This is a genomic window from Cupriavidus sp. SIMBA_020 (assembly GCF_046535395.1).
Lineage (GTDB): Bacteria > Pseudomonadota > Gammaproteobacteria > Burkholderiales > Burkholderiaceae > Cupriavidus > Cupriavidus campinensis.
On record NZ_JAWRWU010000005.1, the window covers coordinates 115,344 to 173,014 of the forward strand.

The 57,671-nt window shown below is 68.2% G+C and carries 44 protein-coding genes (1 of these 44 only partly in view); 25 read left to right on the forward strand and 19 right to left on the reverse strand.

Translation table 11 applies throughout. The annotated features are described in order from the left end of the window. The first annotated feature begins 191 nt into the window (after positions 1 to 191). Positions 192 to 1,442 (forward strand): Hsp70 family protein, encoded by a 1,251-nt coding sequence (locus SB751_RS11965; RefSeq protein WP_144196913.1) that lies wholly within the window; start codon positions 192 to 194, stop codon positions 1,440 to 1,442. A 33-nt stretch (positions 1,443 to 1,475) separates the two neighbouring features. On the opposite strand, the gene SB751_RS11970 is transcribed toward SB751_RS11965, so the two are convergent. The 8 genes from SB751_RS11970 to SB751_RS12005 all read right to left on the reverse strand — a co-directional run bounded on the left by SB751_RS11970 (position 1,476) and on the right by SB751_RS12005 (position 10,290). Beyond that, positions 1,476 to 2,174, reverse strand: coding sequence for a phosphorylase (locus tag SB751_RS11970; RefSeq protein WP_410748079.1), 699 nt, complete (start codon positions 2,172 to 2,174; stop codon positions 1,476 to 1,478). Next, entirely contained in the window at positions 2,171 to 4,189 is a 2,019-nt protein-coding gene (gene shc / locus SB751_RS11975) for a squalene--hopene cyclase (protein ID WP_144196915.1), read from the reverse strand. The genes SB751_RS11970 and shc overlap by 4 nt, the downstream gene beginning before the upstream one ends. Positions 4,190 to 4,267: 78 nt before the next feature. Continuing rightward, a complete protein-coding gene (gene hpnD, locus SB751_RS11980; RefSeq protein ID WP_410748080.1) occupies positions 4,268 to 5,116 on the reverse strand; it encodes a presqualene diphosphate synthase HpnD in 849 nt (282 codons plus the stop codon). Between the two features lie 201 nt (positions 5,117 to 5,317). Beyond that, positions 5,318 to 5,920: a DUF2889 domain-containing protein gene (locus SB751_RS11985; protein ID WP_410748081.1), complete on the reverse strand. Its 603-nt coding sequence runs from the start codon at positions 5,918 to 5,920 to the stop codon at positions 5,318 to 5,320. 97 nt (positions 5,921 to 6,017) lie between these two features. Continuing rightward, a complete protein-coding gene (locus SB751_RS11990) occupies positions 6,018 to 7,166 on the reverse strand; it encodes a porin (protein WP_313816119.1) in 1,149 nt (382 codons plus the stop codon). 284 nt (positions 7,167 to 7,450) lie between these two features. Next, positions 7,451 to 8,107 (reverse strand): hypothetical protein, encoded by a 657-nt coding sequence (locus SB751_RS11995; protein ID WP_144196919.1) that lies wholly within the window; start codon positions 8,105 to 8,107, stop codon positions 7,451 to 7,453. A 13-nt stretch (positions 8,108 to 8,120) separates the two neighbouring features. Continuing rightward, complete coding sequence (locus SB751_RS12000; protein WP_211943567.1) at positions 8,121 to 9,239, reverse strand: CaiB/BaiF CoA transferase family protein; 1,119 nt, start codon at positions 9,237 to 9,239, stop codon at positions 8,121 to 8,123. An 88-nt stretch (positions 9,240 to 9,327) separates the two neighbouring features. Beyond that, positions 9,328 to 10,290, reverse strand: coding sequence for a tripartite tricarboxylate transporter substrate binding protein (locus SB751_RS12005; RefSeq protein WP_410748082.1), 963 nt, complete (start codon positions 10,288 to 10,290; stop codon positions 9,328 to 9,330). A 283-nt stretch (positions 10,291 to 10,573) separates the two neighbouring features. On the opposite strand from SB751_RS12005, the gene SB751_RS12010 reads away from it, so the two are divergent. The 3 genes from SB751_RS12010 (at position 10,574) to SB751_RS12020 (ending at position 15,605) form a co-directional block, all read left to right on the forward strand. Then, positions 10,574 to 13,381 carry a LuxR C-terminal-related transcriptional regulator gene (locus tag SB751_RS12010; RefSeq protein WP_144196922.1) on the forward strand — a complete coding sequence of 936 codons (2,808 nt, stop codon included), beginning with the start codon at positions 10,574 to 10,576 and terminating at the stop codon, positions 13,379 to 13,381. Between the two features lie 158 nt (positions 13,382 to 13,539). After that, positions 13,540 to 14,625 (forward strand): Zn-dependent alcohol dehydrogenase, encoded by a 1,086-nt coding sequence (locus SB751_RS12015; RefSeq protein WP_092297031.1) that lies wholly within the window; start codon positions 13,540 to 13,542, stop codon positions 14,623 to 14,625. A 59-nt stretch (positions 14,626 to 14,684) separates the two neighbouring features. Further along, positions 14,685 to 15,605 (forward strand): TauD/TfdA dioxygenase family protein, encoded by a 921-nt coding sequence (locus SB751_RS12020; protein ID WP_144196923.1) that lies wholly within the window; start codon positions 14,685 to 14,687, stop codon positions 15,603 to 15,605. A gap of 75 nt (positions 15,606 to 15,680) precedes the next feature. Here the strand turns inward: SB751_RS12020 and SB751_RS12025 are convergent, their stop codons facing one another. The 3 genes from SB751_RS12025 to SB751_RS12035 are packed head-to-tail and all read right to left on the reverse strand — an operon-like array spanning position 15,681 to position 18,912. Next, positions 15,681 to 16,511, reverse strand: a complete 831-nt coding sequence (locus SB751_RS12025; RefSeq protein WP_144196924.1) for an SDR family NAD(P)-dependent oxidoreductase — start codon at positions 16,509 to 16,511, stop codon at positions 15,681 to 15,683. A 27-nt stretch (positions 16,512 to 16,538) separates the two neighbouring features. Continuing rightward, entirely contained in the window at positions 16,539 to 17,726 is a 1,188-nt protein-coding gene (locus SB751_RS12030) for a lipid-transfer protein (protein WP_144196925.1), read from the reverse strand. A 46-nt stretch (positions 17,727 to 17,772) separates the two neighbouring features. After that, on the reverse strand, positions 17,773 to 18,912 hold the full coding sequence (locus SB751_RS12035; protein ID WP_410748083.1) for an acyl-CoA dehydrogenase family protein: 1,140 nt from the start codon (positions 18,910 to 18,912) through the stop codon (positions 17,773 to 17,775). 247 nt (positions 18,913 to 19,159) lie between these two features. Between SB751_RS12035 and SB751_RS12040 the strand changes: the two genes are divergently transcribed. The 8 genes from SB751_RS12040 to SB751_RS12075 all read left to right on the forward strand — a co-directional run bounded on the left by SB751_RS12040 (position 19,160) and on the right by SB751_RS12075 (position 29,149). Beyond that, entirely contained in the window at positions 19,160 to 20,296 is a 1,137-nt protein-coding gene (locus tag SB751_RS12040; protein WP_144196927.1) for an acyl-CoA dehydrogenase family protein, read from the forward strand. Positions 20,297 to 20,326: 30 nt separating this feature from the next. Next, the gene (locus SB751_RS12045; RefSeq protein WP_410748084.1) at positions 20,327 to 21,520 is read left to right on the forward strand and encodes a lipid-transfer protein; all 1,194 of its coding nucleotides are present in this window, start codon (positions 20,327 to 20,329) and stop codon (positions 21,518 to 21,520) included. Between the two features lie 28 nt (positions 21,521 to 21,548). Further along, positions 21,549 to 21,992 (forward strand): MaoC family dehydratase N-terminal domain-containing protein, encoded by a 444-nt coding sequence (locus SB751_RS12050; RefSeq protein WP_144196929.1) that lies wholly within the window; start codon positions 21,549 to 21,551, stop codon positions 21,990 to 21,992. A gap of 13 nt (positions 21,993 to 22,005) precedes the next feature. After that, positions 22,006 to 22,425 carry a MaoC family dehydratase gene (locus SB751_RS12055; protein WP_144196930.1) on the forward strand — a complete coding sequence of 140 codons (420 nt, stop codon included), beginning with the start codon at positions 22,006 to 22,008 and terminating at the stop codon, positions 22,423 to 22,425. Positions 22,426 to 22,473: 48 nt separating this feature from the next. Then, a complete protein-coding gene (locus tag SB751_RS12060) occupies positions 22,474 to 23,307 on the forward strand; it encodes an SDR family NAD(P)-dependent oxidoreductase (protein ID WP_092297054.1) in 834 nt (277 codons plus the stop codon). Between the two features lie 84 nt (positions 23,308 to 23,391). Further along, positions 23,392 to 24,945 (forward strand): long-chain-fatty-acid--CoA ligase, encoded by a 1,554-nt coding sequence (locus tag SB751_RS12065; RefSeq protein ID WP_211943566.1) that lies wholly within the window; start codon positions 23,392 to 23,394, stop codon positions 24,943 to 24,945. Positions 24,946 to 24,951: 6 nt separating this feature from the next. Continuing rightward, complete coding sequence (locus SB751_RS12070) at positions 24,952 to 27,672, forward strand: LuxR C-terminal-related transcriptional regulator (RefSeq protein WP_211943565.1); 2,721 nt, start codon at positions 24,952 to 24,954, stop codon at positions 27,670 to 27,672. Positions 27,673 to 27,727: 55 nt separating this feature from the next. After that, on the forward strand, positions 27,728 to 29,149 hold the full coding sequence (locus SB751_RS12075) for an aldehyde dehydrogenase family protein (protein ID WP_144196933.1): 1,422 nt from the start codon (positions 27,728 to 27,730) through the stop codon (positions 29,147 to 29,149). Between the two features lie 214 nt (positions 29,150 to 29,363). On the opposite strand, the gene SB751_RS12080 is transcribed toward SB751_RS12075, so the two are convergent. Next, positions 29,364 to 29,567 (reverse strand): cold-shock protein, encoded by a 204-nt coding sequence (locus SB751_RS12080; RefSeq protein ID WP_039009350.1) that lies wholly within the window; start codon positions 29,565 to 29,567, stop codon positions 29,364 to 29,366. A gap of 866 nt (positions 29,568 to 30,433) precedes the next feature. Between SB751_RS12080 and SB751_RS12085 the strand changes: the two genes are divergently transcribed. The 9 genes from SB751_RS12085 (at position 30,434) to SB751_RS12125 (ending at position 45,702) form a co-directional block, all read left to right on the forward strand. Then, the gene (locus tag SB751_RS12085; protein ID WP_410748117.1) at positions 30,434 to 33,331 is read left to right on the forward strand and encodes a bifunctional glycoside hydrolase 114/ polysaccharide deacetylase family protein; all 2,898 of its coding nucleotides are present in this window, start codon (positions 30,434 to 30,436) and stop codon (positions 33,329 to 33,331) included. Next, entirely contained in the window at positions 33,294 to 37,448 is a 4,155-nt protein-coding gene (locus tag SB751_RS12090) for a tetratricopeptide repeat protein (RefSeq protein ID WP_410748085.1), read from the forward strand. Before SB751_RS12085 ends, SB751_RS12090 begins: the two co-directional genes overlap by 38 nt. 48 nt (positions 37,449 to 37,496) lie before the next feature. After that, positions 37,497 to 38,048, forward strand: coding sequence for a penicillin-binding protein activator LpoB (locus tag SB751_RS12095; protein WP_246118934.1), 552 nt, complete (start codon positions 37,497 to 37,499; stop codon positions 38,046 to 38,048). A gap of 40 nt (positions 38,049 to 38,088) precedes the next feature. Next, complete coding sequence (locus SB751_RS12100; protein WP_144196936.1) at positions 38,089 to 39,579, forward strand: PelD GGDEF domain-containing protein; 1,491 nt, start codon at positions 38,089 to 38,091, stop codon at positions 39,577 to 39,579. A 3-nt stretch (positions 39,580 to 39,582) separates the two neighbouring features. Beyond that, complete coding sequence (locus tag SB751_RS12105; protein WP_144196937.1) at positions 39,583 to 40,569, forward strand: lipopolysaccharide N-acetylglucosaminyl transferase; 987 nt, start codon at positions 39,583 to 39,585, stop codon at positions 40,567 to 40,569. Continuing rightward, positions 40,566 to 42,161, forward strand: a complete 1,596-nt coding sequence (gene pelF, locus SB751_RS12110; protein WP_144196938.1) for a GT4 family glycosyltransferase PelF — start codon at positions 40,566 to 40,568, stop codon at positions 42,159 to 42,161. Before SB751_RS12105 ends, pelF begins: the two co-directional genes overlap by 4 nt. Position 42,162: 1 nt before the next feature. After that, complete coding sequence (gene pelG / locus SB751_RS12115; RefSeq protein ID WP_144196939.1) at positions 42,163 to 43,533, forward strand: exopolysaccharide Pel transporter PelG; 1,371 nt, start codon at positions 42,163 to 42,165, stop codon at positions 43,531 to 43,533. Between the two features lie 266 nt (positions 43,534 to 43,799). After that, entirely contained in the window at positions 43,800 to 44,516 is a 717-nt protein-coding gene (locus SB751_RS12120) for a response regulator transcription factor (protein WP_410748086.1), read from the forward strand. 16 nt (positions 44,517 to 44,532) lie between these two features. Then, positions 44,533 to 45,702, forward strand: coding sequence for a HAMP domain-containing sensor histidine kinase (locus tag SB751_RS12125; RefSeq protein ID WP_342788590.1), 1,170 nt, complete (start codon positions 44,533 to 44,535; stop codon positions 45,700 to 45,702). 192 nt (positions 45,703 to 45,894) lie between these two features. Here the strand turns inward: SB751_RS12125 and SB751_RS12130 are convergent, their stop codons facing one another. Beyond that, positions 45,895 to 46,392 carry a hypothetical protein gene (locus SB751_RS12130; protein ID WP_410748087.1) on the reverse strand — a complete coding sequence of 166 codons (498 nt, stop codon included), beginning with the start codon at positions 46,390 to 46,392 and terminating at the stop codon, positions 45,895 to 45,897. A gap of 170 nt (positions 46,393 to 46,562) precedes the next feature. On the opposite strand from SB751_RS12130, the gene SB751_RS12135 reads away from it, so the two are divergent. Together SB751_RS12135 and SB751_RS12140 are read left to right on the forward strand one after the other, a co-directional pair. Beyond that, positions 46,563 to 47,447, forward strand: a complete 885-nt coding sequence (locus SB751_RS12135; protein ID WP_211943559.1) for a LysR family transcriptional regulator — start codon at positions 46,563 to 46,565, stop codon at positions 47,445 to 47,447. Between the two features lie 127 nt (positions 47,448 to 47,574). After that, on the forward strand, positions 47,575 to 47,961 hold the full coding sequence (locus tag SB751_RS12140) for an SDR family oxidoreductase (protein WP_280527763.1): 387 nt from the start codon (positions 47,575 to 47,577) through the stop codon (positions 47,959 to 47,961). A gap of 6 nt (positions 47,962 to 47,967) precedes the next feature. Here SB751_RS12140 and SB751_RS12145 read toward each other — a convergent pair whose 3' ends face one another. Then, complete coding sequence (locus SB751_RS12145) at positions 47,968 to 48,903, reverse strand: VacJ family lipoprotein (protein ID WP_186296802.1); 936 nt, start codon at positions 48,901 to 48,903, stop codon at positions 47,968 to 47,970. A 98-nt stretch (positions 48,904 to 49,001) separates the two neighbouring features. Beyond that, positions 49,002 to 51,728, reverse strand: a complete 2,727-nt coding sequence (locus tag SB751_RS12150; protein WP_250025874.1) for an MMPL family transporter — start codon at positions 51,726 to 51,728, stop codon at positions 49,002 to 49,004. Between the two features lie 168 nt (positions 51,729 to 51,896). Between SB751_RS12150 and SB751_RS12155 the strand changes: the two genes are divergently transcribed. Continuing rightward, positions 51,897 to 52,538, forward strand: coding sequence for a phospholipid-binding protein MlaC (locus SB751_RS12155; RefSeq protein ID WP_144196945.1), 642 nt, complete (start codon positions 51,897 to 51,899; stop codon positions 52,536 to 52,538). 112 nt (positions 52,539 to 52,650) lie between these two features. Here the strand turns inward: SB751_RS12155 and hpnH are convergent, their stop codons facing one another. Together hpnH and ispH are read right to left on the reverse strand one after the other, a co-directional pair. Next, a complete protein-coding gene (gene hpnH, locus SB751_RS12160) occupies positions 52,651 to 53,817 on the reverse strand; it encodes an adenosyl-hopene transferase HpnH (RefSeq protein ID WP_144196946.1) in 1,167 nt (388 codons plus the stop codon). Between the two features lie 33 nt (positions 53,818 to 53,850). Then, a complete protein-coding gene (gene ispH, locus SB751_RS12165; protein WP_211943557.1) occupies positions 53,851 to 54,849 on the reverse strand; it encodes a 4-hydroxy-3-methylbut-2-enyl diphosphate reductase in 999 nt (332 codons plus the stop codon). A 212-nt stretch (positions 54,850 to 55,061) separates the two neighbouring features. Between ispH and hpnA the strand changes: the two genes are divergently transcribed. After that, complete coding sequence (gene hpnA / locus SB751_RS12170) at positions 55,062 to 56,054, forward strand: hopanoid-associated sugar epimerase (protein WP_211943570.1); 993 nt, start codon at positions 55,062 to 55,064, stop codon at positions 56,052 to 56,054. A 36-nt stretch (positions 56,055 to 56,090) separates the two neighbouring features. Here hpnA and SB751_RS12175 read toward each other — a convergent pair whose 3' ends face one another. Continuing rightward, the gene (locus SB751_RS12175; RefSeq protein WP_144197161.1) at positions 56,091 to 57,233 is read right to left on the reverse strand and encodes a glycosyltransferase; all 1,143 of its coding nucleotides are present in this window, start codon (positions 57,231 to 57,233) and stop codon (positions 56,091 to 56,093) included. A gap of 20 nt (positions 57,234 to 57,253) precedes the next feature. Then, positions 57,254 to 57,671, reverse strand: partial view of a ferritin-like domain-containing protein gene (locus SB751_RS12180; protein ID WP_211943569.1) — the end only. Its footprint extends 491 nt past the window's final position; only the last 418 of its 909 coding nucleotides appear in the window; its start codon lies off the right edge, out of view — the gene reads right to left on this strand; its stop codon occupies positions 57,254 to 57,256.

The following is a 57,671-nucleotide window of genomic DNA, read 5'->3' on the forward strand; positions in this document are numbered from 1 at the left end:
TCCTGATGGTCTCTAAGAAATGTTCTGTAAGATAGAACAATGATCTTAAAGAAGGAACACGCGAAGGATAGGAGGACGCGGCGGGCGGTGTCAAGCCGGCATTGACGAGGGGGTGGGCATGGCCATTGCGTCTGCCCGGGTCGCCCGGCTCCACTACAATAGCGGCCCAGAATTCAAAGGTAGGCAGAACAATGTCCCACGCTTGCGGTCTCGACTTCGGCACCTCCAACTCCACGGTTGGCTGGCTGCGCCCCCACCAGCCGGTGCTGTTGCCGCTGGAAGATGGCAAGACCACGCTGCCGTCGGTGATCTTCTTCCACGCAGAGGACCCGCTGGTCAGCTACGGGCGCGCCGCGCTGGGCGACTACCTGGCCGGCTACGAGGGCCGGCTGATGCGCTCGCTCAAGAGCCTGCTCGGCACGTCGATGATGGACGACAGCACCGAGGTCATGGGCCAGGCCATGCCCTTCCGCCAGCTGCTGGCCCATTTCATCGGCGAACTGAAACGCCGCGCCGAACAGGCCGCCGGCACCACGTTCACCAAGGCGGTGCTGGGCCGGCCGGTGTTCTTTATCGACGAAGACCCCAAGGCCGACCAGTTGGCCGAGGACACGCTGGGCGAGATTGCCCGCGCGGCGGGCTTCCAGGACATCGCGTTCCAGTACGAGCCGATTGCTGCCGCGTTCGACTACGAAGCGGGCATCTCGGGCGAGGAACTGGTGATGGTGGCCGACATCGGCGGCGGTACCTCCGACTTTTCGCTGGTGCGGCTGTCGCCGGACCGCGCCAGGAAGCTTGACCGCAAGGCCGACATCCTGGCCAACGGCGGTGTCCATATCGGCGGGACCGACTTCGACCGCGCACTGAGCCTGGCCAGCGCCATGCCGCTGCTGGGGCTGGGCAGCCAGCTGCGCAACGGCAAGGAAATGCCGTCGAGCCAGTATTTCGATCTGGCGAGCTGGCACACCATCAACCTGCTCTACACGCGCAAGGCGTGGTCGCTGGTGATGGACAACTACCGCGACGCCGCCGAGACCGAGAAGCTGGACCGGCTGATCCGCCTGATCAAGGACCGCGCCGGCCACTGGCTCGCCATCCAGGTGGAGGCGGCCAAGATCGCGCTGTCCGAGGAAGAAAAGACCTGGGTAGACCTGCACCGCATCGCCCCGGACACCCAGTTGCTGATTACGCGCGATGATTTCGATGGTGCCATCGCCAAGCTGGTGACCAAGACCGAGAGCACGGTACGCCACATGCTGGATACGGCCGGCGTCACGGCGGAGCAGGTCGATACGATCCTGTTCACTGGCGGCTCCAGCAGCGTGCCACTGCTGCGCCAGCGCCTGGCGGAACTGCTGCCGGGCGCCAAGCGCGTGGAAGGGGATCTGTTCGGCGGGATTGGCTCGGGCCTTGCGCGCGATGCGGCGCGCAAGTTTGGGTGAGCCGGTTTGCCGGTTTGCCGGTTAGGACGAGTACTACGCCAGCGCCGAGGCAGGCAGGGCGAATTCCTCGCCCAGCGCCCGGCGGGCGGCTTGCAGCGCGCGGCGGGCTGCCGCGGCGTCCTGGCCCAGGCGCAGCAGGCCCGGCAGGTGATGGGGGGCCTTGAGCAGGCCGATGAGGATGGCGCCGATATCGGTGCTGCCATCGGCGCCCATGCCGGCCACGGCCAGCGGTGGCACGGGGCGGTCGGCCGGGTCCACCACCACGCGCAGCGCGGTGAAGGGCAGGCCGTGCGCCTGGGCGGCACGGGCGGCGATGTGCGATTCCATGTCCACCGCCAGCGCGCCGTGCAGGCCATGCAGCGCGGCCTTGTCCGCCACGGTGGTCACGGCGGTGTCGGCGCCGGCCAGCAGGCCGGGCACCGCCTGCGGCAGCGCGCGGCGTAGCGCGGCACTCCAGAACGGGTCGGTGCGGAACGATTCGGCGCCGGCGCGCACGCCGGTGGCCACGATGACCGTGCCCGGCGGCAGCGTCGGGTCGAGCCCGCCCGCCACGCCAAAGCTGATCACGCCGGCGAAGCCGCCCGCGCGGCCATCCTTCAAGGCCTGGTCCAGCGCCCGCGCTAGCGCGGCGTCACGGCGGCCGTACAGGGTTTCGATACCGGGGCCGGCGGCGATCTGCGCCTCGAAGCGCATGCCGCTCACCGCCAGCACGGGGGCGTGGGCGGGGCTCACAGGCCCCATGCCACGGCGTGGTTACCCTCGCGCAGCAGGTTGCGGAAGCGCGCCAGCGCCCACAGCGGGAAGAAGCGTGCATAGCCGTGGTAGCGCAGGTAGAACACGCGCGGGAAGCCCACGGCCGTGAAATACGGCTCATCCCAGAAACCATGGCTGGCCTGCGTGCGCAGCAGGAACTCCACGCCGCGCACCACGGCCGGGTGGTCGCCGGCGCCGGCCGCCATCAGGCCCAGCATGGCCCAGGCGGTCTGCGACGCCGTGCTCGGCGCGCGCTCGTAACCGCGATAGTCGAGCTTGTAGCTGTCGCCGGACTCGCCCCAGCCGCCGTCCGGGTTCTGGATCGACAGCAGCCACCTGGCCGCGCGCTGCACCTCGGGCGCGTTGGCGCCGATGCCGGCGGCGTTCAGGCCGCACAGCGCGCTCCACGTGCCATAGATATAGTTGGTGCCCCAGCGGCCAAACCAGCTGCCGTCCGCTTCCTGCTCGTCCAGCAGGTAACGCAGCGCGCGCGCGGCGGGCTCGCTGTTGGCCGGCATCTGGCCGAGCTGGCAGAGCATGGCCAGGCAGCGCGCCGAGACATCGGCGGTGGGCGGGTCCAGCAGCGCGCCGTGGTCGGCGAACGGGATGTTGTTCAGGTAGAGATGGGTGTTCTCGGGCTCGAAGGCGCCCCAGCCGCCGTTGCTGCTCTGCATGCCGACGACCCACTCGCAGGCACGCGCCACGGCGGTCTTGTAGCGGTCGGTCCGGTCGCCCTTGTCGGCGCGGTCCATTGCGGCGGCCACCACGGCGGTGTCGTCCACGTCCGGGTAGTGGGCATTGGCGTACTGGAAGGCCCAGCCGCCGGGCCGCACGTCCGGGCGGCGCACGATCCAGTCGCCCTTGAGGTTCAGTTCCTGCAGCGGCACCAGCCAGTCCAGGCCGCGCGCGGCGGCGGCGATGGCGCGCGGCTCGCCCACTTCCAGCAGCGCGTGGCTGGCCAGTGAAGTGTCCCAGACCGGCGACAGGCAGGGCTGGCAATAGGCTTCATCGTCGCGGACGACCAGCAGCTTGTCGATGGAACGGCGCGCGATGGCGCGGTCCGGATCGCTCGCGGGCACGCCGAGCACATCGAACATCAGCACCGAATTGACCATCGCCGGGAAGATGGCGCCGAGGCCGTCTTCGCCGTTCAGGCGCTCCACGGTGAACGTGCGGGCGCGCTCGATGGCCCGCGCGCGCAGGCTGCGCGGGAACAGCGGCTCGGCCACGCGCACCACGGCGTCCAGCGCGCGGAACACGCCCACCCAGAGCGGGCTCTGGTGCGGCGCGCGCGCCGGCAGCCGGGTCGACTGGGCCGGGCGCAGGAACAGTTCGTCGATGCCGATCTTGCGCGGGTTGCGCGCCCGCGGACGCAGGCTGTTCAGCACCAGCAGCGGCACGATCACCGTGCGCGCCCAGTACGAGACCTTGGAGAGATGGAACGGGAACCACTGCGGCAGCAGCATGATTTCCACGGGCATCATCGGCACGGCCTGCCACGGCATCACGCCGTACAGGGCCAGCAGGGTGCGCGTGAAGACGTTGCTCGCCTCGGCGCCGCCCATGCCGTGGATGGCGGCCCGTGCGCGGCGCATGTGCGCGGCCTCGGGGTCGTCGCCGGCCATCTTGAGCGCGAAGTAGCCCTTCACGCTGGCGCTGATGTCGGAGGCCCCGGCGTGGAACAGCGGCCAGCCGCCATCGGCGTTCTGGATGCGGCGCAGGTAGTTGGCGATCTTGCCCTCGAGCACCGGGTCGGCCTGCTCGCCGAGGTAATGCACCATCAGGATGTATTCGGCCGGGATGGTGGCGTCGGCTTCCAGCTCGTAGACCCAGTGGCCATCGGCCTGTTGCTGGGCGAGCAGGGTATCCACAGCATGGGCGATGCCGGCGTCGAGCGGGTCCGGCAGGGCAGGCTGGGCGAGCCGGTTCACGCTGGCAGCCAGCGCGTCGGTGGCGGTGAATTCGGGGCGGGTGATCGTTGCGGCCTGGTTCATCAATTCTGGGGGCACTTCTCTCTCTACGGATGGCGCGGCAAGCGGCCGCGCCTCCTCTTCCATATTAGGGGTGTCGGGTCAGGCAATGGCATGCCGGAGCAGGATCCACACCAGCTTGGCCTTGGGCACGCGCACACGCGTGCGCGGCGGCTGCCAGCCACGCGCCAGCAGGCGCGTGAGAATGCCGTGGTAGACCTCGAACATGATGCGCGGCGAGCGCACCACGCGCGCCGGGCAGCGCGCCATGATGGCGGCGGAGGCGTCGTAGTGGGCCTGGGCTTCCCGCGCGAGGCCCTGGCAGACCGTGCCGATGGCGGGGTGATGGATCACGGCGTGCGGCGTGCCGATCGGGATGCCGGCGGCGGCCAGCGCCTCGGCGGGCAGGTACAGGCGGCCGATGCCGGCGTCCTCGTCGATATCGCGCAGGATATTGGTCAGTTGCAGCGCGCGGCCCAGGTGGTGCGCCAGCGCAATGCCGGGCGCTTCTTCCAGGCCGAACACGCGTACGGCCAGCCGGCCCACGGCGCTGGCCACGCGGTCGCAATAGGTGTCCAGCGTGGCGGCGTCCGGTGCGACGATGGTCGCCACCACGTCCATGATCATGCCGTCGATGACGTCGCAGAAGTCCTGCTGCTGGAGGTGGAATGCCTGGATCTGCACGTTCAGCGGCTCCAGCGCGGCGGGCGCCCGGCCGGCGTAGCAGGCGGCGATGTCCGCGCGCCATTGCTCGAGCGCGGCCAGACGGTCGGCGTGCTGGGTGTCGCCATCGGCAATATCGTCCACGGCGCGGCAAAACGCGTAGATCTCGAACATGGCCTGCCGCTGGGAGACGGGCAGGATGCGCATGGCCGTGTGGAACGAGCTGCCCGATGACACGGCGGGTCCCGCGAGCGGGGCGCCTGGCGTTGCGATTTCAGTACCGGCCACGGATTTCCTCGGCACGCTTGTCGGGTCCGCGGGGCCTGTCAGACGCCGTCCGGTGGACTGCCATGGAAACTGCGGGATGGCGCTGTGCGGACGGAGCCGCGGGCGTTGCGCGGATTCGGAGTTTTTCGAAGTCGGGCGATTATAACAACTTCATTGCAGGCGAGTCATGTGACGGGGGCGGCACTAAATGTGGATGGTGCATCACTCCTGCGCCGTCGTCTCCGGCACCACTGCCGCCCTGCGGTGCATCGGCCAGATGACCTGGGCGGCCTCGCCGTCCAGGCGGTAGGCGTGGCAGGTACCCAGCACCCAGGGCTGGGGCAGGGGCGTATCGCCGTGGAGCTTGGTGTGCCAGGGCGATTCCTCGCGCTGGATCGACATCATGGTCTGCATGGCCGTGGTGGCCAGCGGGCCGAGCAGGTCGGTCAGGTGCGTGCAGCCGCGCACCCCGGCCAGCCGTTGCCGGGCCTCCTGGTTGAAGCCCTTGCCGATGCGCAGCCCGATCAGCGTGGCGTAGGCGGCGTTGATGTCGGCGCAGTAGGGGGTGGGGCCGGTCTCGGTGCGGGCGGCGAAGTGGTGGATCACCAGGCCGGCATCGATCGTCATGGTCAGGTGCATCCGGTGCAGGTGGCCGCCGGCGGGCAGGTCGGTGAACGGCAGCTCGGTGGCAACGGCGGAGATGTCCTGCATCTCGGCCTCGATGTCGTAGCGCCCATCGTCGCGCAGGTAGCCGCGGCACTGGATATTGCGGGTGTGCCGCAGCGTACGACCGGGGGGCGTCGTGTCTTGTGCCTCTTTTGCCATGGGTGTCATTCCTTCGGGCGGTGGGGGTCTTTCAGGAATGATGCGTTCCCGGGAGGGTGGGGAGCCCCCCCAAGAACGGGTGGCCGGGGGTGGCCGGTCAGAAGATCTGGCGCACGCCGATGGTGACGCCGACCATGTTCTGCTGGCCAGACATGGTCGGGTACTTGAAGGCGTAGGCCGTGGCCAGGCCGTCGAAGCTCAGCCCGCCGTTGTGGGCGTAGCCGACCGACATATAGACGTCGGTGCGCTTGCTGAAGTTGTAGGTGGTGGTGAAGGTGACCTGCTGCATATTGGGCGGATTGGTCTCGGCCGCCGTAGCCGTGGCGCGCGCGCCCTTCACGTCCGCGTAGTAGTAGGCCAGCGAGAGGCCCCAGGCCGGCGTGGCCTGGTAGTTCACGCCCGCCCACCAGTAGTCGTCACGCAGCAGCGTGGCGCCGCTGGCGAACTCGCCCTTGTTGTAGCGATAGCCGAGCGTGAACTTGAACGGGCCGGTGTTGTAGAGGCCCGCCGCGCCGAGCTTGGTCATCTTGCCCGGCGCGCCGATCTGCGCCGCCGGACGCCATTCGTCGGCGGCAATCGACAGGCCCAGGCCGGAGCCGTTCAGGTACATCAGCGAGGCGCCGTAGCCGGTGTTGTCCTTGAAGTTGCCCGGCACCTCGCCGGCGCCGCCGTTGGCCAGGGCGATGGCGGCGTTCTGCACGGCCACGCCGGTGCCGAACGAGAAGTGCGCGGCGGCCTGGATCGGGCCCCACTTGCCGATGTACTTGGCCATGTTGTCTTCGCGGTAGTTCAGGCCCATCCACCAGATGCCCGGCTCGTAGGTGGCGGCGAAGCGCATCGGCGCGAAGTTGGCCATGCCCTCGAAGAACGAGGTGTACTGGCGGCCAAACGTCAGCTTGCCGAAGTTGGCGTTCTGCAGGCCGACGAACGACTGGCGATTGAACAGCGGCACGCCCTGCAGGGCGCCGCTATCCCACTGGAAGCCACTTTCGAGCACGAACAGCGCCTGGGTGCCGGCGCCGAGGTCTTCCACACCACGCAGGCCCCAGCGCGAGGCGGACAGGCCGCCCACGGAGGGCATGCCGACGCGGCTGCCGCCCTGGTTGGGCGTGGCGGCCGAGGCGGCGACCCGGTTGACGTACTCGATGGAACCATCGACCACGCCATACAACGTGACGCTCGTCTGCGCATGGGCCGTGATCGCGAGCGGGGCCAGCGCCGCCAGGGTAATGAACTTCCGTTTCATGCTTGAGGGTCTCCTTATCGTTCTAGGAACCAGCGCATTGGCTGGTTGCGCGTTCGCTTTCGCGGCGCACGCACAGTAAAGCGCGGATGCCCCGGAAACCTGCCCACTCCGGATGGGCGGACTGTCGCATTTGCGCACTACCCATCCGTGCAGACCCTTACCTCCTTCGCGCCCTGTCTTTCCCAACATCGCCCAAAAAAAATCCGACCCTGGGGTCGGAGTAAAGGCCATCGCCGGAACCGACATCCAGCGATGGAGGGCCTGTTCGTAAAATCTTTAAAACATCAGCGGTACAGCGGGGCCGCATGCCGGGCGGGTACCACGGCCCAGACAGCAAACGGCTCGAAGGGCGGCACGCGCCGCACCCATTGCGTGGCGCAGGTGCCGCAGCGATACCGGCATTCGGCCGCCCCATGGGGCCGGGGCGGTTCGTTGACGCCGTCCCGCGCCAGTTCGGCATGCGGGGTATAGCGGCGGATGTCCTGGCGCAGGTCGTCGCAGTCGCCGCACATGTCGGGCGCGACGGCTGGCGATGTCGATGGCGCTGCCGCAGACGTCGCCGGGGTGTCGTCGCGCATCGGACGGATGCCCGGCGCGCGGCTCCAGCGCTGCACGCTGGCCCAGTACAGCGCGCGCAGGGCGCGGTCCGTGGTACCGGCGGCGGTGCGCCGGCCGATTTCCAGGTGCCCCTGCTGGAGCAGCCCCTGCTCCGCGCCGCAGGCGAGGCAGACCAGCTGCCGCCGGCCCTGTGCCTGCCGGATCCACTGGTCGAGCAACCGCGCGCGCGAGGCCGCCGCGTCACGGCTGGGCATGCCATGCCGCGCCAGCGTGCGGTCCAGTTCATCGCGCACCGCGCGTACCTCCGCGATCAGCGCGGACAGCTTCGGCTGGAGGCGGCCGGCCGGTTGCGGCGTGGCGCCGCGTTGCGTTGCACTCGCCATGACAACGCTCCGCTCAGGCCTTGGCGGAAGAGCGCCAGACGCTGGCGGCGCCTTGCGCCAGCCCTGCCGCGATCTCGGCCGTATGCTGGCCATGCGTCGGGATGGCGCCGGGCTTGCGCGCCTCGCCGTCGAAGCGCGGCGCCGGCGCGGCCTGGAGCCGGCCTTCGCTCTCCACGTAGACGCCACGCGCCACGTTGTGCGGGTGCCTGGCTGCTTCCTCGGGGCTCAGCACCGGGCCGAAGCAGACGTCCGTGTTCTCCAGCAGCGCTTGCCATTCGGCGCGGGTGCGGCTGGCGAACAGTTCCGCGAAGTGGCGGTGCAGTTCCGGCCAGCGCTTGCGGTCCCACTGCCGTGCGAAGCGCGGATCCTCGGCCACGCCGAGCTTTTCCAGCAGCAGCGCGTAGAACTGCGGCTCGATCGACCCCACCGTGATGCAGTGCCCGTCCGCGCAGCGGTAGGTGGCGTAGAAGTGCGAGCTGTCGAAGATGTTGTCGCCGCGCTGGCCGGTGACGAAGCCTTTGGACTGCGTGGCGAGCAGCAGTTGCAGCATGTGCGCCGAGCCGTCCACGATGGCCGCATCGACCACCGTGCCCTTGCCGGTAGCGCGCGCGTTGAGGATGCCGGACAGCAGGCCGATGGCCAGGTACAGCGCGCCGCCGCCGATATCGCCCACCACGGTGATGGCGGAGGAGGGCGGCTCGACCGGCCCGCCGTTGTAGTACAGCGCGCCGGACAGCGAAATGTAGTTGTTGTCGTGCCCCGCGGCCTGCGCCATCGGGCCGGACTGGCCCCAGCCGGTCATGCGGCCGTAGACCAGGCGGGGATTGCGTGCGTGGCAGACATCGGGGCCCAGGCCCAGGCGCTCCATCACGCCGGGGCGCATGCCTTCGATCAGCGCGTCGGCGTCCTCGATCAGGCGCAGCACCAGTTCGCGGCCTTCCGGCGTCTTGAGGTCGGCCACGACCGAGCGCTTGCCGCGGTTGATCACATTGCCTGCCGGGGGCGGCGTGCTCTCGCCGGGCAGGCTGCGTTCTACTGCGATCACATCCGCGCCGAGGTCCGCCAGATGCATGGCGCAAAACGGCCCCGGGCCGATACCGCAGATTTCCACGATCCTGATGCCAGACAACATGTGTTTCTACCGTTGGATGAAGGGAGGGGCCTAGGTTACGGTCAGGCCCTCCCACCCCCTCCCCCCCGCATCGGGTAGGTAGCGGGGGTCAGTCCAGCCGGGCGCCCGTGCTCACCACCAGCCGCTGTTGCACCGGGTACATCGCCTCGTAGTTGGCCAGCGCCTGCTTGCTGCTGTTGCCGATCGGCTCCATGGCGATGGCGCGCATGCGGGTGCGGATCGGCTCGGAGGCAATCGCGGCGCGTGCGGCACTTTCCAGCTTTTCGACGACCGGGGCGGGCGTGTTGGCCGGCACCATCATCACCACGCGGCCGGTGACCTGGAACTCCGGGTCGGTCAGGCCGGCCTCGGCCAGCGTCTGCACGTTGGGCAGGCCGGGCAGGCGGCGGTCCGACGCCACCGCCAGCACGTTGAGCTTGCCCGTCTCGACGAACGGCTTGGCGGCGAAGGCCGAGACGAAGGCGAGGTCGATCTGGCCGCCCACGAGGTCCTGGATCATCGGCGCCTCGCCCTTGTAGGCCACGTGCGTGATGTCGGCCTTGCGCGTGCGGGCCAGGTGCGAGCTGACCAGATGGCCGTAGGACCCTACCCCCCACGAGCCGAAGCTGGCGCGGTGGTGCGCGGTCCAGTCCAGCAGCTCCTTCACGTCCTTGGCCGGCACGTGCGGGGTGGCCACCAGCAGCACGCCGGCGGTGCAGATCTCGGTGACGAAGGCCAGTTCCTTGCGGGTGTCGTATGGCAGCTTCGTATACAGGAACTGATTGTTGAGAATCGCCTGGGTCAGCGTGATGCTGACCGTGTAGCCATCGGCAGGTGCCTTGGCCACCACATTCGTGCCGATCATGCCGGACGCGCCCGGGCGGTTCTCGACGATGACCGGCTGGCCTAGGCGCTTGCCCATGTCGTCGGCGAGCGCGCGGGAGACGATGTCGGCGGCGCCGCCCGGGGTGAATGGCAGGACGAAGGTGATCGGGCGGTTGGGGTAGGGCGACTGCGCGGCCGCGGCCTGGGCGAGGCATGCCAGCACGAGCATGCAGGTCTTCTTGAACATTCTGTCTCCTGGTCGGCGCGGTCGGGCCGCGCATCGTGTTTTGGCGCTGTGGCGGGAAGGGGGTCCCTGCCGCCGACGCCATCATGCACGGCGCGTGCGCGTCACGACCCACCCGGTCCGGGTGGACGTTGGGGAGGCCCGGCCCCCCACGCGCGCCGGAAACCCAGGCGCGGTGCGGCCTCCAGACTGACCCCGATGGTCCGCATGCTGCCGCGTCTCTATAATGCGGGGTTCCCATCGCGCAGAATCCTGCCTGGGTGACGAGCCCGGCACAATCGACGACATGTCTTCGTATGACCCGGCGCCGAAGCCATTGTCGGAGGCTTCCGCGCGCAACTTCGAGCCCATCGCCGGTACCAAGCTGGTACCGCCACGGCCCGCCCGCCGCCCGCTGGCGCGGGAGGTCCTCGCGGCGCGCCTGCTCGAAGCGCGGCACAAGCGTTGCGTAATCGTGCAGGGGCCGGCTGGGTGCGGCAAGACGTCCGCGCTGGTCAGCTGGCGCCAGTCGCTGGTGTCGCTCGGCTTCGAGGTGGCGTGGCTGTCCTTGTCCGAGGAGGACGACGATCCGGCCCGCTTCTTCGATTGCCTGCTCGCCAGCATCGGCCTGATCGATGCCGAAATCGTCCGCGACGCGGCGACCCTGGTGGGCGACGGCAGCGATGCCTCGGCCATCGAGCACTGGGTGGTCACGCTGATCGAGGCTATCGCCGCGCAGCCGCGCGACCTCGTGCTGATCCTGGACGATGTGCACCTCCTCGAGGACGCCCGCATCTGGCAGATGCTGCAATGGCTGTTCGACTATGCGCCGCCGCACCTGCACATCGTGCTCTGTTCGCGCGCCGCGTTGCCGCTCTCGCTGGCGCGCCTGGATTCGCAGGGGCTGGTGGCCACGCTGGACCTGCGCGACCTGCGCTTCAGCCCCGAGGAGTCCGAAGCCTACCTGCGCGATCAACTCGGCGAGATCTCGCCGCGTGACGCGCGCCGCCTGCACGAGCTGACCGATGGCTGGATCGCCGGCCTGCAGCTGTTTGCGCTCGACATCAAGGCCAAGCAAGGCACCGGCACGCCGGGCTTCTTCCCCGGTTCCACCAGCACGCTGCGCGACGCCAGCGCCTTTGCCGACTATTTCGAGCACGAGGTGCTGCGCCAGCTCGGCACGGACGACCAGGAGCTGCTGACCTGCGTGGCCATCTGCAGCCGCTTCTGCGCGCCGCTGTGCGCCACGCTGGTGGGCGAGCCGCGCGCCGTGGCGCGCATGACCACCCGGCTGGTGCGGCTGGACAGCAGCAACCTGTTCATCATCCAGGTCAGCGGCCACGACCATGAAAGCTGGTATCGGCTGCACCCGCTGTTGCGCGAGGTGCTGCTGGCGCGCGTGGCGCGCATGCCGCAGGCCCGGCAGCATGCGCTGCACGCGGCGGCGTGGCGCTGGTTCGAGCAGCGCGGGCAGGTGGAGGAGGCGGTCCGGCACGCGGTGATGGCTGGCGAGGCCGGCGCGGCGGCCGACGCCATCCAGACCTGCGCGCCCGAGCTGCTCGCGCGCGGCAGTTTCCGCCAGCTGAGCGGCCTGCTGCGCCTGCTGCCCGTCGCGCAGATCGAGTCGCGCTTCGCGCTGCAGCTGATGCAGGCCCACGTGGATTTGCGCTCGCTCAGGCTGGACGCCACCACGCGGGCCATCCCCCGGCTGGAGGCGCAGGCCGCCGCGCTGGGCGCCCGCGAGCGCTTCTCGGTCATCGTGCTGCGCGGCGCCATGGCGCTGATGCGCGACGATATCGGCGCGGCCGTGGCCCTGCTGCCCGAGCTGGAAGCCGCGCCGCCCGATGCCGACGATTTCGTGCTGACCTCGCGCGCCAACGTGCTGGGCTGGCTGCACATGCACCGTGGTGAGTACGAGCGCGCCCGCCAGATCCTGGCCGATGGCACGCATCATGGCGGCGGCGGCATGCTCAGCAACCTGATCGGGCGATGCCTGTCCGGCCTGAGCCTGTCGATCGAAGGCAGGATGCTGCAGGCCGAGCCCGTGTTCCGGCAGGTGCTGCACGAGGCCGACCAGCTTGGTTCCGAGTACGTCGGCGTGGCGCACATGGCAGCGGTGCTGCTGAGCGAGACGTTCTACGAACTCAACGAGATCGACGCCGTCTGCACGCTGCTGGAGCGGTGGATCGGCCAGCTGGAAACCGTGTCGGTGCCGGATGCCACGCTGCGCGCGCTGCTGATGCTGTCGCTGTCGCACCGCGTGGCGGGCCGGCGCCTGGAGGCCGCGGCCTGCCTGGACCGCCTGGAGGACTACGCGGTGCGCAACAACCTCGACCGCCTGCTGGTAATGGCGCTCAACGTGCGCTCGCGCTGGCAGTTGCGCGAAGGCGAGACCGATCTGGCCGAGGCAACCATCGAGCGCGTGCGCAAGCTGGCCGCCGTCAACGCGGGCCGGACCGATGTATGGGAGATTGCGGCGCACGCGCAGCTGGCCTGCATCGGCCTGTGCCTGCATCGACATGATTTCGACGGGGCGCTGGCCCGGCTCCAGCCGATGCTCTCCAGCCCGGTGCTGGCGTCGCGCGGCCGGCATGGCGCCATCGTCCATATGCAATGCGCGGTGGCCGAGAACGGCCGGGGCAATGGCCGTGCCGCGCGCGAACATCTGGTCGAGGCGCTCCGTCTTGGCCACCGGCTGGGCCTGCTGCGCAGTCTGCTCGATGCCACCTCGGGCGGCGTCACGCTGCTGCGCACGGTGCTGGCCGAAGGCACGCTCGACCCCGTACTGGCGTTTTATACGAAGCGGCTGCTCGAGGCGTCGGGCCGCTGGCGCGAGCGCCAGGCGCCGGCCGCGCCGGCCCGCCGCTCGGCGCCGATCAAGGCCCTGAGCGAGCGCGAGACCGAAGTGCTGACCTTGATCTCCCAGGCGATGTCGAACAAGATGGTGGCGCGCACGCTGGCGGTCTCGCCCGAGACGGTGAAGTGGCACCTCAAGAATATCTTCATGAAACTGGGCGTGAGCGGGCGCGACGAGGCGGTGGCCCTGCTGCGCGACCTCGCCGCCGATGCGCCCGCCGGCGGCAAGCCATCCGGCAGCCGTCAGCCTGCTCCGTAGTCCCCGCCGTCCTGCTGCACCGCCACCCCCCCCCGTACCGGGGAGGGGTGACGCCGTCGCACCGCTGTAACGTCCAGATCCGTGGGCGGGCGTCCTTCCGGCATCTCTTCTGGCATGCCCGCCTGTTTGTCCGTCCCATCGCATTTAGAGGTTCAGCCATGAAAGCTGCGGTATTCCATCGTCCCGGCCAACCCCTCAGTATTGAGGACATCGCCATCGCCAAGCCCGGCCCGCGCGAGGTGTTGATTCGCACCCGCGCCGTCGGCGTCTGCCATTCCGACCTCCATTTCGTCGACGGCGTGTTTCCGCACCCGGCGCCGGTGGTGCTGGGCCATGAGGCCGCCGGCGTGGTCGAGCAGGTGGGCTCGGAGGTGCGTACGGTCAAGCCGGGCGACCACGTGGTGACCTGCCTGTCGGTCTACTGCGGGCACTGCGAGCACTGCCTGACCGGGCACCTGTCGCTGTGCGAGTCCCCCGACACCCGCCGGTCCAAGGGCGATGAGCCGCGTCTGGCGTACCAGCACAAGCCGATGCCGCAGTTCGCCAACCTGTCGGCCTTCGCCGAGCAGATGCTCGTGCACGAACACGCCTGCGTGGCAATCCGGCGCGACATGCCACTGGACCGCGCCGCGCTGATCGGCTGCGCCATCACCACCGGCACCGGCGCGGTGGTCAATACCGCCAAGGTGGCGCCCGGCGAGACGGTTGCCGTGATCGGCTGCGGCGGCATCGGCCTGGCGGCGATCAACGGCGCGGCGCTGGCCGGGGCCGGGCGGATCATCGCCATCGACATGCTCGACAGCAAGCTGGAACTGGCGCGGCAGTTCGGCGCCACGGACCTGATCCAGGCGAAGGACATCGACGTGGTCGCGGCCGTGCGCGAGTTGACCGGGCAGGGCGTGCACCACGCCTTCGAGTGCATCGGCCTGAAAGCCACCGCCGAGCAGGCCTTCGGCATGCTGCGGCGCGGCGGCACCGCCACGGTCATCGGCATGATCAAGCCGGGCACCAAGCTGGAGATCGACCCGTTCCACCTGCTGTACGAGCGCCGTATCCAGGGCTCGATGATGGGCTCCAACCGCTTTCCGGTGGATATGCCGCGCCTTGTCGATTTCTACATGGCGGGCAAGCTGCATCTCGACCAGATGATTTCGCGCCGCCTGCGGCTCGAACAGATCAACGAGGCCTTCGACGAGCTGCGGCGCGGCGAACTGGCGCGCTCGGTGATCGTGTTCGACAGCTAAACCGCCCCGCACGTCCGCGCGGGGCTGCATTCCCACGACGATAAAACGAGGAGACAACCATGCAACCTGCAGCAACCGCCGTCGCCGAAGACGCGCCCCCTGCGCGGACCAACGCCCAGGACACCGAATCCTGGCCGTTTGGCGTGCGCCGTTCTACCCCCGCGATCGGTGCCGAGATTACCGGCATCGACTTCGCCCGGCCGCTCGACGACGAGACCTACCTCGCCCTGCGCCGCGCGCTTCTGAAGTTCAAGGTGCTGTTCTTCCGCGACCAGCACATCACGCCGGCACAGCACGTGGCCGTGGCACGCCGCTTTGGCGAGCTGGAGGTGCATCCGATGATCCCGCATCATCCGGAGCACCCGGAACTGGTGGTGTTTGGCCGTGACGGCAGCGCGCGTGGCCGCGAGAACCTCTACCACTCCGACGTGACGTGGCGCGAGGTGCCGTCGATGGGTTCGATGCTGCGATGCGTGAGCTGCCCCGAGGTGGGCGGCGACACCATCTGGGTGAACATGGTGGCGGCGTACGAGAACCTGCCGGACGAGATGAAGGCGAAGATCGCCCGGCTGCGCGCCGTGCATGACGCCATGCCGACCTTCGGCCAGGCCCTCTCCGATGCCAAGGTCGAGGAACTGCGCAAGAAGTATCCGCCGATGGTGCATCCGGTAGTGCGCACCCATCCGGAGACTGGCGAGAAGATCCTGTTCGTCAACGAAGGCTTCACCACCCATTTCGACAATTTCAGCAAGGTACAGCCGTACCGCATCGGCTCCGATTTCCGCCCGGCCGAGCTGGACCTGCTGCAATACCTGTTCCGCCAGGCCGCCGCGCCCGAGTATCAGGTGCGCCTGAAGTGGGAGCCGGACACCATCGCGCTGTGGGACAACCGCTCCACGCAGCACTATGCGGTGCAGGACTACTTTCCGGCGCCGCGCCATATGAACCGCGCCACCATCATCGGGGACCGCCCGGTCTGAGCGCGCGGGGCAGGGAATGAAAAACGGGGCGCATGCCGCAGTGGCATGCGCCCCGTTCTCATTGGAGCGTGGGGATCAGAACCCGCCGCGCCCGCCGCCGCAGATGATGGTCTGGCCGGTGACGTAGTCGGACTCGGGGATGCAGAACATGAAGACCGAACCGGCGGCTTCCTCGGGCGTGCCCGGGCGGCCCAGCGCGATTTCCTTGCTGGCCTGGACGATGCGGTCCGGGTTCACGCCGACCTTGATGTCGCGCCCTTCGATACTGACGGTCTTCTCCTCGGCGGTCGGCTCGGTCAGGCGCGTGGCGATGAAGCCGAAGGCCACGCAGTTGACGTTGACCTTCATGCGGCCCCATTCCCGGGCCAGCGTCTTGGTCATGCCCATCACGCCGGCCTTGGCGGCCGAGTAGTTGACCTGTCCGGCGTTGCCCTGCGTGCCGGAGGTCGACGAGATATTGACCACCTTGCGGAACACCTCGCGGCCGTCCGCCGCCTCGGCCTTGCTGGCCTCGCGGAAGTAGGGCTGGGCGGCGCGCAGCAGGTTGAAGGGCGCCTTCAGATGGCAATCGATGATCGCGTCCCACTGCTCGTCGCTCATCTTCTGGATCACGTTGTCCCAGGTGTAGCCGGCGTTGTTGACGATGATGTCGATGCCGCCGAAGGCTTCCAGCGTGGCCTTGACGAGGCGGTCGCCGAAGTCCGGCGCCGTGACGTTGCACGGAAAGGCCAGCGCCTGGCCGCCGGCGGCGCGGATCTCCGCCACGACTTCGTTGGCCGGTGCGGCGTCGAGGTCGTTGACGACCACGCTGGCGCCTTCATTGGCGAATTTCAGCGCGATGCAGCGGCCGATGCCGCGTCCCGCGCCGGTGACGATGGCGACCTTGCCTTCCAGTTTCTTGCTCATGTCGTGGACTCCTTGAAGTGGGTAGCGTCAGTTCTTGCCGTAGAGCGTGACCACGCACGCGCCGCCAAGACCGAGGTTGTGTTGCAGGGCAAGGCGCGCGCCTTCGACCTGGCGCTTGTCGGCCGTGCCGCGCAGCTGGTGGGTCAGTTCGTAGCACTGGGCCAGCCCGGTGGCGCCGAGCGGGTGCCCCTTGGACAGCAGGCCGCCGGACGGGTTGGTCACGACCTTGCCGCCGTAGGTGTTGTCGCCGTCCATCACGAACTTCTCGCCCTCTCCGGTGGGACAGAAGCCGAGCGCCTCGTAGCTCAGCAGCTCGTTCTGTGCGAAGCAGTCATGCAGCTCGCATACGTCGATGTCCTGCGGACCGACGCCGGCGCGCTCGTACACCTGCTGCGCGGCGGCGCGGGCCATATGGCCACCGACGTAGCTGATCATCGAGGGCGGATCGAACGATTCCACCGGGTCCGTCGTCATCGACTGGGCCACGATGACCACATCCGAACGCAGGTTGTGCTTGCGGGCAAAGCGCTCCGAGACGATCAGCGCGGCGGCGGCGCCGCACGTCGGCGGGCAGGCCATCAGGCGGGTCATCACGCCGGGCCACATCACCTTGTCGTTCATCACGTCTTCGGTGGTCAGCACGTTGCGGAACAGCGCCAGCGGGTTGTTGGCGGCGTGGCGGCTGGCCTTGGCGCGGATGGCGGCAAAGGTCTCCATGCGCGTGCCGTAGCGCTGCATGTGCTCGCGGCCTGCGCCGCCGAAGCTGCGCAGTGCCTGGGGAATGTCCGTAACGTCCTCGGTCAGCTTCTTGAGGATCGGCTGGAAGCGCGCGCGCGTGGGCGGGCGGTCGTCCCAGTGGGACTTCAGCGCGCCGGCCTGCATCTGCTCGAAGCCGAGCGCCAGCACGCAGTCGGCATCGCCCAGCGCCACGGCCTGGCGGGCGAGGTACAGCGCGGTGGAACCCGTCGAGCAGTTGTTGTTGACGTTGACGATGGGAATGCCGGTGAGGCCCACCTCGTACAGCGCGGTCTGGCCGCAGGTGGAGTCGCCGTAGACGTACCCCGCGTAAGCCTGCTGGACCAGCTCGTAGCCGATGCCGGCGTCGGCCAGCGCGCGGCGCACGGCTTCGGCGCCCATGTCGGTGTAGCTGGCGCTCGCGCCGGGCTTTGCGAACGGGATCATGCCCACGCCGCCGATGATGACTTTCTCGCTCATGTTTTTCCTCTGCTCACTGATGTATAGGGATGGATGCCGCCGGCTGTTACAGCTTGCGGGCAATCAGGTCGCGCATGACCTCGTTGGCGCCGCCCACCACGCGCGAGACGCGGTAGTCGGTAAAGGCCCGCGCGATGGGGTACTCGATCATGTAGCCGTAGCCGCCGTGGAGCTGGACCATATCGTCCAGGCATTTCCACAGTGTCTCGGTGGCGTGCATCTTGGCGATGGCCGCCTCGTTCACAGTCAGCTTGCGGCGCAGGTGCTCGCCGAGGTAGTAGTCGACCATGGTGCGGATGGCCACGGCGTGCGCCTTGGCGTCGGCCAGCTTGAAGCGGGTGTTCTGGAAGTCCCAGATCGTGCCGCCGAAGGCCTTGCGGTCCTTGACGTATTCCACCGTGATGCCGAGCAGGCGCTCCAGCGCCACGGCGGCGTAGAGCGCGATGATCAGGCGTTCCTGGGCCAACTCCTGCATCAGGTAGCCGAAGCCCTGGTTCAGTTCGCCGAGCAGGTTGCTGGCCGGCACGCGCACGTTGTCGAAGAACAGTTCGGCAGTGTCCGCGGCGGGCTGGCCTACCTTCTGGAGCTTGCGGCCCCGGCGGAAGCCTGCGCGGTTGGTCTCCACCATGATCAGGCTCACGCCCTTGGCGCCGGCCGCCGGATCGGTCTTGCAGATCACCATGATCATGTCGGCGCTGGTGCCGTTCGAGATGAACGTCTTGCTGCCGTTGATGACCCACTCGTCGCCGTCCCGGACCGCCGTGGTGCGGCACGCCTTGACGTCGGAGCCGCCGCCCGGCTCGGTGATCGCCACGGCGAGAATGGTTTCGCCGGCGCAGACGCCCGGCAGCCAGCGCTGCTTCTGCTCTTCGGTGCCCAGCCGCGCGATGTACGGCGCCACGATGTCCGAGTGCAGGGAAAACCCCGAGCCCGAGATCCCGGCGCGGTGCGTTTCCTCGAGCACCACCGCCGAGTGGCCGAAGTCGCCGCCCCCGCCGCCATATTCGGTGGGGATGGCCACGCAGAGCAGTCCTTCGCGGCCGGCCTTCAGCCAGGTCTCGCGGTCTACGCGGCCGTCCGCGTCCCACTGCGCCTGGCGCGGGGCGCATTCGCGCTCGAAGAAGCGCCGCGCACTCTCGCGGAGCATTTCGTGGTCCTCACGGAAAACGGTACGGGTTACTTCCACGGCACACCTCCTCTTCTGGTTATGGTCGGCGCGGCGTTGGGGGCACGCGGCCTGACGGAGATGATGGCGGGGAGACAGGGGGGCACGGCCTCCCCGGTTTGGGGAGGGACGCGGCGGCGCGGGCGGGGAGGTAGCGACTACCCGATTCGGGGAGGGGTGGTGCGCGATGCGGCCCCGCATCATTCCGCTCACCGCGGGTAGCCCGGGAGCTGCCAGGCGCTTACCCATTTCGAACAGGAGAGTCTGCGTGGAAGTCGTTCGTAACGTTTATCGTGAAGATCACGAGCAGTTCCGCACCACCGTGCGCCGTTTCCTGGAGCGCGAATGTCTGCCGCGTCAGGAAACCTGGCTGGCCGACGGTATCGTCGACCGCGAGACCTGGCAGAAGGCCGGCCGCGAAGGCTTGCTGGGCACCTCGCTGCCGGAAGAGTACGGCGGTGGCGGCGGCGACTTCGGCCATGCGGCGATCATCGCCGAGGAAATGGCCCACGTGGGCGTCAGCGTGAGCTTCGGCCTGCATTCGGACATCGTCGCGCCGTACATTGCGCGCCTGGGTACCGAAGAGCAGAAGCAGCGCTGGCTGCCGGGCGTCTGCGCCGGCGAAACCATTCTCGCCGTGGCGATCACCGAGCCGGGCGGCGGCTCGGACGTCAAGGCGTGCCGCACCACGGCGGTCCGCGATGGTGACGAGTGGGTCATCAACGGCAGCAAGACCTTTATCTCCAACGGCTTTATCTCGGACATGGTGATGGTGGTCTGCAAGACCGACCCGGCGGCCGGCGCCAAGGGCGTGAGCCTGATCATGGTGGAGACCAACCGCGAGGGCTTCCGCCGCGGCCGCAAGCTGCACAAGGTGGGGATGCACTCGCAGGACACCGCCGAGCTGTTCTTCGACAACGTGCGCGTGCCGGCCAGCAACCTGCTGGGCGAGGTTAACAAGGGCTTCGGCTACCTGATGCACGACCTGGCGCAGGAGCGCTTCATCATCGCCGTGGGCGCCGCCTCCAAGCTGGAGCGTCTGCTCGCCCAGACCGTCGAGTATGTAAAGGACCGTAAGGCCTTCGGCGGCACGATCTGGGACTTCCAGAACACCAGGTTCAAGCTCGCCGACATCAAGGCCAATGCCGTGGCGCTGCGCACGATGGTGGACTACTACCTGGCCGAGCACATGCGCCGGGGCCTCTCGGGCGAGGAGGCCGCCATCGCCAAGCTGTACTCCACGGAAGTGCTGTGGAAGTGCATCGACGACATGGTGCAGCTGCACGGTGGCTACGGCTACATGCTCGAATACCCGATCGCCCGGGCGTTCGTGGACATGCGCATCGCGCGCGTCTATGGTGGTTCCAACGAAGTCATGCGTGAGCTCATCACGCGCAAGATGTAAGCAAAACAAGACCAGCGAGGAGACAAGGCAATGTCAAAGCATGTAGTGGTAGCCGGGGTCGGCATGATCCCGTTCAAGAAGCCGGGCCAGAGCGAGTCGTACAGCGTGATGGGCGCCACGGCCGCGAAGCTGGCGCTCGAGGATGCGGGCCTGCCGTACGACAAGATCCAGCAGGCATTCGTTGGCTACGTCTATGGCGATTCCACCTGCGGCCAGGCCGCGCTGTACAAGGTAGGCGTGACGGGCATTCCCATCGTCAACGTCAACAACAACTGCTCCACCGGTTCCAGCGCGCTGTTCCTGGCGCGCCAGGCCGTGGAGTCCGGCGCGGTGGAATGCGCGCTGGCGCTGGGCTTCGAGTTCATGCAGCCGGGTGCGCTCAAGGGCAAGTGGGATGACCGCGAGGGCCCGCTCGATGGCTTTACCGCGATTGGCGGCCATCTGATCCAGGACGCTGTGGACGCCGGCGTGCCGCGCGCGCTGACCCTGTTCGGCGGCGCCGGCCGCGAGCATATGGAGCAGTACGGCACCAAGCTGGAGACCTTTGCCCGCATCCGCGCCAAGGCCAGCCGCCACGCCGCCAACAACCCGCTCGCCGTGTTCCGCGACGTGGTCACGCCGGAAGACATGATGAACGAAAAGGTGATGTGGCCGGGCGTGATGACGCGCTCGATGGCCTGCCCGCCGACCTGCGGCGCCGCCGCCGCCATCGTCTGTACCGAGGCCTTCGCGCGCAAGCACAACCTGCGCACCGACGTGCGCATCCTGGCGCAGTCGATGACGACCGATGTGCCGGACAGCTTCGCGCCGCCGTCGATGATCCGCCTGGTGGGCTTCCACATGGCGCAGAACGCCGCCAAGGCCGTCTACGAGCAGGCTGGCGTGAGCCCGTCCGACATCCAGGTGTGCGAGCTGCACGACTGCTTCGCGCACAACGAGCTGCTGACCTACGAGTCGCTCGGGTTCGCCAAGGTGGGCGAGGCCGAGAAGATGGTGATGGACGGCGACAACACCTATGGCGGCAAGGTTGTCACCAATCCGTCGGGCGGCCTGCTCTCGAAGGGCCACCCGCTGGGCGCGACGGGCCTCGCCCAGTGCTACGAACTGACCAACCAGTTGCGCGGCACGGCCGACAAGCGCCAGGTGGAGAACGTGCAACTCGCGCTGCAGCACAACCTCGGCCTGGGCGGCGCCTGCGTGGTGACGCTGTACGGTCGCGGCTGAACCGTCCAATCGAAGAGGAGATAAGAACATGGCAGACAAGAGCATGATCGGGCTCAGCCTGGGCAAGGGCTCGATCGACGTGGAGATGGGGCGCCTGCGCTTCTTCGCCAAGGCCATCGGCGAGACCGATGCGATCTATACCGATGAAGCCGCCGCGCGCGATGCCGGGCACCCCACGCTGCCCGTGCCGCCGACCTTCCTGATGTGCCTGAACAGCGACGTCTCGGCAGGCGTGGACCGCATGGGCCTGCTGAAGCTGGACCTCGCGCGCATCCTGCACGCCGAGCAGGCGTTCGACTATCACCGGATGGCCTACGCCGGCGATACGCTGCATTTCGAAACCACCGTGACCGATGTGTACGACAAGAAGGGCGGCGCGCTGCACTTCGTGGTCAACACGACGCGCGTGACCAACCAGCGTGGCGAGCACGTGGCCGATATGCGCGGCACGCTCGTGGAACGCCGTGGCTAAGGAGACAATGACCATGCAAGCCCCCCGTTTCAACGATGTGAAGGTTGGCGACAAGCTCCCGCCGCTGGCCCTGCCGGCGATCAACCGCACCACGCTGGCGCTGTACTGCGGCGCCTCCGGCGACCACAACCCGATCCACATCGATCTCGACTTCGCCCGCAAGGCGCGCATGCCGGATGTGTTCGCGCACGGCATGCTCTCCGCCGCCTACCTGGGCCGCCTGCTGACCGGCTGGGTGCCGCAGGCGCAGGTGCGCAACGTGGCCATCCGCTTCACCGGCATCACGCACCTGGGCAACCAGCCGACGTGCACCGGCGTGGTGACCGAGAAATTCGAGGCCGATGGCGAGCAGCGCGTGAAAGTGGCGCTGCGCTGCGCCAACCAGTATGGCGAGGACAAGCTGCTGGGCGAAGCCATCGTCGCCCTGAAATAAGCCGGCTCCCCATCGCACCCCAGACGAATCGATACAGGAAGAACAGACATGAGCAAACTCGCAGGCAAGTCCGCCATCGTCACCGGCTCGGGCCGTGGCATTGGCCGTGAAGTGGCGCTGAAGCTGGCATCCGAAGGTGCCCGCGTGGTGGTGAACGACCTGGACGCCGATCCGGCCGCCGAAGTGGTGGAACTGATCCGCGCGCAGGGCGGCGAAGCCGTGGCATGCGTCGGCAGCGTCACTGCCCCCGATTTCGCCGATCGCCTGGTCAAGACGGCGGTCGAGCACCACAAGGGCATCGACATCATCATCAACAACGCCGGCTACACTTGGGACAACGTCATCCAGAAGATGACCGACGAACAGTGGTATGCCATCCTTGACTGCCATCTGACCGCGCCGTTCCGCATCCTGCGTGCCGCGCAGCCGGTGATCAGCGCCGCTGCCAAGGCCGAAGCGGCCGAGGGCCGGGAGGTGTTCCGCAAGATCGTCAATATCTCGTCCGGCGCGGCGGGCGGCAACCCGGGCCAGTCGAACTACTCGGCAGCCAAGGCCGGCATCCTGGGCATGACCAAGACCCTGGCCAAGGAGTGGGGCCGCCTCAAGGTCAACGTGAACGCGGTGGCCTTTGGCCTGATCGAAACGCGCCTGACACAGGCACTGGCCGGCGACCAGAGCAAGACCGTCAACATCGAAGGCCGCGAGATCAAGGTCGGTGTGCAGCAGGCGATGCTCGACGGCGTGAGCCGCATGACGCCGCTGGGCCGTGCCGGCAAGCCGGAAGAAGCGGCTGGCGCCGTGTATCTGTTCTGCACGCCGGAGTCGAACTTCCTGTCCGGGCAGGTCGTCTACTGCGGTGGTGGCCCCGGCGGCAATTTCTAAGCCCGGCTGCACCCGGAAGACCCACAGAGCGGCCCGACAAGAGGCCGCTACCGCCCCTCTCGGTTGGTGACGGAGACACATCGCATGTACATGACACAATCGCTGCACAGATCGCTGCAGCAACGGCCGGACAAGACGGCCGTGCGTTTCCAGGGCCGCAGCCAGACCTATGCCGAACTTGCCGACCGCGTGGCGCGGCTGGCCGGCGCGCTGAAGAAGCTCGGCGTGACCGACGGCGAGCGCGTGGCGATGTTCTCGCTCAATTCGGCCCGCTATATCGAGTACTACATGGCCGTGCCGTGGGCCGGCGCGGCGCTCAATCCGGTGAACACGCGCTGGAGCGCGGCCGAGATCCTGTATTCGTTCAATGACTCGGGCACCGCCGTGCTGATCGTCGACGACCCCTTCACGGTCGTGGCGCGCAAGGTGGCCGCCGAATGCCCCACGCTGCGCCACGTCATCTACGCCGGCGACGGCGAGACGCCCGAGGGCATGCTGAACTACGAGGCACTGGTTGCCGATAGCGAGCCCGTGGAGGATGCCTACCGTCACGGCGACGACCTGGCCGGCATCTTCTACACGGGCGGCACCACGGGCTTCCCGAAGGGCGTGATGCTCAGCCACACGAACCTCGTCTCCTCGGCCTGCAACCAGCCGATGACGGGTACCTTCGACGAAACGATCGTGATGCTGCACGTCATGCCGATGTTCCACCTGGCATGCTTCGCGGCCATCAACGCGGTCTTCCTGGTCGGCGGCACGCATGTGCCGATGACGGCTTTCGATCCCGGCCAGATGCTGGAGACGATCGCGCGTGGCGCCGTAACCTCGGTGCTGCTGGCGCCGACGATGATCCAGATGGGACTCGACTGGCGCGAGCAGAACCCGCAGCGCGCGGCCGATCTCGACCTCTCGTCGCTCAACCTGATCCGCTACGGCGCCTCGCCGATGACGCCGGCGCTACTGGCCCGCTGCCGGGCCGCGTTCCCGAACGCGCAGTTCGCGCAGGGCTATGGCATGACCGAACTGGCGCCGGTGGCCACGCTGCTCGGCCCCGAGTATCACAGCGATGCCGCCCTGGCGAGCGGCAAGATGCACTCGGTGGGACGGCCCGCGCCGATGGTGGAAGTGAAAATTATCGACCCGCAGGGCCGCGAGGTGCCGCGTGGCACGGTGGGGGAGATCGCCGTGCGCGGCCCCAACGTGATGCTCGGCTACTGGAACCAGCCCGAGGCAACGGCGGAGGCCGTGCGCAACGGCTGGATGCACACCGGCGACGGCGGCTACATGGACACGGACGGCTTCGTGTTCCTGGTGGATCGCATGAAGGACATGATCATCAGCGGCGGCGAGAACGTCTATTCCGCCGAGGTGGAGCGCGCGCTGGCGAGCCACCCCGCGGTGGCGCAGGTCGCCGTGATCGGGGTGCCGCACGAGAAGTGGGGCGAGTCCGTGCACGCGGTGGTGGTGCTGAAGTCAGGCGCGGAAGCCACGTTCGAGTCGATCCAGGGCCATTGCCGGGCGCTGATTGCCGGGTACAAGATCCCGCGCAGCGCCGAGTTTGTGGACGCCCTGCCACTGTCCAGCGTCGGCAAGGTGCTCAAGAACGAGCTGCGCAAGCGCCACTGGAAGTCGTAGGCCTCGATGGTCGCGTCTCCGTGCATCCTGCCCAAGATCGTGCCGCCGCGCCCGGCGAGCGACGCGATCTCGCGCGAGCGGCTGATCGGCCGGCTGCAGGCCGCCAGCGACCGCAAGCTGGTGCTGCTCACGGGCGGCGCCGGCTTTGGCAAGACCACGCTGATGGCGCAGTGGCGCCAGCGGCTCGACAGGGCCGGCGCGCGCGTGGCCTGGCTCACGCTGGCGATGCAGGACGGGGCGTTGCCGACGTTCCGGGGCATCCTGGCCGGCGCGCTCGGGCACGCGGGCCTTGCCATCGAGGCGGGCGAGGGGGGCGGGGAGGCCCTGATCGCCTCGCTGCTGGAAGTGCTGGCGCGCACGCCGGCCGATGTCTACCTGATGATCGACGACTTCCATCATGTGCAGGACCCCGCCACGCTGGCGCTGGTGCAGGCGCTGATCGACGCCATCCTGCCCGGACTGCATCTGGTGATCGCCTCGCGCACCGTGCCCGCGCTGCGGCTTGGGCGGCTGCGGGCCATGGAGGAATTCGTGGAAATCGACGGGGCCGAGCTGACGTTCGACTTCGACGAGACGGCGGCCTTCCTGACCGCGCGCGCGGGCGTGCCGGCCAATGCCGAAGTGGCGCGGCAGGTGCACGAGATTACCGAAGGCTGGCCGGTGGGCGTGCGGCTGGCCGGCCGCACGCGTGACGCCGCCTGCGATAGCCCAGGCGATGTGCCCGCCCGGATGGGTGCCGGCGACAACGGCAACCTGGAGGCCTACCTGTCGGAGGAGGTCATCGACGAACTGCCGGCCTGCCTGCTCGACTTTATGCTGCATGTGTCGGTGCTGCGCAGCTTCCAGGCTGACCTCGCGGCGTTCGTCACCAGCCGCGACGATGCAGCAACCTTGATCGACGAGATTCTCGGGCGCCACGTGTTCCTGCGGCGCGTGGACCGTCGCGACGATCAGGCGTGGTATCGCTTCCATCCGATGTTCGCCGCCTACCTGGACAAGCGCCGGGGGCGGGCGGGCATCGACCCGAAACCGCTCCACCGCCGCGCGGCGCTATGGTTCGTGCAGCAGGGGCGATTCGCCGATGCGATGCGCAGCGCCGCGCTGTGCGACGACCTGGAGCTTGCCACGCAGTTGGTCGATGGCGGGCTGCCGCCGGCGCATTCGCTGGCGCACCTCGGCGTGGTGGCGCGCTGGACCGAAAGCGTGGGCGGCCATCGTATGGCGGCCCATCCGCGGCTGCTGCGCATGGGTGCGTGGGCGGCCGCGCTGACCGCGCGCATGGACCTTGCCGAACGGTGGCTGACACGTCTGGAGACCACCGCGGATGCCGATGGCCTGGCCGAAGACCCCGTCGAGTTGCGGCATCGGTTGCTGCTGCGCGCCGTGCTGGCCACTCATGGCGATGATGAACCCGCCGCGCAGGCCGCCTTGCAGGGGTTGGAATCGATCCCGGCACCGTCGCTGCCGGGCGGGCTGGAGGATATTGAACTGGCGGTGCGCCTGCACTGGCTTTCGGCGCAGGGCCATCATCTGGCCGCGCGCTGCCTCTACAGCGCCCCGGCGGCACGCGCCACGCGAACCGGCCGTGGCGAACTGGCCCTTGTGGCGGCGGCGGCAGCGGCTAACGTGGCGATGCGCGAAGGCAACGCGCTCGAGGCGGAGCGCATCGGCGCCACTGCCCTGCGCCGCGCGCGGACTATCCACGGCAGCGGGGCGCTCTGCGCGACCCTTTGCGCCGGCGTGGTGGCGCAGGCCTGGTTCGAACTTGACCGTCTGGACGAGGCGTACGCGGCGCTGGCCGCATGCCGGATGCGCTTGCGCGGGGCCTCGGCGGAACTGAAGGTGGGCGCCGCGCGCGTCTTCGGCCGCATCCAGGCCCTGCGCGAGCCGCCGCAGGACGCGCTCGCCTACTTCACGCGCGCGGAGGCGCATTTCCGCGCCACCGGCATGGATCGCGGTGTGGTTGCCATGGTCGCCGAACAGCAGCGGCTGGTGCTGTCCTATGGCGACCGCCGGCATGCGCAGGCCCTGCAGGCGGTGCTCGACGGCTACGCCGCACGGCATCCGGGCGACGGCATCCACGATGTGGAGATTGGCGCGGCGGCGGCATTGTCGCGGGCACGGCTGGCGCTGGCGCAGGACGCCCCGCAGGAGGCACTGTCGGCGCTGGAGACGCTGCGGCGGTTCGCCGCGGCGCGCGGTTGCGAGCGACTGCAGGCCGTGGCCGACCTGCTGCAAGCCCGCGCGCTCGAAGCACTGGGCCGCAGCGCACAGGCCCAGGGTTGCGCGCAATCGGCCGTGGCAACGTGCTACCGGCTCGGGCTCCATCGCACCCTGATCGAGGAGGGCGCCGGCCTGCACCCGATGCTGGTGCGCGCCGCCGCGCATGGTGGCGCGGCGCTGGTCGAGCATGTGCGCGCGCGGCTGGGCGAGGCGGGGAGTGCCCCGGCGCTGGCCGTGGCCGCGGTGCCCACGCTTGCTTCACTCCCGCAGGCACCTGCCGCGCCGGTGCGCACCATCGCCGCCACGCCGGGGCTCACCCGGCGCGAACAGGAGGTGCTCGCGCTGCTCGAGCAGTCCATGTCGAACAAGCGCATTGCGCTGACGCTGAACATCAGCGTGCAGACGGTCAAGTGGAACCTCAAGAAGATCTTCGTCAAGCTGCAGGTCACCAGCCGCTACGAAGCCATCGTCGCGGCCCGCAAGCTCGCTACCTGCGAGCAGTGAGCCGGGCATCCTCGTTTCAAATACCCGAAGTCCAACCCTCAGGGAGACACAGCGCATGTATCAGCTCGACCAGTTCTATATCGGCGGCCAGTGGGTGGCGCCAGCCGCGGGCGCCGGCCGCCTCGACATCGTCAATCCGGCCACCGAGGCAGTGATTGGCCGCGTGGCCATGGGCGGCGCGGCCGATGTCGATGCCGCCGTGGCGGCGGCCCGGGCGGCCTTCCCGGCCTGGTCGGCCACCACCCGCGAAACCCGCGTGGACGTGCTGTCGCGGCTGATCGCGCTGTACAAGGCGCGCATGGACGACATCGCGCTGGCCATCCACCACGAGATCGGCGCGCCGCAATGGCTGTGCAAGGTCAAGCAGGCGCCGTTGGGCCTGCAGATGCTGGAGTCCGCGCTGGCCGCGCTGAAGGAAGCGGATTTCACGCGGCAGCTTGGCGGCACCGAGGTCGTCAGCGAGCCGATTGGCGTGGCGGCGCTGATCACGCCGTGGAACTGGCCGGTCACGACGATTGCCACCAAGGTGGGCTCGGCGCTGGCGGCGGGGTGCACGGTGGTGCTGAAGCCTTCGGAGCTGGCGCCACTCGATGCGCGGATCTTCGCCGAGATCGTGCACGCAGCCGAGGTGCCGGCGGGTGTCTTCAATATGGTCTACGGCGATGGGCCGACGGTCGGCGCTGCGCTGTCGCGCCATGGCGACGTGGACGTGATCTCGATCACCGGCTCCACGCGGGCCGGGATCGAGGTGGCGGCGGCGGCGGCCGGCACGGTCAAGCGTGTGCTCCAGGAGCTGGGCGGCAAGTCGGCCAACGTGATTCTGGACGATGCGGACCTGCGCGCGGCGGTCTCGGATGGCGTGGTCAGCTGCATGATCAACTCCGGCCAGACCTGCGTGGCGCCCACGCGGATGCTGGTGCCGCGCCATCTGCACGAGCAGGTCGTGGCCATTGCGGCGGCCACGGTTGCCGCGCTGAAGGTGGGTGACCCGACGCTGCCGGAGAGCAAGGTCGGCTCGATGGCCAACCGGGCGCAGTTCGAGAAGGTCCAGCGCCTGATCGGCATCGGCATCGAGGAGGGCGGGCAGGTCGTGGCGGGGGGGGTTGGCCGGCCCGAGGGGCTGGCGTCAGGCTATTTCGTGCGGCCGACCATCTTCGCCAACATCCGCAACGACGCCACCGTGGCGCGCGAGGAGATCTTTGGCCCGGTGCTGGCGATTCTCCCGTATGACTCGGAGGAAGAGGCGATTGCCATCGCCAATGACACCGAATACGGTCTGGCTGCCTATGTCTGGTCGGGCGATCCGGCGCGGGCACGGCGCGTGGCGGGGCGCCTGCAGGCTGGCATGGTCCGTATCAACGGTGCCCAGCCGCACAGCGGCGCGCCGTTCGGCGGCTACAAGCGCTCCGGCAATGGCCGCGAGTTCGGCAGCTATGGGCTCGCTGAATATATGGAAATCAAGGCCATCGCGGCCTGACCGATGCCTGATCGATGATGCTTGTCCCGGATTGGCGCGCGGTCATTCCGGTGACACGGAATATGGGTATGTGAGTATGGGTAAACGAGAACCCGGACACATGCCCCGGGGAAACGTCCCCAAAGCCATACATTATCAAGACTGCAAAAAGCAGAAAGCCCCGCCGGAGGCGGGGCTTCCCAGGCAAGATATTGCCGGGCGCTTCAGGCGGTAATCAAACTGCCTGAATCTTCGTGGCCTGTTCGCCCTTCTGGCCCATTGCCTTGACGTAGCGGACCTTCTGGCCTTCCTTCAGCGACTTGAAGCCATTGCCTTCAATTGCCGAGAAATGCGCGAACAGGTCGTTGCCGCCTGCGTCCGGGGTGATGAAGCCGAAGCCCTTGGCGTCGTTGAACCACTTAACGGTACCGGTTTCCATATTTCTATCCAACCTTGAATTTCAGATGAGCGCAATCGCCCGACGAGGCATGATCTTCGCAACACCCCGCGTCGAAAACTCGTTTGAGGGCAGTGCGCATGCGAGGACCCATTCTGCCGGTTTTTTTTCGCGTGTCAATCGGACTAACCCCCTAACGGTATTTCGGCATGCAAACAGCAGATATTAGAGTTTTCTACATCGAAAGCGGTTTTGTCTGACATCTGAAGGGCTTACGCGATGATAAGACAGCTATATCAGCATAGCGAGTATCGATAGTCGGTACGAATTCGCGCGATTCCGTTCCGCCCGGCAGTGCGGCAGTCCGGCCGTGCGTCAGTGCGGCCGGCGCCGGCGCGCAATGCTTCAAACTCCTGTACTCCATATGGACTATGGCATTTGGCGGACGATGCCACGACAATGGCGGCCAATACAAAACAGCGGCGCCCGGACATCGGGCGGCGCGCGCGCCCAAGGCGCAATTTGAACGAAGAACGGGGATTTTCATGTCATTCGAGCCATAGCCTGGCCGACCGGACGTGCCGTGCGCGCGTCGCAGCGTCGGCCCGCCTCGGTCCATGTCGGCCCGCATCCGGGTTGGACGGACACCCGCCACAATTTTTCACAATCCATTCCCAGCGAATGCCCTAGCATCGCCCCTTGCCCGGCACATTAGGGAAAATCCCGTATCAATGGCCACGGGGACGGGCATCGCGCGGGCAGCGCCGCCAACGGCGCGCCCAAGGCATAACAGAAGAAGCGGATAACAGCCAGTGAAGCAAGTGCAACGTTCAATCCGGGGACTTTTCGGCAATGCCGGCGATGCCAGCCAGGCGCCGTCGCGGGCCGCCGCCACATGGCAGCGCGCCATGGCGGTCGTGGCGGTACTGGCGTCCGCGCTCGGCGTGGTGCTTGCCACGCTGACGCCTTCGACGGCGGTTCAGGCCCAGCCGGCGGCCGATCTGGCCCAGCCGGCAGCGCCCAACGTCGCCTTCCACTATGGCAGCAAGCCGCCCGTGGATGCCCTGCAGGCCTTCGACGTGGCCGTGGTGGAGCCCGACAGCGGCTTCGATCCGCGCCGCGCCGCCACGCCGCAGACAGCGTGGTTCGCCTACGTCAGCCTGGGCGAGGTGCTGCCCAGCCGGGCCTACTTCCAGGACATCCCCAAAAATTGGCTGGTCGGCAGCAATGACGCCTGGCAGGCACGCGTGGTTGACCAGGCCGCCGACGGCTGGCCGGCATTCTATGTGGACAAGGTCATCGCCCCGCTGTGGGAGCGCGGCTATCGCGGCTTCTTCCTCGATACGCTCGACTCCTATCACCTGGTAGCCAAGACCGATGCCGAGCGCGCCCGGCAGGAAGCCGGCATGGTGCGCGTGATCCAGGCCATCAAGGCCCGTTACCCCGAGGCCCGGCTGCTGTTCAACCGGGGCTTCGAGATCCTGCCGCAGGTACACGGCCTGGTCTACGGCGTGGTGTTCGAATCGCTGTTCCGGGGCTGGAACCAGGCGCAGGGCCGCTATACCGAGGTCAGCCAGCAGGACCGCGACTGGCTGCTGGCGCAGGCCCGCGTCATCCGCGAGCAGTACAAGCTGCCGGTGATTTCCATCGATTACTGCCCGCCGGCCGACCGCCGCTGCGCCCGCGACACCGCGCGCCGCATCCGCGCGCTCGGCATCACGCCGTACGTGACCGATTCCGGCCTGCAGACCGTGGGCGTCGGCCAGATCGAGGTCATGCCGCGCCGCGTGCTGGTGGTGCAGGAGAGCGAGCCCGGCGTGGCCATCGACAACACCGAGGGCGTGCGTTTCGTCTCCATGCCGATCAACTACCTGGGCTACCGGGTGGATTTCGCCGAGACGCGCGATCCGCTGCCCGAGATCGGCCCGGACCGCTATGCGGGCGTGGTGGTCTGGTCCAACGGCTATTTCACCCAGCAGCCCGGCCGCTTCCTGGCCTGGGTGGAGAAGCAGATGGCCCAGGGCGTGCCCGTGGTCTTCATGAACGGCTTCGGCGCCCCCGTGGCCGGCTCGCTGGCGCGTACGCTGGGGCTCAAGCCGGTGAAGGGCCGCGTCTCCGGGCCGGTGTCGATCGTGTCGAAGGACCCGATGCTGGGTTTCGAGATGCCGGTCGCCCCGGACCGCTCGGAAGCGGTGCCGGTGCAGGTGCAGGAGGGCGCGGCCAACACGCGGTCGCTGCTGCGCATGCGCTCGGGCACGCTGACCTATGATGCCGCGGCCATTACGCCATGGGGCGGATACGTCACAGGGCCTTACGCGGTGCGCCAGAACGCGGCCACCGACCAGGACCGCTGGATCATCCAGCCGCTCCAGTTCCTGCGCGAGGCGCTGCGCCTGCCGCAGATGCCCGTCCCGGATTCCAGCACGGAGAGCGGCCGCCGCCTGCTGACCATCCATATCGATGGCGACGGCTTTGCCTCCAAGGCTGAAATTCCTGGCGGGGGCTTCTCGGGCGAGGTGCTGTTCCGCGAGATCTTCGACAAATACCGCCTGCCGATGACCATGTCGGTGATCGAAGGCGAAGTGGGCAAGTCGGGCATGTACCCGAAGCTGACGGCGGAACTGGAGCCGATTGCCCGCAAGATCTTCGCCCAGCCGTACGTGGAAGTGGCCAGCCACACCTACTCGCACCCGTTCGAGTGGGGCCGTACCGTGCCCGGCCACGAGAGTGATGCCCGCATCCAGGAGGGTGACGAGGCCTATCACCTGGCGATTCCCGGCTACAAGATGGACCTGAACCGCGAGATCGGCGGGTCGATCGACTACATCAACAGGGTGCTGGCGCCCCCGGGCAAGCCGGTGAAGATGGTGCTGTGGCCCGGCGACTGCCAGGCCCCGCCCGAGGCGCTCAAGCTGACCGAGCAGGCCGGCGTGCTGAACATGAATGGTGGCGACACCATGATCACGCGCAGCAACCCCAGCTGGACCGCGATTGCGCCGCTGGGCATCCACAAGGCCGACAACACCTTCCAGGTGTTTGCCACCAACCAGAACGAGAACATCTACACCAACCTGTGGCATGGCCCGTTCTACGGCTTCGAGCGCGTAATCGAGACCTACGAGCTGACCGAGAAGCCGTACCGCTTCAAGGCCGTGAACATCTACTACCACAGCTATTCGGGCACCAAGGTGGCGTCCCTGCGGGCGCTGCGCAAGGTCTATGACTACGTGCTCACGCAGCCGCTGCTGCCGATGCATTCCACCGACTACGTGCTCAAGGTCATCGACTGGCAGGGCATGGCCGTGGCGCGCGAGCTGGGCGAGGGCGCGAATGGTGAGAGTGGTGAGAGTGGTGAGATGGGCGCGCCGGCCGCCGGGGCCTGGGTGGTGCGCGGCGATGGCAACCTGCGCAACCTGCGCTGGAACGGCACGGGCGTGCCGGACGTGGCCACCGCGCGCGGCGTGACCGGTTCGTCGCCGGCGCCGGGCGGCGGCACCTACGTGCACCTCGATGGCGGCAATGCGCGCTTCCAGATCGTGCCGGCCGCCACGCTCGCCGTGCCCGAGATCCCCGAGGCCAACGGCCTGGTGCGCGACTGGCAGCGCGATGGCCAGGTCACGCGCTTCCGTTTCAGCGGCTACTACAAGCCTTTCTTCCGGCTGGCCAATGCCGGCCAGTGCAGTGTGACGGTCGACGGCAAGCCCGTGGCCGGTATGCGCGAGCGCAACACGCTGCGAATCGATACCCCCGCGGTGAATGATCCGATCCATGTCCAGCAACAAGTCGAAGTCCGCTGCGCCGGCTGAGCGCGAGCGGCTGTTGCCGCCCGCGCTGGTCCTGACTTTCACCGCCATGGTGGGGGTGGGGCTGGCGCTGATGTTCCCGCGTGAAACGCTGCGCGAGCGCCTGCTCGGCCAGGGCCGCACCGTCGATGGCCTGACCGTGGCCTACCTCGAGGCGTGGTCGCGCGTGGCCCCCAACGACACCAGTTTCATGGGTGTGCTGGCGGAGCAGTACGCCCGCAGCGGCCGGCTCGATGACGCCGAGGCCATGCTCGCCCGCATGCAGGCGGTGCAGGGCGCGGACCTGAGCGGCCCGATCCTGCGCACGCGGATCGAGATCTCCCAGCAGCGCGCCTACGCGGCGCTGCCGGAGACGCCCGAGCGCGCGCAGCGGCTGGCGACCATGAACGACCTGCTGAAGGACGCCACCACGCCGGCGCAGATGCGCAAGTGGTCGCTCGCGGATCTGCAGGCGCTGGCCACGCAGTCGCGCCAGATCGGCGCGGCGGACCCGGCCGGCAAGCTGTTCCGCGAACTGGCCGTGCGCGACCCCGGCAACGCGGACTTCTACAACAAGCAACTGGCCGGCATCGCGCTGGCCGGCGGCAACTATCGTGACTCCGCCCAGGCGCTGTTCGACGCGCAGGCGCGCGCCAAGAACCTGTACGAGCAGCGCACGCTGTTCCTCCAGGCGCTGCAGACGCTGCAATCGGGCAACCTGCTCGACGAGGCGCTGGCGGAAGCCGAGCACCGGGGCGGCAAGCTGCTCGATGATGCCGAGGTGCTGCGCTACCTGACAAAACTGGCGCTGGCGGCGGGCAAGCCCGAGCTGGCGGCGAAGTACGTCGAGCGGCTGCTGAAGCTGTCGGCCAACAAGCCGATGGGCGCGACACTGCTCGCGCAGGCCCATCTCCGGCGCGTCTCCGACACCGAACCGTGGCTGGCCCGCGAGGTGGTGTTCCTCGACGGCCCGCGCGGCGTGGCGCTGCGCGAGCGGCTGGCGGCAGCCGGCGAACTCGGCGTGCGCCACGTGGCGGACACCGGCAACCTCTCGCAGGCCGACGCCCAGGCGGCGGCCAAGGCCGAGGTGGCGGCTGCGGCGGCTGCAGCGGCCAAAGACGGCAAGGCGTTCAATCCGGACGACTACGATCTCGCTTATCGCGTGTTCCTGGCCGCCGGCAAGCTCGACCAGGCGCAGCGCGTGGCGCAGACCGCCGTGCAGAAGCTGCCGAACGAGCCGGTCTGGCGCGAGCGGCTGGCACAGGTGGCCGAATGGAACCGCCAGCCGATGATCGCGCTGCAAAGCTGGCTCCAGTACGCCCAGGCCACCAACGACGAACGTGCGTGGAACAACGTCATGCGGCTGGCGCCGGGGCTGTCCGACGACCGCGCCTATCTGGCGGCGCTGCGGCACCGTGCCGGCAGCGGGGACCTGAAGACCATCGACGAGGTGGTGGCCGCCTACGAACGCCTCGGCGAGCCCGAGGCCGGCATGGCCTTCCTCGATTCCCTGAGCAGCGGCCCGCACGGCCGCGCGGTGATGGAGCGCAACGCGCAGCTGGCCGAGCGCGCCGGCCGCGACAGCCGCGCCTTCGAACTGTATGGCCAGCTGCAGCAGCGCTTCGGCGCGCAGCCCGAGTACGCGCTCAAGCGCGCCAACATGCTCTATGTGAATGGCCGCCTGACGCAGGCCATGGACGCGCTGCTCCCGGCACGCGCCAAGGCCGGCCCGCGCGACCTGCTGTACTGGCGCACCTACACCGAGCTGGCGCGCCTGACGCAGCGCGATGACCTGCTCACGGACGGCTACCGCCAGATGATGATCGCGGTTGGCAACACGCACGACGACCATTGCATGGCAATGCCGCCCGGCGCTGCCCGCAACGACTGCCTGGCCGAGGTGCGCGATACCGAGGAAGCCGATTTCTCGAACCTGATCCAGTACTACGACACGACGCCCATCGATGCGGGCCGGATTGCCGAGGCCGGCTGGCGCAAGAGCGGCAAGCGCGAGCAGTTCGAACTCGCCATCTATTACTACACGCGCGCCCATGCCTACGTGCGCGTGGAACGGCTGTTTGCCAGCCTCACGCCCGAGCAGAAGCGCGACGCCGAAGGCTCGGCGACGTTCCTGATGCGTCGCGCCGAGTACTGGCGCCTGACCGGCGACCGCGAGCACGCGCTGGCCGACCTGCGCCACGCGGTAGGCCAGTCCGATGCGGACAGCGAGACCTTTGCCGCCCTGCTGTGGGCGCTGGTCGACATGGGGACGGACAGCGAAGTGCGCGCCGTGATGCAGCGGCTGAAGCCCGAGGCCGAGGACGATCCCGGCCTGTGGGGCGCCTATGCCGCCGGCGCCATGCGCTTCCAGGACGGGCGCACCGCGCTGCACTACCTGCACAAGATCCAGATGGGCAAGAGCGCCGATCCGCTCTGGCTGGGCCTGATGGCCGATGCGTACGAGGCCATCGGCCAGACGCAGATGGCATGGCGCATCCGCAAGCAGGCGTGGATCGACCTCCATCACGCGTGGTCTCCGGCGGGGCAGAAGGGCGCCGAGGTGCCGCACGCCGGTGAGGAGGACGACGCGGCCAGCGACCCCGAGGACGAGGAAAACGCGCAGGGCGCCCCGGCGCGCGCGGACCTGCGCCGCCAGACCGTGGCACTGGGCCAGATATTTGCATCGGGCGATGTCTCGCGCAATCTGGTGATAGAAATGCTGCGCCGCGACCGCGCGGAAGTGGCCGCACGCCGTCAGTCGCCGGGTGAGTCGCCGGCCGTCACGGGGGCCTCGAAGCTTGGCAACGTGCCGGGTTTGCCGCCGCTGGTGGTGGCGCCGCCCGCCGAGCTGACCGAGCGCGAGCGCCGGCGCCAGAGCCTGATCTCGGCCGCCAGCCGCGAGGTGGCGCTGGCCTGGGCGATGTCGTCGGAGTCGAACGAGCTGGCCCGCGCGTGGCTGGCGCGGCAGTACGTCAAGACGCTCCAGCGCCCGGCCTATGCCGAAGTGTCGATCGCGCTCGACAACAACGACATGAATGCACTGGACCGCATCATGGAGCGTCAGGCGGGCCGCGTGCCCGTGGCGAACCAGATCGAGGCCAATCGCCAGCTTGACCGCATCTCGGCCGCGCAGACGCAGGCGTTCGAGACCCAGGAGCTGGCCCGCACCGACGACACCCTGCAGGAGACCCTGCAGGATGCGCTGCTGTTCAACGCGCAGGCCATCGAGCCGCGCGTGACCTTCCAGCACCAGAAGCCGCTCGAATACTTCGAGTACAGCCTGGGCGCCGGCGCCCGGCTGTGGGATGGCTACGCGGTGGGCCTGCGCGGCGTGTTCCGCGACCAGCGCAGCACCGATCCGACCCAGCTGGCCAACGTGCCGGCCGGCGACCGCCGCGCCGAGCTGACGCTGGACTACCGCGACTCCCAGAAGCGCTGGCTGGTAGGTGTGGGCCGCCGTGATGGCCTGGAAAGCTTCACCACTGCGCGCATGACCGGCCAGTGGAATATGGAAAGCCGGGTGTCGTTCACGACGCTGGCGGGCTACAACCAGCCGGCCGACGAGTCGTCGCAACTGCGCGTGGGCGGCATGAAGGATGTGCTGGGCGCCGGCGCCACGTGGCGGCTGGGCCTGCGCGAGTTCATCAGCGGGCGCTTCGAGTACAGCCATTTCTATGGCCAGGACCGCAGCGCGCTGGGCCATGGCCTGCTGTTCGACGTGGAGGCGGGCTACCGCATCCGCACGCAGTATCCCGACTACACGGTACGCGCCGTGGCCACGCGCGGCATCTACACCCGCAACAGCGGCACGCTGACGCCGGCCCTGCAGCGGCTGATGCCGGCCGATGACGACGAGGCAAACACGGCGTTCTATATGCCGCAGAGCTTCACGCAGACCGGCGTGCTGTTCGGCTTCGGCACCGACCTGCTTGCCGAATACACGCGCAAGTGGCGGCCATTCGCGGAGGTGGGTGCGCTGTACGACTCGCGCGCCGGGCACAACTTCCACGGGCAGGCGGGCGTGGCCGGCTCGGTGTTCGGCAACGACCACCTGGCGCTGTATATCTCGCACGACACCGCGGCCCGCACCAGCGGGACGCCGCTGACCGAGGTCGGCCTGCGCTATCGCTGGCTGTACTGAAGATTGACGACGAAGGTTTTCAAGGTAAACGAGGGGAATCCCATGAAAATGACAATGACTGGCAAGGGCCGCATCGGGCGGCTGGCGGCATGGATCGGCACCGTTGGCGCGGCGCTGTGGCTGGCGGGTTGCGCGGTGACGGATGTGGGCCGCGCGCCGCAAATGGCGCCCGGCGACACGGTGGCGGTGCTGCCGATCGTCAACTACACCGAGACGCCGCAGGCCGGCCTGCGCGCCGAAGCCATCGCCGAATCGCTGCTGAAGACCGGCGGCATTGCCAACCTGAAGCGCTATCCGGCTTCGCTGAACCCGGAAACGCTGTTCGAGCCGGCCGAGCGGGAGTCCGTGGGCAAGGCGCTGGAATGGGCCCGCGGCGAGCGCGCCCGCTACGCGCTGACCGGCGCGGTGCAGGAATGGCGCTATAAGGTAGGTGTGGATGGCGAGCCGGCGGTGGGCATCTCGCTGCAACTGATCGACGTGGCCAGCGGCCAGGTGGTGTGGTCGGCCACGGGCAGCGACAGCGGCTGGAGCCGCGCCTCGCTGTCGGGCACCGCGCAGAAACTGCTGCGCCGCCTGCTGGCGCCGCTGATGCAGGGCTGATCGCGTTCTCGGACGCTGTAGAAAAGGACAGGTGACACGCGTGGGGAATTCTGCGGAAAAGAGGCGCCAGGGGCAGGGGATCGGCCTCGGCGGGCGCTATGCGCGCTGGCTGGCGCCCGCGGTGAGCGGGCCGGCCGCGGCGCTGGAGTTGATCGCCACCATGGTGATCGCGATGGGGCTGGCCTGGCTCGTGCTGCCGCAGAACCCGCTGCTGCTCGGCATGGGCTTTCCCTGGGCGTGGCTGCTGCCGGTGATCCTGGCGCTGCGCTATGGCACGCTGATTGGCGTGGGCTCGGTGCTGATGCTGCTGGGCGGCTGGTTCTTCTTTGAATCGCTCGGCAGCTACACCAGCGCGTTCCCGCGCATGTTCTTCCTGGGCGGCCTGCTGCTGGTGCTGGTCTCGGGGCAGTTTGGCGATGTGTGGGGCACGCGGCTGGCGCGCGCCCGGGCCGTCAACCGCTACCTGGACGAGCGGCTGGCCGCGCTGACCAAGAACCACTACCTGCTGCGCATTTCGCACGCGCGGCTGGAGAACGACCTGCTGGCACGCCCGACCACGCTGCGCGACACACTCTCGCAGATGCGGGCCGTCGCCATGGGCGACGCCGCACGGGGCGTGGCGGGCCAGCCCGACATGCTGCCCGGCGCCCAGCCGATGCTGCAGGTGGTGGCACAGGCTTGCCAGATCGAAGGCGCGGCGCTGTTCGCGTGCGATGGCGAACGCATCTCGCCGCAGGCCGCCGCGAGCATCGGGCCGGCCTTCGAGCTGAACCTGGACGATCCGCTGGTGCGCCATTGCCTCGACACGCGCGAACTGGCCCACCTGCGCTCGTCCGGCCTGCAGCAGGACGCCGAGACCCGCTACGTGGCCGTGGCGCCGGTGCTGGCCGGCTCCGACCGGCTGATCGGCGTGCTGGTGGTGGAACGTATGCCGTTCCTCTCGCTGACCTATGAAAACCTCCAGCTGCTGATGGTGCTGATGGGCTACTACGCCGATGGCGTGGAGCACGGCCAGGCCACGCACGGTATCCAGGCGCTGATGCCTGCCATTCCGTACGCATTTGCGCTCGACTACGCGCGGCTGTCGCGGCTGCGCCAGGAAACCGGCGTCGAAAGCTCGGTGGTGGCGCTGGTGTTCGACCTCGACGAAGCCCGCGACGCGCTGTTCGAACAGGTGGTGCGCAGCCGCCGGGCGCTGGACGTGGCCTGGCCCGCGCGCAGCCCGCGCCAGCGCGCCATGCTGACGCTGATGCCGCTGTCCGACAGCCAGGCCGTCTCGGCCTATCTGGTGCGGATCGAAGACATGCTGCGCGCGCAGTTCGGCACCGACTTCGCCACCTCGCACATCGGCGTGTACTCGCTGACCGTGCCGGCCACCGGCGCCGAAGACGCGCTGGTGCGGCTGTTGCAGCGTTGCCAGATCGATGGCGCCACGGCGACCGATGCCACGGCGCCGCGCCCCGCGGCGTCCGGCGTGGTGGCTGGCAACAATGCTCCGGTGCCTGCTTCGGCAGGCACGCAGGCGGGCTGACGCATGGGCAAGCTGACCCTCGGCGGCACCGCCTTCCAGATCGCCGCGCTGGCGCTGCTGTTTCGCGGCGGCACGGGCCTGCCGCTGCTGCTGGCGTTCTTCGCCCTGCAGGCGGCGGCTGCCGGCCTGCTGGGGCTGGCGCTGTGGCGCCTGCTGCCGCGCCGCTTCCGCACACCGTTTGCGTGGACCTATGCCTACCTGGCTGCGTTCTGCTTCTTTGTGCCGCTGGGCGGGACGCTGGTCTGCCTCGGCAGCCTGCTGTTTGCGCGGCTGTTCCCGGGCCGGCGCGATGCGTCCGGCATTGCCTCGGTGGCGCTGCCGGCCTTCGTCACCCACCTGATCCAGCGCGTGACGCACGGCGGCGGGGCGCGCCTGCGCGCGCAGCTTGGCAATACACGCGCACCGCTGCCGGAGCGCATGAACGCGCTGGTGGCGATGCAGTCGATGCCGACGCGCACCGCCAGCCCGGTGCTGCGCGAGCTGCTGGCAGACAGCACGGACGACATCCGCCTGCTCGCCTACGGCATGCTCGATGGCGCGGAGAAGCAACTGACGCAACAGATCCTGGCCGAATTGCCGCGCCTGGAAGCCGCCGACACGCCCCAGGCGCGCGGCGAGATCAACAAGCGGCTGGCCGACCTCTACTGGGAGCTGATCTACCAGAACCTGGTGCAGGGCGATGTGTACCGCTATACCGCCAGCCAGGTGGAGCGCTACGCCAGCGCCGCGCTGGAGACCGACGACACCAACGCCGCGCTCTGGTACATGCGGGGCCGGCTGGCGCTCACGCGCAATGCGCCGGCCGAGGCGCGCGCCTGGCTCACGCGGGCCGAGTCGCTCGGCTTCGCGCGCGAGCGCGTGCTGCCGCTGCTGGCGGAAGCCGCCTACCTGGAACGCGACTACGCCGCCGTGCATCGCCTGATGGCGGCTTTCGACAGTCCTTCGCCGCTCCCGCTGGTGCGGCCCCTGCTGCGGTACTGGCAATCATGAGTGAAATACTGGTTAAGGGAACGTCCGCCGACGTCATGCTGCTGCTGGAAGGCACGTTCCCGTATGTAAGCGGGGGCGTGTCCAGCTGGGTCAACCAGATGATCCGCGCCTTCCCGGACATCCGCTTCGGCATCGTCTTTATCGGCAGCCGCCGGCAGGATTATGGCGAGATGGCCTACGCGCTGCCGGACAACGTCGTGCATCTGGAAACCCATTTCCTGTACGACTTTCCGCCGCCGCCGATGGTGCACGGCAGCTCCGGCGACCCGCGCGCCTTTGACAAGGCCGACGCGCTGCACGAGATGCTGCGCGAGCCCGGACGCGAGCAGGAAGCCGGCGAGCTGATCCGCGAACTGATGCCGGCGCTGCGCGAGGGCGGGGCGCTCTCCGAGGACGCTTTCCTCTACAGCCGCCGCGCCTGGCAGACCATTACCGATCAGTATCGCCAGTTCTGTACGGACCCGTCGTTCACGGACTACTTCTGGACCATCCGCATCATGCACAAGCCGCTGTGGCAGCTGGTGCGGATTGCCGATTCGCTGATCCCGGCGAAGATGTACCACACGGTGTCCACGGGCTACGCGGGCTTCCTGGGTGCCATGCTGCGCTACCGCACCGGGCGGCCGCTGCTGGTGTCCGAGCACGGCATCTATACGAAGGAACGCAAGATCGACCTGTTCCAGAGCCAGTGGATCCGGGATAACCGCAACATCTTCGAGCGGGACATTTCCCAGATCAGCTACTTCCGCGAGCTGTGGGTGCGCTTCTTCGAGACCCTGGGCCGGGTCTGCTACGACGCCGGCGACGAGATCGTGGCGCTCTACGAGGGCAACCGCCGCCGCCAGGTGGCCGATGGCGCGGTAGAAGCGCGCACGCGCAATATCCCGAACGGCATTAACCTGCCGCGGCTGTCGGCGCTGCGCACGCAGCGGGCGCCGGGTGTGCCGCCGGTGCTGTGCCTGATCGGCCGCGTGGTGCCGATCAAGGACATCAAGACCTTTATCCGCGCGATGCTGACCGTGGTGCGCGAGTACCCGGACGCCGAAGGCTGGATCGCCGGCCCCGAGGACGAGGATCCCGAGTACGCGCAGGAATGCCGCAGCCTGGCGGAAAGCCTGGGGCTCGGCAAGAAAGTGAAGTTCCTCGGCTTCCAGAAGATCGACGAACTGCTGCCGAAGGTGGGCGTGCTGATCCTCAGCTCGATCTCGGAGGCGCTGCCGCTGGTGGTGCTGGAGGGCTTCGCGGCGGGTGTGCCGTGCGTGACGACTGACGTGGGCTCGTGCCGCGAACTGATCTTCGGCCTGCCCGGCGAGGACGCGGCGCTTGGCGCGGCGGGCGGCGTGGTCCGTATCGCCGATCCGGCCGCACTGGCCGGTGCCGCGCTGGAACTGCTCACCGACCCGCCGCGCTGGCAGGCTGCCCAGGCGGCCGGCATTGCGCGGGTGGAACGCTATTACACGCAGGAACAGATGGTGGGCAGCTATCGCACGCTGTATGCGGCGCTGATGGACAAGCCCGATTACACGGGACGCACGGATGGGGCCGCGCCGGCCGGTAATCCGGCAAAGTGCCCCGTGCACGGAGGACGCTGACATGGCCGGGATTGGTTTCGAACTCCGCAAGATGCTCCGGCGCGACAGCCTGTCCGGCATGCTGAGCGCCTACGCTTACGCCGGCGTGATCAGCTCCGGGCCGTGGGTGCTGTCGATCCTCGGCATCCTGCTGATCGGCCTGCTGAGCATCGGCTTCGTGATTCCGGGGATGCTGATCACGCAGTTCCAGGTGTCGGTGACCTACCTGATTGCCTGCAGCCTGATCCTGACCGGGCCGATGCAGCTGTCGTTCACGCGCTTCACCTCCGACCGGCTGTTCGAGCGGCGCGACCACCTCGTGCTGTCGAACTACCACGCGGTGGCGCTGCTCTCCACGGGGCTGGCCGGCGCCATCGGCGTGGGCTGCGCGGTCTGGGCGTTCCCGGAGCAGTCGGTGCTGTACCGGCTGCTGATGATCGCGGGCTTCGTGATCATGAGCAATATCTGGATCGCGGCGATCTTCCTGTCGGGCATGAAGCAGTACAAGGCCATCGTGTGGACGTTCTTCGTCGGCTACACGATCACGGTGCTGGGCGCGCTGGCGCTGCGCTCGCGCGGGCTGGAGGGGCTGCTGGCCGGTTTCGTGGTGGGCCAACTGTGCCTGCTGGTGGGCATGATCACGCTGATCTACCGCAACTACACCAGCCAGCGCTTCATGTCGTTCGAGGTGTTCCAGAAGCGCTACGCCTATCCGAGCCTGGTGGCCATCGGCCTGTTCTACAACCTCGGCATCTGGCTGGACAAGTTCATGTTCTGGTACGCGCCGTCCACGGGCCAGCAGGTGATTGGCCCGCTGCACGCGTCCATCATCTACGACATCCCGGTGTTCCTGGCCTACCTCGCCATCATCCCGGGCATGGCGGTGTTCCTGGTGCGTATCGAGACCGATTTCGTCGAGTACTACGACGCGTTCTACAACGCGGTGCGCGGCGGCAGCTCGCTCGAGCACATCGAGGACATGCGCAACACGATGGTCCAGACCATCCGCCTGGGGCTGTACGAGATCGTCAAGGTGCAGGCCATTGCGGCGCTGCTGCTGTTCGTGGTGGGGCCGTGGGTGCTGCGGCTGCTGGGCATTTCCGAGCTGTACCTGCCGCTGCTCTATGTCGACGTGATCGGCGCGAGCCTGCAGGTGGTGCTGCTCGGCGTGCTCAACATCTACTTCTACCTGGACCGCCGGCGCGAAGTGCTGCTGCTGACCGGGAGCTTCGTGGTGCTGAACTTCGTGCTGACCCGGCTGACGCTGGAGCTGGGCCCAGCCTGGTATGGCTACGGGTTCGCGGTGTCGCTGCTGATCGTGGTGGCGCTGGCGCTGTACCTGCTGGACCGCAAGCTGGAGCGGCTGGAGTACGAGACGTACATGCTGCAGTAGGGCAGAGGACGAGGAGTCAAGGGCCGCAGGCCGCGGGCGTGCCTGTTGTAGCTTTTACACACGCTCCGGCGCCCGGGCGCGGCCCCGCTGGCCATCGTTTCAAACGTGCCAGCCCAATGCTGCGCTTGCCGCGCGCCATCCCCGCCGTCGCAGCGGCGCCGCAACACTGTTGCATGCCCCTCGAACGGAGCCTCGACGCGCCGTCGCGCGTTTGGGTAACATGATGCGGCCGCGCCACACATCGGCGGCAGTCATCAGAGGGATGTATGAGAATTGCCTCCGTGGAGGACGACCCCAGCCAGGCCGCACAGATCCGACAACTGCTCGAGGAGGCCGGCTTTACGTGTACGAGCTTCGCCACCGGATCGGACTTCCTGCGCGCGCTGCGTGACCAGGTGTTCGACCTGCTGGTCATTGACTGGCAACTGCCCGACATGAGCGGCTACGAGGTCGTGAACTGGGTGCGCCAGCATGCCGGCCGGCTGCCGCCCATCCTGTTCCTGACCAGCCGGATCGATGAATCCGATATCGTCGCCGGCCTCGCCGTCGGGGCGGACGACTACCTGGTCAAGCCGGTGCGGCCCGCCGAGTTCGTGGCCCGCGTGCGCGCGCTGCTGCGCCGCGCCTATCCGGCCGTGCCCCATGACGACCAGTTGCTGCGCCAGGGCCGCTATGTGGTGGATGCGCGCCGGCGGTCCATCACGCTCTCGGGCGCGCCGGTGGAACTGTCGCCGCGCGAATTCGACCTCGCGCTGTTCCTGTTCCGCAATATCGGCCGGCTGCTCTCGCGCGAGGTGATCGAGCAGGCCGTCTGGGGCCGCGCGATGGAAGCCGGCTCGCGTACGCTGGACACCCATATCTCGCGGTTGCGCATCAAGCTGGAGATGCGGCCCGACAACGGCGTGCGGCTGATGTCCGTCTACTCGCATGGCTACCGGTTCGAGGAGGCCAGCACGCTGGCCGCCGGGCAGCCCGATGCATAGCCAGGCGCCGCCGCCGTTGCCCCGCTTTCTCGACGGCCTCGAGAACCTGCCCGAGGCCACGGTGATCTGCGATATCGACGGCGGCATCCTCGTGGCGAACCGCCGCGCGGTGGCGCTGGCTCCCGCCATGCTGTCCGGCATCGAGGATCTGGCCGTGCGCGGCGGCGGCACCGCGCCGGGTGCCTCCCCGGATTCTCCGGATTCCCCTGATTTCCCTGATTTCGCCGACGATGCCTATGGCGGCCTTGCCCCGCCGGGCCTGCCGGATCTGATCGAAGCGCTGTTCCCGGTGCCGGGCCCCGGCCTCGCCTACTGGGATGCGCTCTGCGCGGTGCTGGACTCCCACGCGCCGGTCATGTCGTCCGACGATTCCCAGGGCGTGGAACTGGCCACCGAGGACGACCGCCGCTTCCTGCTCCACGGCGCGCCGCTACAGAGCGAAAGCGGCCGTCCGCCCGGGGCCATCGTCAGCCTGATCGACATCACCACGGTGCGCCGCGCCGAGCGTCAGCGCGCCCAGATGCTGCATTTCCTGTCGCACGACATGCGTTCCCCCCAGGCGTCGATCCTGGCGCTGATCGACATGCAGTCGCGCCCCACCCGCGCGCTGCCGCCGGACGTGCTGCTGGCCCGCATCGCCGAACACGCGCACCGCACGCTGGCGCTGGCCGACGACTTCATCCGGCTGGCGCAGGCGGATTCGGAACGGCTGGAGTTTGCGGAGGTGGAGTTGACCGGCCTGGTGCTGGACGCCACCGATGAACTCTGGGCGCTGGCCAAGGCGCGCGGCATCGAGCTGCAACTGAGCCTGGAAGCGGAGGGCGAGACCCTGCGCGCTGCCCCCGTGCTGCTGGTGCGCGCCATCGCCAATCTGGTCAGCAATGCCATCAAGTTCGGGCCGCCCGGCAAGCCGGTGTCGGTGCGGCTGCGGCGCATGGGGCTGTTCCTGGCGGTGGCGGTGTCAGATTCCGGCCCGGGCATTTCCTACGCGGATCAGGCGCGCCTGTTCGAACCGTTCCGCCGCGTGCACGCGCCGGGCGCCGATGCGCCGGCCGGCAGCGGGCTGGGGCTGGTGTTCGTGAAGACCGTGGCGGAACGGCACGGCGGCCGCGTCATGGTGGACAGCGCCGCCGGCGCGGGCGCCACCTTCACGCTGTTGCTGCCGTTGCGGCGGCGCGCCGGCTGATCTGACCGCGCCAACATCGGGCGTCGACGTTCGTCCCCGGCAAGCTGTATAGACATCGCCCGCCGACACAATTGTTGGCAATCGACGTGGACGAAATTGCCTACGATGGGCGAGGCCACGGACTCCGCATCCGAGGCTTTAGTGTCCGCGCTGGCCTCGGCGCGGACACGGCTTTTTTTCGATCCCGCCCGACTAGGCGCCAGACAGCAGCACGCCGATGGCGTCCCGATCCGCGCGGGAGAACCGCATGACCGTGAGCGTATCGTTGAGCGTGGCCGTGGCGGTCCGGATGGCCGAAGTAATGGTGCCAACGGCGTCGCGGAGCGCAGCGGTCTTCATTTCGCGCTGACGCGGTGCCAGCTTCCGGTCGGCCGCCACTTCCTGCAACTCGGCCGCCTTCTCCCGCAACTGCGCCTGCAGTTCGCGGATCTTGATCATCAGCTTCTTGATCTCCTCCGGATACTTGCTGTCCTGGATCGCGCGCGTCACCGCATCCGTGCCGTCGTCCTTCGTCTTCGCCAGCACGCGGCCACCGTGAGACACGGTGATGCGATTCCGCCGATCGGCGGCGGATGACGTCGAAAACGGACCTTGACCGGCTTCGGCCTGATCGGGCGAAGCCGCGGCCACGGGTGCCGGGAGATCTCGCGTCTTGGTGCCGGACGATCCGAGGGAAGGTGTGATTTGCATGGTCGTTTTCCTGTCTACTTTCTTGTTTGACGATGCTAATCAATGTCGGGTCACGTGCACTTACGAAATTTCTTGATTGGGGTATCGGAAGAAGCGATAGCGGGCTGCAACTTCGCATGGGCCGGGTGATAGCGCTACACTGCGCCCATTTTTCGAACGTAGCGAGACTCATGGACGTCGCGGACCTGAAGTACTTCGAGACTGTCGCCCGCCTCGGCAGCATGAACAAAGCGGCGAGCGAATTGCATACGGTGCAGTCAAACGTGACCGCCCGAATCCGGGCGCTGGAGGGCGAGATCGGTGTCCCGCTCTTTGTGCGGCATACCCGCGGCGTCAGCCTGACCCCCGCCGGGCAACGGATGCTGCCGTATGCCGGACGCATGGCAAAACTGCTGGCGGACGCGCGCCACGCCGCCATGGACGACGGCCCGCCCAGTGGTGCCCTGGTGCTCGGCACGCTGGAAACCACGGCCGCGCTGCGGCTGTCGCCCGTGCTGAGCCAATTCGCGCGGCGCTATCCGAAGGTCAGCCTGTCGTTGACCACGGGCACCAGTGCCAGCCTGACGAGCGATGTCGTGGAATGCCGGCTCGACGCCGCGTTCGTCGGGGGGCCGCTCAACCATCCCGATCTGCATAGCCAGGCGGTCTTCCGGGAGGAACTGGTCCTGGTCACGCCGGATACGATGCCCACGATCGATGCCATCCAATCCACACCTGACCTGAAGGCGATCGTGTTCCGCCGTGGGTGTTCGTACCGGCAGCGGCTGGAGGGGTGGTTTTCGGAGAGGGGAATGGTCCTCGCTACGCCGATGGAGTTCGGTGCGCTGGACACGATCCTGGCCTGCGTGGCGGGGGGTGTCGGGGTCACGCTACTTCCCCGTGGTGTGGCCCAGGCCGCGAGCGAACGCCATGCGCTCCGGCTGCACGCATTGCCGCCGGACAAGGCTTACGTCGAAACCTTGTTCATCCGCCGCCAGGACGCCTACCCATCGAGCGCCATGCTGGCATTTCTCGATGCGGTGACGGCAATGGGGGCGACTGGCAAGGCGGGCTAGGTGGGCTAGGCGGGCCAGGGCAGGGGCGATCGGCAGGAAACGCTAAATGCCGAGACCACCTGCCAGCCGCCGCGCCAGCCCCTCGCGCATCGTCCATTGGTGCGCGCGTCCGGTTCGTCCGGAGCGCATGAGCTCGAAGCCACCGCCAATGGCCGCGTCGCACCCTTCGAAACGGGCGCGTGATCCATATCGGTTCGTCGATGACGCGCGATGCGGCGTTTCCCACCGCATCGCTCTACCGCTGACAAAGGGCGCCATCACAGGCTTCACGCGCAGTCTGGTGCGCGACCTGGGGCCGAAAGGCATCACGGTCAATACGGGCCACCCGGGCCCGACCGATACCGACATGTTGCCCGACGGCGGCCCGGTCGGCCAGATCGTCGGCCCCGGCATTGCCGTGGGCCGGTACGGCCAGCCGCATGAGATTGCCGGTGTCGTGGCATTCCTCGCGAGCCCCGACGCAGCGTTCGTGACCGGGGCGGAGATTGTTGCCGACGGTGGCTTTACCGCCTGAGCGAGCTTACTTCGCCATGCCTGGCGCAGGCGCCGGCGTGGCGGCCGGCACCGGCGGGGTGGCCTCGGGTTTGGCGCCGTCGGCGTCCGGCTTGGCCGGTGCGTCGGGGGAAGCCGGCGTGTCCGGCTTGATCCGCTTCGGCACGTCCGAAGGCGTGCCCTCATCCTCGTCGTCATACGACGGCAGGTCGTCGCCCCCCTGGCCCAGCAGGTAGCGGCGGCGCTGCAGATAGCCATCCCGCACGAAGGAATACTTATCCAGCGCGGCCAGCGAGAGCAGGTCCGTCGCGCCGAGCAGGTTGGTCCGCACGTTCACCACGTTGAGCGCGAACAGCGAATTGCGCCATGCCGGATCGAGGTAATGCGCCGGGTCGAGGTAGAAGCTGCCGGCCAGCCCGATACCATCGCGCACGGTGCTCGGCCCGAACAGCGGCAGCACGATGTACGGCCCCTGCGGAAAGCCCCACACGCCCAGCGTCAGCCCCAGATCCTGCGAATGGCGCTCAATGCCGGCCGCCGTGGCGATGTCGATCAGGCCGCCGATGCCGAGCACCGAGTTGATCGCCACGCGCATCAGGGTTTCCGCCGCGGCGGTGCCCTTGCCCTGCAGCAGATTGTTGGCGAAGTTGCCGACGTCGGCCAGGTTCGAATAGAAGTTGGTCACCGCCTGCCGCACCGGCTCGGGCGTCACCGCCTTGTAGCCCTTGGAGATGGGCACGGCCACGTACTCGTCCACCGTGTCGTTGACCTTGAAGGTCACGCGGTTCATGGGCTCGAGCGGATCGTCGGGGTTGGCCTGCGGGCCGGAGGCGCAGCCCGCGAGCAGGGCGGAGAGGGCGGTGGCGGCCAGTGCGCTGGCGATCCGGGAGCGGCCGGTCAGGCCAATCGAGCGGGAAATCGGAAGGCGGCGGGCGCCGGGCAGGAGCGGGAGACGGGAGAGCATGGTGAGACGGTAGGTCTTTCTTGATTTCTTGTGGTTATGGGGGCCGGCCGCCGGCACTTCAAGGGCTGCGGCAGGCAACAATACCGCATCACCGCCACTTACCGCCTGGTATTCCCGTGGTCCGCCCCATGGTGGTTATCGGCGGAATTCCCCAGCGTCGTAGCCACCGTCAAGGGGGGTAGCGAGGGGCCGAGCGGATCGTGGCGCCCAACCGGCGCGCGGCGCGGCCGGCCCATCAGGATCGGCTGGAAGAACACCGCGCCGGCCAGCGTGGTCACCAGCGCCAGCGCCAGCAGCTTGCCCATGCTCGCCGTGCCCGGGTGGTGCGACAGCCAGAGGCTGCCGAACGCCGTAGCCGTGGTGGCGGCGCTGAACAGCACCGCATGCGTCAGGCTCGATTGCAGCAGCTTGGTCTTGCCGTTGCGCCACGCAATCACGTAGTAGATCTTGAACGCGACGCCGATGCCCAGCAGCAGCGGCAGCGCAATCACGTTGGCGAAGTTCAGCGCGATGCCGAACACCACGCACAGCTCCAGCGTGACGATGCCGGACACCAGCAGCGGAATCAGCGTGCGCAGCACGTCGCCCACGCGCCGCAGCGTAATCCAGAGCAGCATCGTGATCGACAGCACGGCCCAGAGGCCGGCATGGGCGAACGCGGTCATGATCGTGTCCGCCGAACCGCGGATCGCGATCGGGCCGCCTGTGGCATCGGGCTGCACGCGCGCCATCACGTCCAGGAAGTGGTCGAGCGCGGCCGCGCGCGCGGCCTCGTTCTTGACGCCGGGAGGCGGCAGCTTGGGCGAGACACTGACCAGCGCCTTGCCGTCCGGGGCCAGCCAGTCGCGCACGAGTTCCGGCGGCAGCGTCTGCTGCGACACCGGCTCCGGCTGGAGCGAGCGTTGCAGCGTGGCGAGCGCAAGCCGCAGCGGCAGGGCGATGGCCCGCTCGGCGCGGTCGCGCGTGGCGGGTTCGGCATCGGACAGCTTCTTCAGCGAGCGCGACAGATGCGCGGCGGCTTCCGCGCCCGGGCCGGGATGATCGAGGGCGGCCAGGTCGAGCTGGCGCGAGGCGTTGCGCAGCGATGCCACGCGCCGCACGTCGTCAGCCGGTTCGGACGGGGTTTGCGTCAGCGCCGGCATCATCGTCTTCGCCAGTCCGGCGATGATCGCCAGCTTGGGCGCCTGGTCGTCGGGGATGAAGGTGCGCAGCGTGACCACGCGCTCGACTTCGGGCAGGGCCTTGAGCTTGTCTGCGGTGCGCTGGGCGGCCGCCAGCGACGGGGCCAGCACCTTCACGTCATCGGTGCCGGCCTGCGGGGCATCCTTGAGCGCCAGCAGCGTGGACATCGACTCGGAATGCGGGTCCTTCAGGTGCAGCGGATCGAAATCGAACTTCAGGTGCGGCAGCAGCGGGGCGCCGCCGATGATCAGCACCAGCACGCCCACCAGCACGCCCTTGCGATGGCGCTCGAAGAACGCATCGGCCGGGGCCAGCCAGCCGAAGCCCGGCAGCTCGGCCTCGCCCTTGGGGCGCAGCACGCGGATCAGGGCCGGCAGCAGCGTGAACGTGGTGGCGTAGGCGATGAACATGCCCACGCCGGCAATCTTGCCCAGCTCCGCCACGCCACGGTAATCAGTGGGCAGGAAGCAGAAGAACGCGGCGGCGGTGGCGGCGGCGGCCAGCGTCAGCGGCGTGCCGACGTCGCGCGCGGTCAGCCGCAGGGCCTCGTCGAGGTCGTCGTGCTCGTGCCGCTCGGCGCGGTAGCGCACGCCGAACTGGATGCCGAAGTCCACTCCCAGCCCGACGAACAGCACGGCGAACGCCACCGAGATCATGTTCAGCGCGCCCACCATCATCAGGCCCAGCGCCGCCGTCATCAGCAGGCCGGCCACCAGGCTGGCCAGCACGGCCACGATCAGGCGCGCGGAACGCAGCGCCATCCAGAGAATGCCGATGACCACCACCAGCGTGAGCACGCCGTTGAGCACGGCACCTTCGCTCACGGACGCGAACTCGTCGTCCGCCAGCGGCTGGGGGCCGGTGAGGCGGACGGCGGCGCCATAGCGCTGGTCGAGCTTGAGATCGGCGGCGGCGCGGCGGATGGCCTCGCTGGCGCCGGCGCCGGCCTTGAGGTCGCTGAAGTCGAGCACCGGCGACAGCGTGACGAAGCTGAACGCCCGGCCATCGGCATTGGGCTTCAGGCTGTCGTCGACCAGTCCCATCCAGGACAGCGCCACGGGCTTGTTGGCCAGCACGCCGTCCACGGTGGTGGCGCTGGCTGCCAGCAGCTTCTCCATGTCGCCCAGCTTGATCTGGCCCAGTTGCAGCGGCAGGGTCAGGGTGGTGGTCAGCAGGTCTGAGAGCCCGCGCAGCGTGGGGTCATGGGCGAGGTTATTGATCAGCGGGCGCGCCTGGGTGAGCTTGGTAGCCATGTCGTTGACCGAGGCCGTGTCGGCGAACAGCAGGCCGTTGCGCTCGAAGAAGGCGCCCGCGCCGGGCTGGCCCACCGCGCGGAAGCGCTGCGGCTGCTGGCGCAGGGCATCGGCCAGTTCGTTGGCGGCGGCATCGGCCAGCTCCTTGGCCGGGGCCTGCACCACGGCCAGGATCATTTTGTCGCGCTGCGGAAACGCATCGCTGATGGCCGCGTCGTTCTGCGCCCACGGTTGGTCGGACTCCAGCAGGCGGCTGATATCGGTATTGATGGCGAAATTGCGCGCCATGTAGACGCCGCTGGCGATGGTGAGCAGCAGCGAAATGCCGATCACGGTCCAGGCGCGGACGGTGGAAAACTTGACGATACGGGTCAGCGTGGATCTGATCATTTGCGTGGTGTTCTGGCACCCGGCCCGGCCGGGGCGCGCGGAGGCGGCAGCCCGGAGTATAGCCGCTGGCGGCGGCTTTCCCGCACCCGCCGCGGTCCGGCCGCGCCGCGATCCGCTATATACTGCCCCGACTGGCCCTGTGGCCGATTATCCCTGCATCGGAGACTCATGAACCGACAATTTCCCACCGCCATCATTGCTCCCGCGATTGCCCCCGTCACCGTGGCGATTGCGGCCGTGGCGATGATCGGCACCGCACACGCCCAGACGTCACCTGACAAGCTCGTGCAAACCGCCGTAGAAGGCGTGATTGCCAAGATCAAGGCCGATCCCGAGACCCGCAGCGGCGATCTGGCAAAAATTACCGCCGTGGTGCAGCGCGAGTTCCTGCCTTACACGGATTTCGGCCGCACCACCCGCCTCGCGCTCGGCAATGCCTGGAAGCAGGCTACCCCTGAACAGCAAAAAACACTCCAGGAGCAATTCACCGCCCTGCTGGTGCGCAGCTACGCGGTTTCGCTCTCGCAACTGCGTGACCAGAGTCCCAAATTTACCTACAAGCCGGCCAAGGCTGGCAGCAGCGCCAACGACTCCGTGGTGGCCACCCGCGTGCTGAACAACGGCGACGAGATGCTGATCGACTACCGCCTGCAGCGCGGCAACGACGGCTGGAAAATCTACGACATCAACATGATGGGCGCCTGGCTGATCGAGGTGTACCGCAAGCAGTTCGCCGACATCGTTGCCCGCGACGGCGTGGACGGCCTGATCAAGTACCTGACCAATCACAACGCCCGGGCAGCGGCGTAATCGCCCCAAGCAAAAAATGAAGCCGACTTGGCTACAGACGTAGTCAAATCGGCTTCATTCATTTGAAGCGTTTGCCCCGGCCGCTTGCGCGGGCCGGGGTGCGTTCATGCGCTCAATGCGTCGCTTGCGCCTGCACGGCCTCGGCGCGGCTGCCCTGGGCTTTCTTCAGGTTGCCGATCTCGGCCAGCTTGATCTCCACGTGGCGCGAGAACACGTAGTCGGCCGGGCGCTGCTTGTCCAGCGAGATGTCCGGGGCCATCGCGCCGGTGGTCTTCACGCCGCGCAGGGTCACGCCCAGCGCCTTGAGCGGGTGGGCGAACGTGTCGGCCACGGCGGTGGCTTCGAAGCCGCTGTGGACCATGCAGTCGGCGCACTTCTCATAGTTGCCGACGCCGTAGGCGTCCCAGTCCGTGTCTTCCATCAGTTCCTTGAAGGTCTTCACGTAGCCTTCGCCCACCAGATAGCAGGGGCGTTGCCAGCCGAACACCGTGCGCGCCGGGTTGCCCCAGGGCGTGCACTTGTAGGTCTGGTTGCCGGCCAGGAAGTCCAGGAACATCGTCGACTGGCTGAATGCCCAGTTCTTGCCCGCGCGGCCGCGCGAGAGGATGTCGCGGAACAGCTGCTTGGTCTTGTTGCGGTTCAGGAAGTGCTGCTGGTCCGGCGCGCGCTCGTAGGCATAGCCCGGCGACACCGTGATGCCGTCCACGCCCATCGCCTTGACCGAGTCGAAGAACTTGGCCACGCGGTCCGGCTTGGCGTCGTTGAACAGCGTGCAGTTGATGTTCACGCGGAAGCCGCGCTCCTTGGCCATGCGGATGGCGTCCACGCAGCGGTCGTACACGCCTTCCTGGTTGACCGAGTGGTCATGCATCTCGCGGTCGCCGTCGAGGTGGATCGACCACACGAAGTACGGGCTCGGCTCGTACTGGTCGATCTTCTTCTCCAGCAGCAGCGCGTTGGTGCACAGGTAGACAAAGCGCTTGCGGGCGATGATGCCGCGCACGATCTCGGGCATGTCCTTGTGCAGCAGCGGCTCGCCGCCGGCGATGGACACCACGGGCGCGCCGCACTCGTCCACGGCCTCCAGGCATTCCGCCACGGACAGGCGCTGGTTCAGGATGGGGTCCGGATAGTCGATCTTGCCGCAGCCGGAGCAGGCGAGGTTGCAGCGGAACAGGGGTTCCAGCATCAGGGCGAGCGGATAGCGCTTTTGCCCGGAGAGGTGCTTGCGAGCAATATAGGCGCCAACGCGGGCGACCTGCAGAAACGGAATGGCCAAGGGGTGCTTCCTGTGAGGGTTCGGCGGTGCGGTTCAGCCTGCCGCCGTCTGGTCGGCGAGGCGCGCATCGCGCTGTTCGGTTGTCTTGCTGGCGGGTTGCGCCAGTGCTGTGCCGGCCAGTTCGGCCGGCAGGCGGAATTCCGCGTGTTCCACGATGCCTTCCATGGTCGATACCTCGACCGGCCCGAGTCGGCGTAATGCCGCGATCACGTCTTCCACCATCGCCTCGGGCGCCGAGGCCCCCGCGGTAATGCCCACGACATCGGCGTCCCGAACCCAGGCGGGATCCAGCTCGCTGCCATCGGCAATCAGGTAGCTCGGCACGCCGCTTTCCGTGCCAATTTCGCGCAAACGGTTGGAATTGGAGCTATTTGTCGCCCCGATCACGAGAATCACATCCACGCGCGACGACATCTCGCGCACCGCACTCTGGCGGTTCTGGGTGGCGTAGCAGATGTCGCGCGTGTTCGGCCCCACCAGATTCGTGAAGCGCGCCGCGAGCGCCGCAATGATATTACGGGTGTCGTCCACGGACAACGTGGTCTGCGTGATATAGGCCACAGGGGCATCCACCGGCAGGTCCAGCGTGGCCACTTCCGCTTCATTCTGGACCAGGATCACCTTGCCGGGGATCTGGCCCATGGTGCCTTCCACCTCGGGGTGGCCGGCGTGTCCGATCAGGATCACGTGGCGGCCGGCTGCGGCATACTGGCGACCTTGGGTATGCACCTTGATGACGAGTGGGCAGGTCGCGTCGATCGCGTGCAACTCCCGCCGCTGGGCATCCGCCACGACTTCCCGCGAGACACCGTGGGCGCTGAAGATGGTGACCGCGCCGCCTGGGACTTCTTCCAGTTCCTCGACGAAACGCGCGCCTTTCTGCCGCAAGCCTTCCACCACGTGCTTGTTGTGGACAATCTCGTGCCGGACGTAGACGGGGGCGCCGTGCTTGACCAGCGCGCGGTCGACGATCTCGATCGCGCGGACCACGCCGGCACAGAAGCCCCGAGGCTGGGCGAGTATTACCTGCATAGGGACGGCCCCCCGACCCACTGACGAATATTCAACATTTTCTTATCTTGGTATGCCGGCATCACTTTCCGGCTCACGGTGGTTACTATATACCGGTGCAGAAATTTCTGTCTGGCACGTTGGCTGGGGCCAACACGGGCTTTTGGCTCACAATGCGCGTGGTTTAGGGCCTTAACGGCCCAAAATGGCAATCTGTAGACAGGGGAACTGAAATTAACAATTGCATTTTGGTGACAGGCGCGTCGGGCTTTCTTGGCTCTTCTGTGATGCGGCAGGCCCTCGACCGGGGTTTCCAGGTCCGGGTGCTGGTGCGGGCCACCAGCCCGCGTGCCAACCTCGCCGGGCTGCCCGTGGAGGTGGTCGAGGGCGATATGCGTGACGCGGCGTCCATGGCGCGTGCGATGGCGGGCGTGCGCTACCTGTTCCACGTGGCGGCCGACTACCGGCTCTGGGCGCCCGATCCCGAGGAAATCGTGCGGTCCAACGTGGATGGCACCGTGACCGTGATGGAAGCCGCCCGGCAGGCCGGCGTGGAGCGCATTGTCTATACCAGCAGCGTGGCCACGCTGCGGGTGGCCGGCGCCACCGCGCCCGTGGACGAGACCGCCGCCATGGCGGGCCACGAGGCCATTGGCGCCTACAAGCGCAGCAAGGTGCTGGCCGAGCGCGAGGTGGAGCGTCTGGTCGCCGAGGGGTTGCCGGCGGTCATCGTCAACCCGTCCACGCCGATTGGTCCGCGCGACGTGCGACCCACGCCCACCGGGCGGATCATCGTCGAGGCAGCCACCGGCAAGATCCCGGCCTTTGTCGATACGGGCTTGAATCTCGCCCATGTCGATGACGTCGCCACCGGCCACTTCCTGGCGCTGGAGCGCGGCAAGATCGGCGAACGGTACATCTTGGGTGGACAGGACGTCACTTTGCAGCAGATGCTGCACGACATCGCCGGCATGACCGGCCGCAAGCCGCCCACCGTGCAACTGCCGCGCTGGCCGTTGTACCCCTTGGCGCGGGTGGCGGAGACCGTGGCGCGCTTTACCGGAAAGGAGCCGTTCGTCACCGTTGACGGCCTGAAGATGTCGCAATACCGGATGTTCTTCACCTCGGACAAGGCGCAGCGAGAGCTTGGCTACACGCCGCGGCCGTATCAGGATGGGCTGCGCGACGCCCTGACCTGGTTCCGCGAGGCCGGCTATCTCAAATAGCACTGTTAGATATAGATCGAGATATAGCGAGCGCGATCACGAGCGGATCGGCGCCTGGGCGCGGCCTTTCCACTGGCCGCCCCGGCGCAGCCAGTAGCGGCGTGCCGAATCGAGCGTTGCGCCCAGATAGAACAGCGCCGTGAGCGGCAGCAGCGGCGCCAGCCACGCCGGCTGCCGGTATTCGCGCAGCATTGGCCGATAGCTGACCGCCATCAGGATCCACGCCAGCCACGCCGGCCACAGCGCCGCGCCACCGGCCAGCGCCAGCACGGGCGGGGCCAGATAGGTCAGGATCATGCCGAGCGTGGCGCCGGCCAGCATCCAGGGCGAGTAGTGCAACTGGGTGTAGGCGCTGCGCGCGATCATGTTCCAGAGGCTTTCCCAGTCGTCGTAGGGGCGCAGCGAGATGCTGTCGTCCGCCAGGTCGAGCCGGATGGCGCCGCCTTCCTTGATCCGCGCTGCCAGGCTGCAATCGTCGATCAACTCGCCGCGAATGGCATGGAAACCGCCGATGCGCGCCAGCGCCGTGCGCCGTGCCAGCATGCAGCCGCCCGCTGCGGCCGCGACGCGGCTCGATGGGTCCGCAACCCGCGCGAACGGGTAGAGTTTGGCGAAGTAGAAGACAAAAGCCGGCACGATCATGCGTTCCCAGGCCGATTCGCAGCGCAGGCGCACCATCAGCGAGACGAGGTCGCGGCGCTCAGCCTCGGCGCGGGCCACCAGTTCCGTCACCGTTCCCGGGCCATGCCAGATGTCGGCGTCGGTGAGGAAGGCGAACCCGGCGTCGGGCATCTGCACGTCGGCAGCGGCCAACCCTTCGGACTGCGCCCAGACCTTGCCGCTCCAGCCGGCAGGCAGGTCCCGCGCCGCCACCACGGTGAGCTGGTCGGCCTTGCCGATCGACAGGGCGGCGGCCCGCGCGATGTCGGCGGTGCCGTCGCTGCTATGGTCGTCCACCACGATCAGGTGGAGCCGCCCCGCATAGTGCTGGCCCAGCACGCCGGTCACGGCGCGGCCGATCACATCGGCCTCATTGCGGGCGGGGATGATGCCGACCACGGGCGGCCACGCGGCGGGGCGGGGGGAGGGCGCGGGTTTGCGCACGCGCCAGAAGCCGGCGCGGGCGAAGACCAGCACGCACCAGATCAACAGGGCCAGCAGGGACAATCCAAACGCCATGGCGTGCGTCAATTCCAGATTCATTTGAGAAAGCGGCGCACCAGCCGGGCCAGCCGGGGCACCGTGGTCGGGCGCAGAAGCCGCGCATCATACCCCGCCATGCGCCGCGCGTCCTCGGCCAGGCAGAGGTCGATCATGGCGCCGGGGGAGAGCGTCTGGCCCAGCGTATCGGCCGCGTTCATCGGGAAATTCGCATCCTGGGCGGCGCCGTCCACATCCACGTCGATGCCGCGCGCGATGCCGATGCGTTCGCGGATCAGGAAGAACCAGACCCGCCAGACCTTCCAGGCGAAGGCCGGCTTGCGCCACCACGGCAGGCTGGCGCGATACCACGCCACCCAGTTCGCAAAAAACAGGATATGGCGGCCTTCTTCCTGGATCACGGGCTCAAATGTCTCGACCAGCTCGGCCGGGAAGAAGCCGGAATCCTTGGCCGCG

Bases quoted from the DNA above. Each gene is read 5' to 3' on its own strand.
- SB751_RS11965 (WP_144196913.1), top strand. From the start codon at position 192: ATGTCCCACGCTTGCGGTCTCGACTTCGGCACCTCCAACTCCACGGTT.
- shc (WP_144196915.1), bottom strand. From the start codon at position 4,189: ATGAACCAGGCCGCAACGATCACCCGCCCCGAATTCACCGCCACCGAC.
- SB751_RS11985 (WP_410748081.1), bottom strand. From the start codon at position 5,920: ATGGCAAAAGAGGCACAAGACACGACGCCCCCCGGTCGTACGCTGCGG.
- SB751_RS11990 (WP_313816119.1), bottom strand. From the start codon at position 7,166: ATGAAACGGAAGTTCATTACCCTGGCGGCGCTGGCCCCGCTCGCGATC.
- SB751_RS11995 (WP_144196919.1), bottom strand. From the start codon at position 8,107: ATGGCGAGTGCAACGCAACGCGGCGCCACGCCGCAACCGGCCGGCCGC.
- SB751_RS12000 (WP_211943567.1), bottom strand. From the start codon at position 9,239: ATGTTGTCTGGCATCAGGATCGTGGAAATCTGCGGTATCGGCCCGGGG.
- SB751_RS12005 (WP_410748082.1), bottom strand. From the start codon at position 10,290: ATGTTCAAGAAGACCTGCATGCTCGTGCTGGCATGCCTCGCCCAGGCC.
- SB751_RS12010 (WP_144196922.1), top strand. From the start codon at position 10,574: ATGTCTTCGTATGACCCGGCGCCGAAGCCATTGTCGGAGGCTTCCGCG.
- SB751_RS12015 (WP_092297031.1), top strand. From the start codon at position 13,540: ATGAAAGCTGCGGTATTCCATCGTCCCGGCCAACCCCTCAGTATTGAG.
- SB751_RS12020 (WP_144196923.1), top strand. From the start codon at position 14,685: ATGCAACCTGCAGCAACCGCCGTCGCCGAAGACGCGCCCCCTGCGCGG.
- SB751_RS12025 (WP_144196924.1), bottom strand. From the start codon at position 16,511: ATGAGCAAGAAACTGGAAGGCAAGGTCGCCATCGTCACCGGCGCGGGA.
- SB751_RS12030 (WP_144196925.1), bottom strand. From the start codon at position 17,726: ATGAGCGAGAAAGTCATCATCGGCGGCGTGGGCATGATCCCGTTCGCA.
- SB751_RS12045 (WP_410748084.1), top strand. From the start codon at position 20,327: ATGTCAAAGCATGTAGTGGTAGCCGGGGTCGGCATGATCCCGTTCAAG.
- SB751_RS12050 (WP_144196929.1), top strand. From the start codon at position 21,549: ATGGCAGACAAGAGCATGATCGGGCTCAGCCTGGGCAAGGGCTCGATC.
- SB751_RS12055 (WP_144196930.1), top strand. From the start codon at position 22,006: ATGCAAGCCCCCCGTTTCAACGATGTGAAGGTTGGCGACAAGCTCCCG.
- SB751_RS12060 (WP_092297054.1), top strand. From the start codon at position 22,474: ATGAGCAAACTCGCAGGCAAGTCCGCCATCGTCACCGGCTCGGGCCGT.
- SB751_RS12065 (WP_211943566.1), top strand. From the start codon at position 23,392: ATGTACATGACACAATCGCTGCACAGATCGCTGCAGCAACGGCCGGAC.
- SB751_RS12070 (WP_211943565.1), top strand. From the start codon at position 24,952: ATGGTCGCGTCTCCGTGCATCCTGCCCAAGATCGTGCCGCCGCGCCCG.
- SB751_RS12075 (WP_144196933.1), top strand. From the start codon at position 27,728: ATGTATCAGCTCGACCAGTTCTATATCGGCGGCCAGTGGGTGGCGCCA.
- SB751_RS12080 (WP_039009350.1), bottom strand. From the start codon at position 29,567: ATGGAAACCGGTACCGTTAAGTGGTTCAACGACGCCAAGGGCTTCGGC.
- SB751_RS12085 (WP_410748117.1), top strand. From the start codon at position 30,434: ATGGCGGTCGTGGCGGTACTGGCGTCCGCGCTCGGCGTGGTGCTTGCC.
- SB751_RS12090 (WP_410748085.1), top strand. From the start codon at position 33,294: ATGTCCAGCAACAAGTCGAAGTCCGCTGCGCCGGCTGAGCGCGAGCGG.
- SB751_RS12095 (WP_246118934.1), top strand. From the start codon at position 37,497: ATGACAATGACTGGCAAGGGCCGCATCGGGCGGCTGGCGGCATGGATC.
- SB751_RS12105 (WP_144196937.1), top strand. From the start codon at position 39,583: ATGGGCAAGCTGACCCTCGGCGGCACCGCCTTCCAGATCGCCGCGCTG.
- pelF (WP_144196938.1), top strand. From the start codon at position 40,566: ATGAGTGAAATACTGGTTAAGGGAACGTCCGCCGACGTCATGCTGCTG.
- pelG (WP_144196939.1), top strand. From the start codon at position 42,163: ATGGCCGGGATTGGTTTCGAACTCCGCAAGATGCTCCGGCGCGACAGC.
- SB751_RS12120 (WP_410748086.1), top strand. From the start codon at position 43,800: ATGAGAATTGCCTCCGTGGAGGACGACCCCAGCCAGGCCGCACAGATC.
- SB751_RS12130 (WP_410748087.1), bottom strand. From the start codon at position 46,392: ATGCAAATCACACCTTCCCTCGGATCGTCCGGCACCAAGACGCGAGAT.
- SB751_RS12135 (WP_211943559.1), top strand. From the start codon at position 46,563: ATGGACGTCGCGGACCTGAAGTACTTCGAGACTGTCGCCCGCCTCGGC.
- SB751_RS12140 (WP_280527763.1), top strand. From the start codon at position 47,575: ATGAGCTCGAAGCCACCGCCAATGGCCGCGTCGCACCCTTCGAAACGG.
- SB751_RS12145 (WP_186296802.1), bottom strand. From the start codon at position 48,903: ATGCTCTCCCGTCTCCCGCTCCTGCCCGGCGCCCGCCGCCTTCCGATT.
- SB751_RS12150 (WP_250025874.1), bottom strand. From the start codon at position 51,728: ATGATCAGATCCACGCTGACCCGTATCGTCAAGTTTTCCACCGTCCGC.
- SB751_RS12155 (WP_144196945.1), top strand. From the start codon at position 51,897: ATGAACCGACAATTTCCCACCGCCATCATTGCTCCCGCGATTGCCCCC.
- ispH (WP_211943557.1), bottom strand. From the start codon at position 54,849: ATGCAGGTAATACTCGCCCAGCCTCGGGGCTTCTGTGCCGGCGTGGTC.
- SB751_RS12175 (WP_144197161.1), bottom strand. From the start codon at position 57,233: ATGGCGTTTGGATTGTCCCTGCTGGCCCTGTTGATCTGGTGCGTGCTG.